50 protein-coding genes, 1 tRNA gene and 1 pseudogene (1 of these 52 cut by a window edge) are annotated in these 56,608 nt (G+C 66.1%); 31 read left to right on the top strand and 21 right to left on the bottom strand.

Annotated features, from left to right (window positions below; all coding sequences use genetic code 11):
- On the bottom strand, positions 1-641 hold the 5' end (the start) of the coding sequence (locus V9L18_RS15415; RefSeq protein WP_337348045.1) for an HNH endonuclease signature motif containing protein. Its footprint begins 1,297 nt before the window's first position; 641 of the gene's 1,938 nt are visible here — the first part of the coding sequence; its start codon is at positions 639-641; its stop codon lies off the left edge, out of view.
- Positions 642-826: 185 nt separating this feature from the next.
- Between V9L18_RS15415 and V9L18_RS15410 the strand changes: the two genes are divergently transcribed.
- A tRNA-Ser gene (locus V9L18_RS15410) sits at positions 827-916 on the top strand.
- A gap of 117 nt (positions 917-1,033) precedes the next feature.
- On the opposite strand, the gene V9L18_RS15405 is transcribed toward V9L18_RS15410, so the two are convergent.
- On the bottom strand, positions 1,034-1,813 hold the full coding sequence (locus V9L18_RS15405; protein ID WP_337348044.1) for a type 1 glutamine amidotransferase domain-containing protein: 780 nt from the start codon (positions 1,811-1,813) through the stop codon (positions 1,034-1,036).
- A 171-nt stretch (positions 1,814-1,984) separates the two neighbouring features.
- Positions 1,985-2,329 carry a hypothetical protein gene (locus V9L18_RS15400; RefSeq protein WP_337348043.1) on the bottom strand — a complete coding sequence of 115 codons (345 nt, stop codon included), beginning with the start codon at positions 2,327-2,329 and terminating at the stop codon, positions 1,985-1,987.
- Between the two features lie 199 nt (positions 2,330-2,528).
- Here V9L18_RS15400 and V9L18_RS15395 point away from each other — a divergent pair, with 199 nt between their 5' ends.
- The 8 genes from V9L18_RS15395 to V9L18_RS15360 all read left to right on the top strand — a co-directional run bounded on the left by V9L18_RS15395 (position 2,529) and on the right by V9L18_RS15360 (position 13,916).
- Positions 2,529-2,747 (top strand): hypothetical protein, encoded by a 219-nt coding sequence (locus V9L18_RS15395; protein WP_337348042.1) that lies wholly within the window; start codon positions 2,529-2,531, stop codon positions 2,745-2,747.
- Between the two features lie 138 nt (positions 2,748-2,885).
- Positions 2,886-3,989: an NAD(P)H-dependent flavin oxidoreductase gene (locus V9L18_RS15390; RefSeq protein ID WP_337348041.1), complete on the top strand. Its 1,104-nt coding sequence runs from the start codon at positions 2,886-2,888 to the stop codon at positions 3,987-3,989.
- 66 nt (positions 3,990-4,055) lie between these two features.
- Positions 4,056-4,691: a hypothetical protein gene (locus V9L18_RS15385; RefSeq protein ID WP_337348040.1), complete on the top strand. Its 636-nt coding sequence runs from the start codon at positions 4,056-4,058 to the stop codon at positions 4,689-4,691.
- An 87-nt stretch (positions 4,692-4,778) separates the two neighbouring features.
- Positions 4,779-5,513 carry a YcnI family copper-binding membrane protein gene (locus V9L18_RS15380; RefSeq protein ID WP_337348039.1) on the top strand — a complete coding sequence of 245 codons (735 nt, stop codon included), beginning with the start codon at positions 4,779-4,781 and terminating at the stop codon, positions 5,511-5,513.
- Between the two features lie 117 nt (positions 5,514-5,630).
- Positions 5,631-6,257, top strand: coding sequence for a DUF4232 domain-containing protein (locus V9L18_RS15375; RefSeq protein WP_337348038.1), 627 nt, complete (start codon positions 5,631-5,633; stop codon positions 6,255-6,257).
- A 117-nt stretch (positions 6,258-6,374) separates the two neighbouring features.
- The gene (locus V9L18_RS15370; RefSeq protein WP_337348037.1) at positions 6,375-7,886 is read left to right on the top strand and encodes an FAD-dependent oxidoreductase; all 1,512 of its coding nucleotides are present in this window, start codon (positions 6,375-6,377) and stop codon (positions 7,884-7,886) included.
- A 101-nt stretch (positions 7,887-7,987) separates the two neighbouring features.
- Positions 7,988-13,084, top strand: coding sequence for an ATP-dependent helicase (locus tag V9L18_RS15365; RefSeq protein ID WP_337348036.1), 5,097 nt, complete (start codon positions 7,988-7,990; stop codon positions 13,082-13,084).
- On the top strand, positions 13,077-13,916 hold the full coding sequence (locus V9L18_RS15360) for an Fpg/Nei family DNA glycosylase (RefSeq protein WP_337348035.1): 840 nt from the start codon (positions 13,077-13,079) through the stop codon (positions 13,914-13,916). The genes V9L18_RS15365 and V9L18_RS15360 overlap by 8 nt, the downstream gene beginning before the upstream one ends.
- On the opposite strand, the gene yczE is transcribed toward V9L18_RS15360, so the two are convergent.
- On the bottom strand, positions 13,913-14,596 hold the full coding sequence (gene yczE / locus V9L18_RS15355; protein ID WP_337348034.1) for a membrane protein YczE: 684 nt from the start codon (positions 14,594-14,596) through the stop codon (positions 13,913-13,915). The two genes, V9L18_RS15360 and yczE, sit on opposite strands and share 4 nt — an antisense overlap.
- A gap of 61 nt (positions 14,597-14,657) precedes the next feature.
- Between yczE and yczR the strand changes: the two genes are divergently transcribed.
- A complete protein-coding gene (gene yczR, locus V9L18_RS15350; RefSeq protein WP_337348033.1) occupies positions 14,658-16,238 on the top strand; it encodes a MocR-like transcription factor YczR in 1,581 nt (526 codons plus the stop codon).
- A gap of 54 nt (positions 16,239-16,292) precedes the next feature.
- Here yczR and V9L18_RS15345 read toward each other — a convergent pair whose 3' ends face one another.
- Entirely contained in the window at positions 16,293-16,796 is a 504-nt protein-coding gene (locus V9L18_RS15345; RefSeq protein ID WP_337348032.1) for a DUF4188 domain-containing protein, read from the bottom strand.
- Between the two features lie 79 nt (positions 16,797-16,875).
- Here V9L18_RS15345 and V9L18_RS15340 point away from each other — a divergent pair, with 79 nt between their 5' ends.
- Complete coding sequence (locus V9L18_RS15340) at positions 16,876-17,451, top strand: TetR-like C-terminal domain-containing protein (protein WP_337348031.1); 576 nt, start codon at positions 16,876-16,878, stop codon at positions 17,449-17,451.
- A 71-nt stretch (positions 17,452-17,522) separates the two neighbouring features.
- Here V9L18_RS15340 and V9L18_RS15335 read toward each other — a convergent pair whose 3' ends face one another.
- Both V9L18_RS15335 and V9L18_RS15330 read right to left on the bottom strand, forming a co-directional pair.
- Complete coding sequence (locus tag V9L18_RS15335; protein ID WP_337348030.1) at positions 17,523-18,215, bottom strand: SRPBCC domain-containing protein; 693 nt, start codon at positions 18,213-18,215, stop codon at positions 17,523-17,525.
- Positions 18,208-18,855: a helix-turn-helix domain-containing protein gene (locus V9L18_RS15330; RefSeq protein WP_337348029.1), complete on the bottom strand. Its 648-nt coding sequence runs from the start codon at positions 18,853-18,855 to the stop codon at positions 18,208-18,210. The genes V9L18_RS15335 and V9L18_RS15330 overlap by 8 nt, the downstream gene beginning before the upstream one ends.
- Before the next feature lie 104 nt (positions 18,856-18,959).
- On the opposite strand from V9L18_RS15330, the gene V9L18_RS15325 reads away from it, so the two are divergent.
- Positions 18,960-19,970, top strand: a complete 1,011-nt coding sequence (locus V9L18_RS15325; RefSeq protein WP_337348110.1) for an RluA family pseudouridine synthase — start codon at positions 18,960-18,962, stop codon at positions 19,968-19,970.
- Here V9L18_RS15325 and V9L18_RS15320 read toward each other — a convergent pair.
- Entirely contained in the window at positions 19,942-20,472 is a 531-nt protein-coding gene (locus V9L18_RS15320) for an O-acetyl-ADP-ribose deacetylase (RefSeq protein WP_337348028.1), read from the bottom strand. The two genes, V9L18_RS15325 and V9L18_RS15320, sit on opposite strands and share 29 nt — an antisense overlap.
- An 87-nt stretch (positions 20,473-20,559) precedes the next feature.
- Here V9L18_RS15320 and V9L18_RS15315 point away from each other — a divergent pair, with 87 nt between their 5' ends.
- The gene (locus tag V9L18_RS15315) at positions 20,560-21,186 is read left to right on the top strand and encodes a hypothetical protein (protein ID WP_337348027.1); all 627 of its coding nucleotides are present in this window, start codon (positions 20,560-20,562) and stop codon (positions 21,184-21,186) included.
- 42 nt (positions 21,187-21,228) lie between these two features.
- Complete coding sequence (locus V9L18_RS15310; protein WP_337348026.1) at positions 21,229-21,861, top strand: DedA family protein; 633 nt, start codon at positions 21,229-21,231, stop codon at positions 21,859-21,861.
- 17 nt (positions 21,862-21,878) lie between these two features.
- Here V9L18_RS15310 and V9L18_RS15305 read toward each other — a convergent pair whose 3' ends face one another.
- The 3 genes from V9L18_RS15305 to V9L18_RS15295 all read right to left on the bottom strand — a co-directional run bounded on the left by V9L18_RS15305 (position 21,879) and on the right by V9L18_RS15295 (position 25,923).
- Positions 21,879-22,184, bottom strand: a complete 306-nt coding sequence (locus tag V9L18_RS15305; RefSeq protein WP_337348025.1) for a hypothetical protein — start codon at positions 22,182-22,184, stop codon at positions 21,879-21,881.
- A gap of 92 nt (positions 22,185-22,276) precedes the next feature.
- Positions 22,277-25,099: a phosphoenolpyruvate carboxylase gene (gene ppc, locus V9L18_RS15300; RefSeq protein ID WP_337348024.1), complete on the bottom strand. Its 2,823-nt coding sequence runs from the start codon at positions 25,097-25,099 to the stop codon at positions 22,277-22,279.
- A gap of 143 nt (positions 25,100-25,242) precedes the next feature.
- Positions 25,243-25,923, bottom strand: coding sequence for an NADPH-dependent F420 reductase (locus V9L18_RS15295; protein ID WP_337348023.1), 681 nt, complete (start codon positions 25,921-25,923; stop codon positions 25,243-25,245).
- 147 nt (positions 25,924-26,070) lie between these two features.
- Between V9L18_RS15295 and V9L18_RS15290 the strand changes: the two genes are divergently transcribed.
- Positions 26,071-26,907 carry a DUF1684 domain-containing protein gene (locus V9L18_RS15290; protein WP_337348022.1) on the top strand — a complete coding sequence of 279 codons (837 nt, stop codon included), beginning with the start codon at positions 26,071-26,073 and terminating at the stop codon, positions 26,905-26,907.
- Positions 26,908-26,915: 8 nt separating this feature from the next.
- On the opposite strand, the gene V9L18_RS15285 is transcribed toward V9L18_RS15290, so the two are convergent.
- Together V9L18_RS15285 and V9L18_RS15280 are read right to left on the bottom strand one after the other, a co-directional pair.
- Positions 26,916-28,142 carry an acyl-CoA dehydrogenase family protein gene (locus V9L18_RS15285; protein WP_337348021.1) on the bottom strand — a complete coding sequence of 409 codons (1,227 nt, stop codon included), beginning with the start codon at positions 28,140-28,142 and terminating at the stop codon, positions 26,916-26,918.
- A complete protein-coding gene (locus V9L18_RS15280; protein ID WP_337348020.1) occupies positions 28,139-28,969 on the bottom strand; it encodes an SDR family NAD(P)-dependent oxidoreductase in 831 nt (276 codons plus the stop codon). The genes V9L18_RS15285 and V9L18_RS15280 overlap by 4 nt, the downstream gene beginning before the upstream one ends.
- Positions 28,970-29,108: 139 nt before the next feature.
- On the opposite strand from V9L18_RS15280, the gene V9L18_RS15275 reads away from it, so the two are divergent.
- Both V9L18_RS15275 and V9L18_RS15270 read left to right on the top strand, forming a co-directional pair.
- On the top strand, positions 29,109-30,311 hold the full coding sequence (locus V9L18_RS15275; protein WP_337348019.1) for a glycoside hydrolase family 76 protein: 1,203 nt from the start codon (positions 29,109-29,111) through the stop codon (positions 30,309-30,311).
- Between the two features lie 88 nt (positions 30,312-30,399).
- A complete protein-coding gene (locus V9L18_RS15270) occupies positions 30,400-32,322 on the top strand; it encodes a glycogen debranching N-terminal domain-containing protein (RefSeq protein WP_337348018.1) in 1,923 nt (640 codons plus the stop codon).
- Positions 32,323-32,357: 35 nt separating this feature from the next.
- Here the strand turns inward: V9L18_RS15270 and V9L18_RS15265 are convergent, their stop codons facing one another.
- Entirely contained in the window at positions 32,358-34,397 is a 2,040-nt protein-coding gene (locus tag V9L18_RS15265) for a glycoside hydrolase family 32 protein (RefSeq protein ID WP_337348017.1), read from the bottom strand.
- Positions 34,398-34,524: 127 nt separating this feature from the next.
- Positions 34,525-35,127 carry a YdeI/OmpD-associated family protein gene (locus V9L18_RS15260; RefSeq protein ID WP_337348016.1) on the bottom strand — a complete coding sequence of 201 codons (603 nt, stop codon included), beginning with the start codon at positions 35,125-35,127 and terminating at the stop codon, positions 34,525-34,527.
- An 87-nt stretch (positions 35,128-35,214) separates the two neighbouring features.
- Here V9L18_RS15260 and V9L18_RS15255 point away from each other — a divergent pair, with 87 nt between their 5' ends.
- From V9L18_RS15255 to V9L18_RS15230, 6 genes are all read left to right on the top strand, one after another.
- The gene (locus V9L18_RS15255) at positions 35,215-35,982 is read left to right on the top strand and encodes a VOC family protein (RefSeq protein ID WP_337348015.1); all 768 of its coding nucleotides are present in this window, start codon (positions 35,215-35,217) and stop codon (positions 35,980-35,982) included.
- Between the two features lie 95 nt (positions 35,983-36,077).
- Entirely contained in the window at positions 36,078-36,617 is a 540-nt protein-coding gene (locus V9L18_RS15250) for an NUDIX hydrolase family protein (protein ID WP_131133519.1), read from the top strand.
- A gap of 86 nt (positions 36,618-36,703) precedes the next feature.
- Positions 36,704-37,675 (top strand): DUF6707 family protein, encoded by a 972-nt coding sequence (locus tag V9L18_RS15245; protein WP_337348014.1) that lies wholly within the window; start codon positions 36,704-36,706, stop codon positions 37,673-37,675.
- A 70-nt stretch (positions 37,676-37,745) separates the two neighbouring features.
- Entirely contained in the window at positions 37,746-38,471 is a 726-nt protein-coding gene (locus V9L18_RS15240) for an SRPBCC domain-containing protein (RefSeq protein ID WP_337348013.1), read from the top strand.
- A 33-nt stretch (positions 38,472-38,504) separates the two neighbouring features.
- Positions 38,505-39,836: a tRNA guanosine(34) transglycosylase Tgt gene (gene tgt, locus V9L18_RS15235; protein WP_443197961.1), complete on the top strand. Its 1,332-nt coding sequence runs from the start codon at positions 38,505-38,507 to the stop codon at positions 39,834-39,836.
- Between the two features lie 140 nt (positions 39,837-39,976).
- On the top strand, positions 39,977-40,906 hold the full coding sequence (locus tag V9L18_RS15230) for a hypothetical protein (RefSeq protein WP_337348012.1): 930 nt from the start codon (positions 39,977-39,979) through the stop codon (positions 40,904-40,906).
- Positions 40,907-40,991: 85 nt separating this feature from the next.
- Here the strand turns inward: V9L18_RS15230 and V9L18_RS15225 are convergent, their stop codons facing one another.
- Positions 40,992-41,711, bottom strand: coding sequence for a queuosine precursor transporter (locus tag V9L18_RS15225; protein WP_337348108.1), 720 nt, complete (start codon positions 41,709-41,711; stop codon positions 40,992-40,994).
- Between the two features lie 185 nt (positions 41,712-41,896).
- Between V9L18_RS15225 and V9L18_RS15220 the strand changes: the two genes are divergently transcribed.
- The gene (locus V9L18_RS15220; protein WP_337348011.1) at positions 41,897-42,781 is read left to right on the top strand and encodes a hydroxymethylpyrimidine/phosphomethylpyrimidine kinase; all 885 of its coding nucleotides are present in this window, start codon (positions 41,897-41,899) and stop codon (positions 42,779-42,781) included.
- Here V9L18_RS15220 and V9L18_RS15215 read toward each other — a convergent pair whose 3' ends face one another.
- Positions 42,782-43,399 carry a TetR/AcrR family transcriptional regulator gene (locus V9L18_RS15215; protein WP_337348010.1) on the bottom strand — a complete coding sequence of 206 codons (618 nt, stop codon included), beginning with the start codon at positions 43,397-43,399 and terminating at the stop codon, positions 42,782-42,784.
- Between the two features lie 99 nt (positions 43,400-43,498).
- On the opposite strand from V9L18_RS15215, the gene V9L18_RS15210 reads away from it, so the two are divergent.
- A complete protein-coding gene (locus V9L18_RS15210; protein WP_337348009.1) occupies positions 43,499-43,810 on the top strand; it encodes a hypothetical protein in 312 nt (103 codons plus the stop codon).
- Between the two features lie 18 nt (positions 43,811-43,828).
- On the opposite strand, the gene V9L18_RS15205 is transcribed toward V9L18_RS15210, so the two are convergent.
- The 3 genes from V9L18_RS15205 to V9L18_RS15195 form a co-directional block, all read right to left on the bottom strand.
- Complete coding sequence (locus V9L18_RS15205) at positions 43,829-45,091, bottom strand: serpin family protein (protein WP_337348008.1); 1,263 nt, start codon at positions 45,089-45,091, stop codon at positions 43,829-43,831.
- 147 nt (positions 45,092-45,238) lie between these two features.
- Positions 45,239-46,987: a pyruvate dehydrogenase gene (locus V9L18_RS15200; RefSeq protein ID WP_337348006.1), complete on the bottom strand. Its 1,749-nt coding sequence runs from the start codon at positions 46,985-46,987 to the stop codon at positions 45,239-45,241.
- A 269-nt stretch (positions 46,988-47,256) separates the two neighbouring features.
- A complete protein-coding gene (locus tag V9L18_RS15195; RefSeq protein ID WP_337348005.1) occupies positions 47,257-48,651 on the bottom strand; it encodes an MFS transporter in 1,395 nt (464 codons plus the stop codon).
- A gap of 310 nt (positions 48,652-48,961) precedes the next feature.
- Here V9L18_RS15195 and V9L18_RS15190 point away from each other — a divergent pair, with 310 nt between their 5' ends.
- The 4 genes from V9L18_RS15190 (at position 48,962) to V9L18_RS15175 (ending at position 52,926) form a co-directional block, all read left to right on the top strand.
- The gene (locus V9L18_RS15190; protein WP_337348004.1) at positions 48,962-49,630 is read left to right on the top strand and encodes a response regulator transcription factor; all 669 of its coding nucleotides are present in this window, start codon (positions 48,962-48,964) and stop codon (positions 49,628-49,630) included.
- Positions 49,627-51,063: a sensor histidine kinase gene (locus V9L18_RS15185; protein ID WP_337348003.1), complete on the top strand. Its 1,437-nt coding sequence runs from the start codon at positions 49,627-49,629 to the stop codon at positions 51,061-51,063. The genes V9L18_RS15190 and V9L18_RS15185 overlap by 4 nt, the downstream gene beginning before the upstream one ends.
- Entirely contained in the window at positions 51,060-52,094 is a 1,035-nt protein-coding gene (locus tag V9L18_RS15180; RefSeq protein ID WP_337348002.1) for a TAXI family TRAP transporter solute-binding subunit, read from the top strand. Before V9L18_RS15185 ends, V9L18_RS15180 begins: the two co-directional genes overlap by 4 nt.
- Before the next feature lie 97 nt (positions 52,095-52,191).
- Positions 52,192-52,926, top strand: a complete 735-nt coding sequence (locus tag V9L18_RS15175) for a hypothetical protein (protein ID WP_337348001.1) — start codon at positions 52,192-52,194, stop codon at positions 52,924-52,926.
- Between the two features lie 174 nt (positions 52,927-53,100).
- Here V9L18_RS15175 and V9L18_RS15170 read toward each other — a convergent pair whose 3' ends face one another.
- A complete protein-coding gene (locus tag V9L18_RS15170) occupies positions 53,101-54,615 on the bottom strand; it encodes a helix-turn-helix domain-containing protein (RefSeq protein WP_337348000.1) in 1,515 nt (504 codons plus the stop codon).
- Positions 54,616-54,769: 154 nt separating this feature from the next.
- Here V9L18_RS15170 and aceA point away from each other — a divergent pair, with 154 nt between their 5' ends.
- Together aceA and V9L18_RS15160 are read left to right on the top strand one after the other, a co-directional pair.
- Positions 54,770-56,086 (top strand): isocitrate lyase, encoded by a 1,317-nt coding sequence (aceA, locus tag V9L18_RS15165; RefSeq protein WP_337347999.1) that lies wholly within the window; start codon positions 54,770-54,772, stop codon positions 56,084-56,086.
- 103 nt (positions 56,087-56,189) lie between these two features.
- Positions 56,190-56,608: pseudogene (locus V9L18_RS15160) on the top strand (malate synthase A); the annotation flags it as partial.

The following is a 56,608-nucleotide window of genomic DNA, read 5'->3' as shown; positions in this document are numbered from 1 at the left end:
TCAATACTCACCGGATGGTGCCGTTCCCGCCATGCCCTGGCCTTGTGCCGGAACCGGGACGGGACCAGCTCCCCGGCCGGGCACTCCCGCGCCCGGTCCGACACGTCCGGGCCCAGGAAACGGGCCTCCAACGCCGCCGCCCCGGCCGCATCCAGCCCGGTAGTTTCATCGACCATAACCCGCGCGTGCTGCCACGACACGTCCCCGGCCTGCAGCGCGGCCAGCGTCAGCGGCAAGGCAGTGGTCAGCTCATGGGCCTGCGCCAACAGCGCAGAGGCCGAGCGTTCACTCACCGTCAGCGCACACGCGACCTCGGACACCACACCCATCTCCTGGGCCGTGTGCTCCCCAGGGCTCCTGACCGGGCCGTCCAAGGCCGCAGCCTTCCCCGCATACGCGGCGGCCAGGCGCACCCTGAACGCCGCCACCATCGCGTCCACCCGGACCGAACCGCCCAGCCCGTCCAAGCAAGCATCCGCCTGCCCCCGCAAAGGATCACCACCCCCGGAACCCATCCCGGAATCCATCTGGGAACCCATCCCGGAACCCCGGCCACCCAGCCCCCGGCGCACATAAGCAGCAAACTCGGCAGCAGCAGCCTCGAAGGCCTCCACCGCCTCCTCAACACCCGGGATCCCCATACCCCCATCATCCAGCGACCCGCCAACAAAAACAGCACAGCACATCACCTATGTGGATAACTCAACGCGTACCCTAGCAGCCAAGGGTGACCAATGCCGGGAATCCTGGATGGTTCGCTCCTGCTCGGGCCGGAACCTATGCCGTTTTGGGGATGCACGGCAGGCTCCGGTAACCTATTCAGGTTGGTGACGTGTCCGAGCGGCCGAAGGTGCAACACTCGAAATGTTGTTTGGTGTAAAAGCCAACGTGGGTTCAAATCCCACCGTCACCGCCACGTAGCAAAACCCCTGCTTCCCTTAGATGATAAGGAAAGCAGGGGTTTTGCTTTTACACCTGGACAACGGATCTCGGCCCGACTGATTTCGTCACTGACGAAGGCCACCTGCGGGCGTTAGTGTTCGGTGCCTGCCGCAGCAGCCTTCCTGGCGTTCTTCTCGGCGTCCTTCTCGGCGCGCAGAGCCTCGGTCTCATGCTGTTCCTCGGCCTTTTCCTGGTGAATGACCTCTGCGAAAAGCTTCTCCATCTCCTTGGCCACGCCAGCGGCCGAGGCCGGGTTCTGGCCAGTCACCAGCCGCTCGTCAACCACGACCTTCTCCTCAAAGACGTCAGCGAAGACGTGGGTGGCGCCTTGCTCTTCAAGCCGGTCGGCCAAGAAGAACGGGATGACCTTGTCCTTCCCTGCGGCAACCTCCTCGTCGTTGGTGAAGGCAGCAACCCTGCGGCCTTCGACGAGGCGAAGCCCGTTTTTCAGTTCAACGTTAAGCAGTCCGGCCGGTCCGTGGCAGACCGCTCCCACCAAGCCGCCGGCGTTGTAGACGCTGGCCACCAGATTTTGCAAGCCTTCGCTGTCCGGGAAGTCCCACATGGTGCCGTGGCCGCCCACTAGGAAGACGGCGTCGTATTGGTCGGGATCTACAACGTCAACGCGTGCAGTGTTATAGAGACCGGCGCGTGTGGTCTCATCCTCCGTGAAGGCCACCTGGATGGGATCTTTTGAGTCCACTTCGTCGCGCGGGGGCTGGCCGCCCTTGATGGACGCAAAGTCGACGAAATGCCCGGAATCTTTGAAGACCTTCCAGGGATGTGCAGCTTCGGCCACGTTGTAGCCGGTCTTCTCTCCGGTATCGCCGATCTCGGAAACGCTGGTCAGTACCATGAGGATTTTCTTCATTAAGTGTTCCTTTCGTCTCACTTCCACCCTACGCCCCGGCCCATGTGCGGCTTTCCCTTCCCGTCCACAGGGGTTCAAGCCGCCGCCACATGAACAGGCCCCTACTCCCCTGCGAACGCAGGAAAGTAGGGGCCTCGTGCTTGACCGGGTTCGGCCCGGTAGCCGTGCGGGCTAGAGCTTGTCCGTCTTGTCCTCACCCTTATGGCTGCCACTGCGCAGGTTCTCCTGGACCTTGCCGAAGAGGTCCTTGATGGTGGTCTCGGCGCTGGAAATGGGATCCAACTGGAGGTAGACGTTGTGGGTGAGCGGAAGATCGTACTCGTCCTTCAGGTGCGTTCCGCCTGCCACCCCGTCCAGGGACAGGTAAACCATCGCCTCTGTTCTGGCGATCCCTGCGATCTTGCCAAAGACGACCGTGAACTCGTTTGACTGAAAGCTGACGGTGTGGCCGATGTGGGTGCGGTCCAATTCACCAGCGGGAACTGCCTTCTCAGATTGGCTTCCGGTGTAGTCCATCACATTCTCCTCAAGGTCGCTCCAACATCTACGCCAGCAGTCTAGCCCTGCCCCAAGTTGCGGTATATAGCCAACTGGAGGCCTGCACAAACACCGGTAGCGAGGCTGGTTACTTCCTCCATTGAGCCTGCAGGACCCTTCGGGTTGTATGAACTGGACCCGCTAATTTGCCGGGCACGCAAAGACTAAAGGAACAACCGTGACTTCAAGGACGAATCGCGTCAAAGCCCCGGGAATTTGGGAGGACGTCCAGGTAGGAGACTATGTGGTGCTCACCCGGAACGGCCACACCGAGTACTCCGGCGAGGTCGACACCAAGACAATGGACGGTGAAACGGTCTGGGTCAAGACGCCCGTAGGTGGCCGGAGGCTCTTCCATGTCAGCGACGGCTTCGAACTCACTGGTCGTCAGCCGTGACCGACCCCTGCCCCGACGACTGCCCCTACTGCTCCGGCCCGGAAACGGACTGACTCCCGCGGCCCGTAAGTTGGGGCGCGGTCAGCAGCACTGCCACACTGGGTCCTGAAGCCGCCCGCGACCTCAAGGAGCCACGCCATGACGCCCGCCTACGCCACACCCGCCCAGCCACACCGCATCACGGAACTGTTCGGCACGGACGTTCCGGTGGTCCTCGGCCCTTTCGGCGGCGTCTCTTCCGTGGCGCTGACGGCAGCCGTGAGCGACGGCGGCGGGCTGGGTTCCTATGGCCTGTACGGCTACGGCGCGGATGCCATCCGCACTACTACGGCTGAGCTGAGGAAGGCCACCGCTAAGCCATTTGCCCTAAACCTCTGGGTCCCCACGGGCGACGAAGTCACCGATCTCTCCCAAAAGGACTTCAACAATTACGTCGAAACCCTTCGGCCTTACTTCGACGAAGTAGGGCTGCCCGTTCCGGCAATGCCGGACCGCTACCTGGCCGACTACGACGAGCAGGTGGAGGCCACGCTGGAGGCGGCGCCCGCCGTCGTGAGTTTTGTGTTTGGGGTTCCCGCTCCGGACCTTGTCGAGGAGGCTCACCGGCGTGGAATCGTGGTAGTAGGCACGGCCACGACCGTTGCTGAGGCCGTTGCCCTGGAGGCTGGCGGCGTGGACGCCGTAGTGGCCAGCGGCATGGAGTCCGGCGGCCACCGGGTTTCTTTCCTCAAGCCCGCAGAGGAGTCCCTCATCGGCACGTTCGCCCTGGTTCCCCAGGTGAGGGACGCCGTCGGAATCCCCGTGATCGCCGCCGGCGGCATCGCTGACCGCCGCGGCTACGCTGCCGCACTGGCCCTCGGCGCCGACGCCGTCCAAGTTGGCTCGGCCTTCCTGGCCACTCGGGAATCGGCTGCCGTGCCGGCGTATCGTGCCGTGTTGCACAGCCCTACGGCCGGGGAAACCGTGCTCACCCGGGCCCTCAGCGGGCGACTGGCCCGCGGCATCCCGAACCGCATCATCGCCGAACTCTCCGCGTCCGGCGCAATAGCCCCCTTCCCGGTCCAGAACTGGCTCACCGGCCGCTTCCGGCCGCAAGCAGCGGCCCAGGGCAACACGGAGCTGATGTCATTGTGGGCGGGCCAGGCCGCCTCACTGATCCGCCACGACACTGCGGCGGACGTCCTGGCAGAGCTCCTCGCTGGCAGCCCGGTCTCCGCAGAAGGCGCCCCGAACCACCGGTAGAATCGGAAAGCCCACGCCTTCACGCGCAGCGGCAGCCAGAATGTCACCAAAACCGAGGGAGGCCCCGTGCGTACGCACCATGCCCGGACTCCCTTCCATCTCCTCCGCGCCGCCGCCGTCTCCGCGGGAATCCTGACGCTCGCTGCCGGGGCCCACGTCCTGGGCGGCGGAGACCTCCCCGCACCGGGAATCCTGCTGGCGGTGCTGGCACTGACCGGGCTCGCGGCCACCACGGCCACCCGGTTCAAGCTCAATGGGGCCGCAATGATCGCGCTGCTTGGTGCCGGACAGCTCGCCCTCCACGAAATCTTCACAGCCTTCAGCGCCCCCGGCCTTTCCGACGGCGCCCTTGCCACCGAACCGGGCGCGGCCGACATCCATCACGCTTCCGGCGCAGCTGCCCCCATTGTCGGATCCACCACCCACCTTCATGGAACGGATTCCGCCGAAGGAACGCTGATGCTCCTTGCCCACGTGGTGGCCACGGCAGCCTGCGCCCTGCTCCTCGCCAAAGGCGAGGACGCCCTGTGGGGCTTAGCCGCGTGGCTCAGGCCGCTGGTCCGGCTTCCGGAGGCAATAACGCCCGACGCCGGTGCGGCACCGGCGGTGCCCGGCCCGCCGCCGGTTTGCCCGGACCCTCCCTGGCGGAACCTCAGGCAAGACAGCCGACGCGGGCCGCCTTCCGCCGTCGTGCTTTCCTGACTCTGCCCGCACCGGACCACAGGTGACGGGCCTCAACCCGTAATTCCGCACGCCCGATTCCGGCGCGTGCGTCCGAAAGGCAACCCCATGAACACTTCCACCATTCGCCGTACCCTCATCACTGCTGCCGGCACCGCGGCGCTCCTGCTGGCGGCCGCAGGCGGCGCGTCGGCGCACGTCGGAGTCACCCCGGACAAGACAGCCGCAAACTCGTACGCCCTCCTGACGTTCGGCATCCCGCACGGCTGCGAAGAATCAGGCACCACCAAGGTAGCCATCACCCTGCCCGCCGAACTCAACGACGCCCAGCCCACGGTGAACCCCAACTGGACCGTCGAAAAGGTGACCGAACAGCTGGCGGAACCCAGGAAACTGGCCGACGGCACATCCATCACCAAGCGCACCAGCCAGATCGTCTACACCGCCAAGGCGCCCCTCGCCCATGATCTGCGCGACGCCCTGGTGCTATCCATGAAACTGCCCGACGCGGCAGGCACCACGCTCTATTTCCCCACCCTGCAGACCTGCGAAATTGGCCAGACGGACTGGTCGGAAATCGCCAAGGACGGCCAGGACCCGCACTCGCTGAAGGCTCCGGCGCCATCCATCACCATCACGGCGGCGGCCGGCACTGATAACCACAGCGCTGCCGCAACCGCGGCGCACTCCACCGAGCAGGCCTCAGCAGTGACGGACAGCGGCGCCGAGGCACGCAGCTGGGCCGGCCTGGCAGCGGGCGTGGGTGGACTGGCGCTCGGCGGTATTGCACTCGCCCGCAGCGGCGCGAAGCGCAAGCAGGAAGGTGCGACGCCCGGTCAGTAACGGGCAGCTCCTAAACCCGGCGATTTGATGCCCGGATCATCACGATCCGGGCATCAAATTGGCACAGCCCCGCATTGCATCATTGACTCCTGTCACACCAGCCACAATGGTTGTGCCATGAGGTCTCTACTTTTGTCACAGGGGTTCGTCATCACGACGGCGGCTGCCGCAGCGGCACTGCTGCTCACCGCCTGCGGTCCAAGCCAGCCGCAGACGCAGGCAAGCACGGAACCCGGCTCTTCCTCCGCCAGCCCCACCACGTCCTCAGCCGCACCCAGCACAACTGCATCGCCGCCGTCGTCAGCCACCCCCACGGCGGCAGGGCCCGCGCTGTGCAAGGCTGCCACCCTGTCCGCCGCCAACGATTCCACGGGAGGTGGGGCGGCCGGCAGCGTCTACATGACGCTCACCCTGACCAACACCGGCGCCGAATCATGCCTGCTCAAGGGTTTCCCCGGTGTCTCCCTCACGGCCGACGCCAACGGAGCCCCTATCGGGGCGCCCGCAACACGCGACGAGACCACCCCTGCGGTGGACGTCCTGCTTGCCCCCGGCCAAAGCGGGGCGGCCGTTTTGCGCTACACGCAGGCGGGCAACTTCCCGGACTGCACCATGGTGCCTGCCGCCGGATACCGGATTTACCCGCCCGAAGACACTGCGTCCCTATTCCTGGCCCAGCCAACGCAGGCCTGCAGCAACGCCACGGTTGGTTTGCTGGCCATCGGGGCTTTCCAGGCTGCCTAAGGAACCCCATCTCCCGGCATCATAAGTACACTTATCATATTGGGGGTCCTGCCTGTGGCGGGATCCCGTCAGTGGCTGCGTTGAACGGCCAGCACAGCGGAGGCAGGGTGGGCTCAGATGACGTCGATTTGGTTGGACCGCAAAGGATCCTTCAGTCCTGACCCCTTCCAGGCTGGCAGCGCATACGACACCGTGGTCGCCGGGGCCGGGCTGACGGGACTCGTCACCGCGTTATTGCTCGCCAGGTCCGGCCAGCGGGTCCTCGTGCTGGAGGCCCGATACCCCGGCGCGGTGACCACAGGCAATACCACGGCCAAGGTCAGCCTCCTCCAGGGAACAGTGTTGTCCGGGCTGGCCCGCCAATATTCGGCAAAGCAGGTCCAGGCCTATGTGGACGCCAACCGGGAGGGGCAGGCCTGGCTGTTGCGTTACCTTCAGGAGCAGGGCGTGCCCTTCCAGCCCCGGGACGCCTACACCTACGCCACCACGGGCGACGGGCTGGAACGGCTCCGCGAGGAACTCACCGCCGGGACCACCGCAGGCCTGGAGATTGATTACACGGGCGACGCCGGCCTTCCCTTCCCGGTGCAAGGCGCCTTGAAGCTGGCAGGCCAAGCCCAGATCAATCCCATGGACGCCCTGGACGCCCTCATGGCGGACCTCCGCAGCCGTGGCGGAACGATTGTGGGCGGCGTGCGGCTGCGGGATGTCTCCGGGAACGGCCCACTGACAGTCCGGACGGACCGGGGCAACATCACATCCAACCATGTGGTGCTCGCTACCGGAATCCCCGTGCTGGACCGCGGCCTCTACTTCACCAAGCTCAAGCCGCTCCGTTCCTACGCCGCGGCCCTGGAACTGCCCGCGGAACTGGCGCCCCCACCGGGAATGTACCTTTCGGCCGAGGAACCTACGCATTCGCTGCGCGACTATGAAACGGATGGACGCAGGTACCTGCTGGTGGGCGGACATGGCCATCACGTGGGGCGGACAGCTTCGGAGAAGGCGCACCTGGACGGGCTGCTGGATTGGGCTGGCACCTACTTCCCCGGTGCCACAGCCACCCACACCTGGTCAGCCCAGGATTACCAGGCCACCAACCTCATGCCCTTCTTTGGGACACTGCCGCGGGGACGGGGGCGGATCCTTTTCGGCACGGGCTACAACAAGTGGGGCATGACCAATGCCGTGGCCGCGGCCCTGGGCATTTCCGCCGACATCCTGGGCGGCCAGCTCCCCTGGGCGGACACCATCCACCACCGGGTCACGTCCCCGGTCGGTGCGCTCACGGCGGTCAAGCTCAACGCCCAAGTGGCCGTGAAGCTGGCTTCCGGATGGGGCAAGGTGGCGGCTGAGGATCGCAAGGCACCACGGCATGCTGCCGCTGCAACCCCGGCCGACGGCGAAGGGAAGGTCTACCGCGATGGCGCCCGTCCGGTGGCAGTATCCACTGTGGACGGAACCACGTGCAGGCTCTCTGCGGTCTGCACCCATCTCGGCGGAATAGTCACCTGGAATGACAGCGAACTGACCTGGGACTGCCCGCTGCACGGCTCCCGGTTCAGCAGCGACGGACACCTCCTCGAAGGCCCGGCCACAAAGGATCTCCCACGGGCAGATAAGGGTTGACCGCGCCGGAGGGAGGGGCCGGAGCCAGCGATCCGTGCCCTGGAATTCCCTGGCCGGCCGGGGCCGGCGGTCCTGTCGGTGGGGTAGGGCATGATGGAGGCATGCAGGAGAACCAGCCGCCTGAAACCGGTGCACACGCCGTTTCAGACGCCCCCATGGGCAGGTTCAGCCGCCCCACCCGGGACTGGTTCCTGGGCGCCTTTTCGGAGCCGACTCCCGCCCAGATTGGCGCCTGGAACGCCATCTCCTCCGGCTCGCACGCCCTCGTGGTGGCGCCCACCGGGTCAGGCAAGACCCTCGCGGCCTTCCTGTGGGCCCTGGACCGCCTGCTGTCCTCGGCCCCGGAGCCTGCTCCGGAATTGCCCGGCATCGAAGCGCCTCCAGGAAAGGGTAGGCGTCCCCGGGCTCCCAAGCGTAAAACCCGGGTCCTGTATATCTCGCCCCTGAAAGCCCTGGGCGTCGACGTCGAACGGAACCTCCGCTCACCCCTGATCGGCATTACGCAGACGGCCAAGCGGCTGGAGCTGCCTGCCCCGCTGATCACTGTGGGGGTCAGGTCCGGGGACACCACGACGGCGGACCGCCGCGCGCTGCTCAGCAACCCGCCGGACATCCTCATCACCACGCCCGAATCGCTGTTCCTGATGCTGACGTCAAGGGCCCGCGAAACGTTGACCGAAGTGGACACCATCATCGTTGACGAGGTCCACGCCGTCGCAGGCACCAAGAGGGGGGCGCACCTGGCCGTTTCGCTGGAACGGCTCGATGCCCTGCTGCCCAAACCGGCCCAGCGCATCGGACTTTCGGCCACGGTTGAGCCCCGCGAGCTGGTGGCCCAGTTCCTAGCCGGGTCCGCACCGGTAGAGATCGTGGCGCCGCCATCGCGCAAGAACTGGGACCTCACTGTTTCCGTTCCGGTGGAAGACATGTCCGACCTCCAGGGTGCTGCGGGAGCCTTCGACTCCGGCCCGGCTTCCGGGCTCCAGCCGCAGGCCTCCATCTGGCCACATGTGGAGGAAAAAATCGTTGACCTGGTGCTGGCCAACCAGTCCACCATCGTCTTCGCCAACTCCCGCCGCCTTGCCGAGCGCCTCACAGCGCGGCTGAACGAGATCTATGCCGAGCGGCAACTCGTGGCCGTGGGCGGCGGTTGGGGGGACGTTGAGCCCGGGGCTGCAACGGACGGGCCTGCGGGTGTTCCGGCGTCAGCTGTACCGGTGTCCACGGCAACACCCGCCAACATGATGGCGCAGGCCGGCAGCACCGCCGGAGCCGATCCTGTGCTGGCCCGCGCCCACCACGGCTCCGTCTCCAAGGACCAGCGTGCCCTGATCGAGGACGACCTCAAGTCCGGCCGGCTGCGGTGCGTCGTTGCCACCTCGTCCCTGGAGCTCGGCATCGACATGGGAGCCGTGGACCTCGTGGTGCAGGTGGAATCCCCGCCCTCCGTGGCCAGCGGCCTGCAAAGGGTAGGCCGGGCCGGTCACCAGGTGGGCGAAGTCTCCCAGGGTGTGCTCTTCCCCAAGCACCGGGCAGACCTTGTCCACACCGCCATCACCGTTGAGAGGATGCTCGGGGGAAAGATCGAGCGGCTCTTTGTCCCGGCCAATCCCTTGGACATCCTGGCGCAGCAGACTGTTGCAGCCACTGCCTTGGGCAGCATCGATGTGGAGGAGTGGTTCTCCACGGTCCGGCGGTCCGCGCCCTTCGCCTCCCTCCCCCGTTCCGCCTTTGAGGCCACGTTGGATCTCCTGGCCGGCCGTTATCCGTCCGACGAATTCGCGGAGCTCCGCCCCCGGATCATCTGGGACCGCAACGCCGGCACCATCGAAGGCAGGCCGGGCGCCCAACGGCTAGCCGTCACCTCGGGCGGCACCATCCCTGACCGCGGCCTGTTCGGCGTCTACATCATCGGCACCGAGGTTGAAGGTTCGGCTTCCCCCTCAGGTGACGGCAAGGCGGCCACACCCTCCCAGGCCAAGGGCGGCCGCCGCGTGGGCGAACTCGACGAGGAGATGGTGTACGAATCCAGGGTGGGCGACATCTTTGCCCTCGGCGCCACGAGCTGGAAGATCGAGGACATCACCCACGACCGCGTCCTCGTATCGCCAGCCTTCGGCCAGCCCGGCAAACTCCCCTTCTGGAAGGGTGACTCGCTGGGCAGGCCCGTGGACCTGGGCCGCGCGCTGGGCGCCTTCGTGCGGGAACTGTCCGCGGCCGACGTCGGGCCTGCCACCGAACGCTGCCAGGCCAGCGGCCTGGATGAATTCGCCGCGAACAACCTGATCCAGTATCTGGCAGAGCAGAAGCTCGCCACTGACGTGGTTCCCAACGACACCACCTTGGTAGTGGAGCGGTTCCATGATGAACTCGGCGACTGGCGTGTGATCCTGCACAGCCCGTTCGGCATGCCAGTGCACGCTCCATGGGCGCTCGCCGTCGGGCAGCGCCTCCACCAGCGGTATGGCGTGGACGGCTCCGCAATGGCCGCCGATGACGGCATTGTGCTGCGCGTCCCGATGATGGAGGACGAGCCGCCCGGAGCTGAGCTTTTCCTTTTTGACCCCGAGGAACTGGAACAGATTGTCACCGCCGAGGTGGGCGGCAGCGCCCTGTTCGCCTCGCGCTTCCGCGAGTGCGCCGCTCGCGCCTTGCTGCTCCCCCGCCAAACTCCGGGCAAGCGGCAGCCCCTATGGCAGCAGCGCCAGCGGTCCGCACAGCTCCTGGACGTGGCCCGAAAGTACCCCACGTTCCCCATCGTGCTGGAAACGGTCCGCGAGTGCCTGCAGGACGTGTACGACCTCCCTGCACTGAAAGACATTGCGGCGTCCATCGAACGACGCGAACTGCGGATTGTGCAGACCACCACCCAGCAGCCGTCGCCCTTCGCGAAGTCCCTGCTCTTCGGGTACGTGGCGCAGTTCCTGTATGAGGGCGACTCCCCGCTGGCCGAACGCCGTGCCGCCGCCCTGGCACTGGACTCGACGCTCCTGAACGAGCTGCTGGGCCGGGTGGAACTCCGTGAGCTGCTCGATGCCAAAGTCATCGAGGCCACCGAGCTTGAACTGCAGCGCCTGGCCCCGGACCGCCGTGCCCGCGGGCTGGAAGGCGTTGCCGACCTCCTAAGGCTCCTTGGTCCGCTGGCCATCGAAGAGGTCGCGGCGCGGCTGGAACCGGCCACAGTGCCCGATTCCACCCCCGTGGCTGAACCTGCTCCGGTGGGTGGACCCGCCGAAACCCCGCACGCCGACGCCGCCCTTGCAACTTCCCACCTGGCCGCACTGCAGCGGGCCAACCGTGCCATCAAAATCAATATCGGCGGAGTGGAGCGGTTCGCCGCCGTCGAGGACGCTGCACGCCTGCGGGATGCGATCGGTGTCCCGCTGCCGATGGGCGTGCCGTTGGCCTTCATCGAGCCCGTGGCGGATCCCCTCGGCGATCTTGTGTCCCGGTATGCCCGGACCCACGGCCCCTTCACGGCATCCGAGGCAGCGGCACGGCTGGGCCTTGGCGTCGCCGTTGTCAGCACGGCACTGAAGCGCCTCGCCGCGGACGGCCGTGTGGTGGAAGGCGAGTTCCGGCCCCATGCCACACCGGGCCGGGAAACCCCACCCATTGAAGGTCCCCTGGACGTAGCCTCCGCGGACCTCGTGGACCCGGATGCCAGCCACTCCGATCCGGCGGTGCAGAACCCCACACCGCTGCCAGAATCCCCGCAAGTGCACGTGTCCCCGCCCACCAGCGAATGGTGCGACGCCGAGGTGCTCCGGAAGCTGCGGCGCCGGTCGCTGGCGGCACTGCGCGCAGAAGTGGAGCCGGTAGATGCCGCCGCCTACGGGCGGTTCCTGCCCGCGTGGCAGCACGTCAGGACGCCAGGCGCCGGCCGCGGACAGCCTTCCCTGCGCGGGCTGGACGGAATCATTACCGCTATCGACCAGCTGTCCGGGGTTCCGGTCCCGGCATCGGCCTGGGAGCCGCTTGTGCTGGCCAGCCGGGTCTCCAACTACCAGCCCGCCATGCTGGACGAGCTGATGGCCGCCGGGGAAGTCCTCTGGTCCGGCGCCGGCGGGCTTCCCGGGAACGACGGCTGGATCAGCCTGCACCTGGCAGATTCGGCCGAACTGACGCTGAACCCCGCCGTCGAATATGAGCCCGGCGACGCGCAACAACGGCTGCTGGACTACCTCCGGAACAACGGCGGCGGCTACTTCTTCCGCCAGTTGACGGAGGTTGCCGGGGGCATGGACGCAGTGTTGAGCGACCAGGACGTGGTGTCAGCTCTGTGGGACCTCGCGTGGGCCGGGCGGATCACCGGCGACACCTTCGCGCCGGTCCGGGCCCTCATCGCCGGGGGCCACACGGCCCACCGCCAGGTTTCGAAGGCACCACGGCTGCGGGCTCCAAGAATGAGCCGGCTGGGCCGCTCCCACGGCACGGGCCTCTTAGGTTCCCCCGGCCTGGGCTCCTCGGGCTTGGGCGGCGGGCGCTACGGCACAGCGTCCGGAGCCGCGGCCACACCGCCAATGGCAGCCGGACGCTGGTCCGCCCTGCCCTCACCAGAACTGGACCCCACCATCCATGCCCGTGCCACCGCTGAGCTCCTGCTGGACAGGTACGGCGTTGTCACCCGGGGCTCGGTTATGGCCGAGCAGATCCTGGGCGGTTTCGGCCTGATGTACAAGGTCCTGGCCCGGCTGGAAGAGGCTGGGCGTTGCCGCCGCGGGTACTTCATCGAACATCTCGGGGCTGCCCAGTTCGCGGTTCCGGCAACGGTGGACAGGCTGCGCTCCTATTCCGAGGACACCCAGATTGTGAAGCCCGAGCCCATCGCCCTGGCGCTTGCGGCCACCGATCCGGCCAACCCTTATGGGGCTGCCCTGCCCTGGCCCGCCCTCAACGAGGAGGCCGGAACCGGCCACCGGCCCGGACGGAAGGCGGGTGCACTGGTGGTGCTCGTTGACGGCGCGCTGGTCCTTTACGTTGAACGGGGAGGCAAAACACTGCTGGCCTTCAGCGACCACGAACCCGTGCTGTCCGCTGCCGGCTCGGCGCTGGTGGGTGTGGTCACGCGCGGCGCCGTGGACAAGCTCATCATGGAAAAAGTGAACGGCCATGGCATTTTGGACACCCCGGTGGCAGCAGCCCTGGCCGCGGCCGGGGCATACTCCACCCCCAAGGGGCTGAGGATCCGTGCCTGAGGGCGACTCCGTCTGGCGGGCTGCCCACCAGCTGCACCAAGCCCTGGCCGGGCAGACGCTCACCGCGTCGGACTTCCGCGTCCCCCGGTTCGCCACCCTCAACCTCGCAGGCTGGACCGTGGCAGAGGTGGTCCCCCGAGGCAAGCATCTCCTGATGCGCGTAGTGGGGCCGGAGAATCGGAAACTCACCATCCACTCGCACCTGAAAATGGAAGGCAGCTGGCAGGTCTATCCGCCGGGAGGACGCTGGCGGAAGCCGGGTTTCACCGCCCGGTGCGTACTCCGCACGGCCGCGGCAGACGCTGTCGGATTTTCCCTGGGCATCGTGGAGGTGGTCAAGACGGCGGAGGAGGACACCATCGTGGGCCATCTGGGTCCGGACCTGCTGGGTCCGGACTGGGACCCAGCCGAGGCGGAACGGCGGATCCGCGCGGCACCCGAGGTGCCCATCGGCGTCGCCCTGCTGGACCAGCGCAACCTGGCAGGCATCGGAAACATCTACCGCTGCGAGGCGTGCTTCCTGTCCGGCGTGCACCCGGCGTCGCCGGTATCGGCCGTGGCGGACCTCCGGACCCTGATGACGGACGCCAAACAGCTGCTGGAAGCCAACCTGGGTCCGGGCCGCCGGGTAACCATCCTGAATCCGCGCGGCATGCCAGTGGGACGGATGGCGGGCCGGCCAGGCTACTGGGTTTACGGGCGCGAACACCAGCCGTGCCTCAAGTGCCGGACCCCCATCCGGCGCGACGCGCTCGGCAAACCCAACGGCGAAGAGGAACGGGACATTTATTACTGTCCACAGTGCCAGCCGGTCCTGGCTAACGGTTCCTAGGCGTTCCGGGCCAGCGGTTCAGCACCAGCGGGGTCGACGGCGGCCAGTGGACCGGCAGGCAGCTCACTGGCCCCGGGCTCGGGGACAAGTGCCGGTGGAATAGCCGCTGGCACCATAAACCACGGGAGCAGCAGCTGCACCAGCGGTCCGATGGCGAGGGCGTAGACCACTGTGCCCACCCCCACGGAACCGCCCAGTAGCCAGCCAACTGCGAGCACCACAACCTCAATCAGGGTGCGCGAGACCCGAACCGACCAGCCGGTGCGCCGTGCCAGGCCTGTCATCAGGCCGTCCCTGGCCCCTGGACCGAACCGGGCACCGATGTAGCAGGCGGACGCGATGCCGTTCAGCAGCACGGCGCCTGCCAGCAGGCCGATCTGGCCACCCAGATGCGAGAACGTTGGGATCAGGGCCAAGCCAACGTCCGCGAAAACGCCCACCAGCACGGCGTTGCAGAGCGTGCCGAAGCCCGGCCACTGCCGCAGCGGGATCCAGAGGAGCAGCACCAGGAAACTGACAATGATGACCACTACACCAATGCTCAGTCCGGTCCTGCCGGCAACGCCCTGATGGAACACATCCCACGGGTCCAGGCCAAGGCCGGCGCGGATGAACATGGCCAGGGATATGCCGTACATGGCAAGGCCGACAAAGAGCTGGAGGAGTCTGCGGGTCAACATAACGACAACTGTGACAGCTAACTGGCATTGAAACATATAGCCAGTTTGAGATACTGGCATCATGTCCCCTTCGCTGAACCCGTCTGCACTGGCCCGTCTCCTGGGCGAGTGGAACCTCGGTGCCGCACCTGCCTACCGCGAACTGGCCGACGTCGTGCGCCTCCTGGTCCTTGACGGCAGGGTGGCCCTTGACACCGCCCTGCCCAGCGAGCGCGGGCTCTCTGAGGCATTGGGCGTCAGCCGGACCACTGTGACAGCGGCGTATGCCCACCTCCGCGAGCAGGGTTTTCTCAGCAGCGGGCAAGGCAGCAGGGGCCGGACCCGAATTCCCCGCCTGACGCCGCTCGGCACGACGGTGCTCAGTCCGGGCGTGACAGGCACAGGGCGGAGCGCCGGAACTGTTTCTCCGCGAGTCGCGACAGCTGGTCTCGCGGCAGCCGGACTCGCTGCCCCCGGGCTGGCGGCACCGGAAGGCCTGATCGACCTCGCCTACGCATCGCTGCCCGCCAGCGGCGAGGTGGTGCACCGCGCGTTCGCAGCAGCACTCACGGAACTTCCCGCGCTGCTGCCAGGATTCGGGTATGACGCCATGGGCCTGCTCCCTTTGCGCGAGGCCGTGGCCGCCCGCTACTCCGCTGCCGGCGCGCCGACCACCGCCGAACAGATCTTGGTGACGTCGGGCGCCCAGCACGCCCTGAACATCATCATCCGCGCGCTGGCGGGCAGGCAGGACAGGGTACTGGTGGAACATCCCAGCTATCCGAACGCCCTCGATGCTATCCGTGCGGCCGGCTGCCGGGCCGTTCCAGTGGCCTTCACCACGGCCCACGGCGCCAAGACTGACAAGGCCGACGGCGGTCCCCCCGCCTTGGTGTGGGACATGCACGCACTGCAGGCCACCATGATGCAGCAGCGCCCGAAGGTCGCGTACGTGGTGCCGGACTTCCATAACCCCACGGGTCAGCTGATGCCCGATCTCCAGCGCCGCCAACTGGTCCGGGCAGCCGCAGCCGCGGGAACGGTGCTGGTGGTGGACGAAACCCTCCGGGAACTGAACCTCGACGGCGCGGAGACCACTCCCGTGGCAGCCTTTAGTCCCGAGGTGGTCACCATCGGCTCGCTCAGCAAGTCCCACTGGGGAGGCCTCCGTACGGGCTGGATCCGCGCCTCAGAAGCCATGATCCAACGCTTTGCAGCGGCAAGGACATCCCTGGATTTGGGTGGACCGGTCATGGAACAGTTGGCGGCGGCCCACCTGGTCCGCGCCCTCGAGGAACCACTCCCCTCACGGCTGACCGCCCTCCGGGACAACCGCGCAGCCCTCCTGGAACTCCTCGCAGGGCACCTCCCGGAGTGGGAAACGGGGCGCCCGGCCGGCGGACTGTCCGTCTGGTGCCGGCTCCCCGCACCGTTCAGCACCGCTCTGACGGTGATTGCCCCCGACTTCGGCATCCGGCTGGCCGCAGGGCCCCGGTTCGGAATTGGCGGCGCCTTCGAACGGTACCTCCGTGTTCCGTTTACCTTGCCACCGGAGCAACTGGAGATCGCAGTCCTGGCCCTGCGCTCGGCCCAGGAAAGGCTCGACGCGGCCCCGCAGCTTCGCCGGACCCTCAAGAACGCTCCGGCCGTGGCCATCGCCTGACGGTCAGCTCTCGAAGGACCCGGCGCCCTTTCTGGTCAGGGGCCGCTTTCCGGGTCAGGTGGCGCTGGCGCCGCGGCCGGCGGTCCGGCCCATCCGCTGCTTTGCGGTGTTTGTTCCGGCCCCGACCGGGACATGCGCGGTGGCCTTGGCGAGGCCAAACAGCGGCATGCCGTTGTAGACGACCTCAATTCCGCCGGCAGGCACCTGGTAGGTCTCATGCCAGACGCCCACGTCCCCGGTACCGGCGAGTTCTTTCATAAATCTGCGCCAGGGCTCCAGGTGCGGGGATTCTCGGTCGGCGGCGAACTTCCGCAGGTGCTCCGGGCTCTCCCAGTAACTGAGCAGCATGGTGGTGCGGCCGAACCATTGCTCATATCCCAGCATTCCTGCCGCCGGGTCCGCAGCCAGGTGCTGGAGCATCCTGGGCATGGCGGCAGCCACCTTGCCGACGGTTCCGACCTTCCACCACCTGTTTGCCCTCATCCCGATCAAGAAGACCGTCACGGATTCACGTTCCGGGTCAGCGGTGTAGCGGCCCGGAAATACTTTCTGCGCCATGGGAACTCCTTGGGTCCAGGGCTTCATAACCTTGTTTCATAACAACGTTACGAAACAAGGTTATGAAACAATGAACCTCATGGCAAGACCTGTAGTGCACACCGATTCCCTACGGCAGGAGCTGTTGGCCGTCACCGCCGACCTGGTGGACCGTGACGGCCCTGCGCGGGTGACGCTGCGCGATGTGGCAGCGGCTGCCCGTACCTCCACCACGGCCGTCTATTCGCTGTTCGGCGGAAAATCCCAACTCCTGACCGCCGTCGTGGACGACGGATTCCGTTCATTCCATGACTCACAAGTGGCAGCCTCCCCGGGTGGACTGCAGGGACTTGGCGTGGCCTACCGGACCTGGGCGCTGGAGCACCAGGCCCTCTACCGGCTGATGTTCGGTGGCGCCTTGGCTGCGTACGTCGACTGCCAGCCCAGTCCTGATGTAGCCGCCGATGCCATGCTGCCCCTGATCAACGCCGTCGCCACAGCCCAGACGGCTGGAACCCTGCTGCCGGCACCCGCGGAGATGGTCGCCGTCGCTATCTGGGGGCAGGTCCATGGCCTGGTGAGCCTGGAACTGGCGCAGGTGGGGCCGCCGGACGCGGACTGGGCCGCAGTGTACAGCTCGGCCCTGGACGCCATCGCCCGCGGTTGGGCCGCCTAACGCCCTGAATTCGCGAGCACCCGCGTGGACGTTCCCGCCGCGCTGAACCGTCCGCGATGCGCAAAGTCCCCCTATGCGTAGACCTTTTCCAGGAACAAGCCCCAGGCCTTGGCGGTGGCGTCCGGGTCACCACTGCCACTGAAGTCGTGGACGGTCATGCCCACCGGAGCGCCAAAGGCGTTGCGGCCAAAGAACCGGTAAAGCGTATCCGCCGTCCGCAGCCCCAGGAAGTTCTCATTGGAAAAGTCCACCTCGCCGGAAAGCCGCCCCACGCCGTCGACCTCAAGCCCAACGGCGGCGCCCTGCGCGGCAGTGTCCACGCCCAGCGCCTTCTTCAGCCGTTCGAAACCGTCCGGGGACTGCGACGCCGCCGGAGCCTGGATGTCCGTGAACACCACCGGCTTGCCGTCGAAATACTTCAGGTACTGGCCCAGCGTGTGGAGGTAGAACTCCGTGTGCTTGCTCGCGCCGTCGTACTGCTCATCCCAGTTGTCGGCGAAGATCCCGCTGTGGACATAATGCAGCTGTGCGCGGCCGCCGTCGACCGGTTCCAGGACGTGCTCCAACTGGTTGAACCAGCCGTCCGGGCCGTCCATCCGGGAGACGAGGTGCGTGGGGAAGTCCTGGACAGTCTTGACGTCCGGCCACTGATCCGTGGGGAACATCCATGCCGGAGTGCCTTTGGTCACGGCTTCCCAGACACGTTCGGGAGTGCCCGGAAGTTCGGTGTCGCAGACGATTTCAAATTCACGGTTGTCAGTCATTGTCCTGCTCCTTCGCTGAAAAGGGTTTGATGGGGGTCTTAAGTACGGGGTGAAGCGCGACGACGAGCCGATGCTTCCGCCCGCCGCCCGCGGGGGTGCCGCTTGGACGAGTGCCGCTTCCGCCGTCGTGGTACTTGTCCACCAGCCGGGTCACGACCACGCCGAGCTCCTCGGCAAATGCTGCGCGGTCCGCCGTGGTGCGGAAGGTTATCTCGCCGTCGATCGCGAACGTTGCGAGCTTTTGCCGTGCGGCGGCGGCACCGGCGATCAGCTTGCCCATTTCCTGGACCATGCGGCCTGCGAGCGCCAACAGCCAGAAGGCCGAAAAGCGGTCCGAGAACCTGTGCGGGTCCGGGGCCACCGAGGCTAGAGCCACCGGCGAAATCAGGTAGGAGGCCGCCGTCGCCTGGAGGACGCGCTCAGTGACGTTCCCCTTGCGCCGCTCCTCCACCAGCTCCACCAGCCCGTGCCGTTCGAGGGCCTTGAGGTGGTAGTTGACCTTCTGCCGGGGCAGTCCCACTTTAGCGGCAAGCTGCGTGGCCGACCCCGGCTCAGAGAGCTCCCGGAGGATGCGCGTCCGGATCGGGTCCAGCGACGCCTCCGCCGCAGCGGGGTCCTCGATCACTTCGATGTCCAACATGCTTAAAGTATGGCTACCGACAACTTTTATTGTCAAGAACTTTTTTACCGTCGGTAACAGGACGCGCGGGGACCAAGGAGCCGGCAAAGTAGAATGGACCGGTGATGCAATCCCCCCTCCCTGTGCGCGACGGCGTCAACGCCACCCGCCTGCGCCTCCCGGACGAGGGGCCGTGGGACACCGCGCTGGACTACATGATGCACCGCTGGGGCCACATTGATCCGCAGGGCATCGAGGACAGGTTCGACGCCGGGGAGATCGTTGGCGAGGGCGGCATCCCTCTGGACCGGGCCACCAGGCTGGCGGACCACACCTTCATTTGGTACTACCGCACGCTGCCGCCCGAGACCCGTATCCCGGTGGAGCTGGACATTCTGCACCAGGACGAACACCTCCTCGTGGTGGACAAGCCGCATTTCCTGCCCACCACCCCCGGCGGCACCTACATCCAGGAGTCGGCCCTGGTCCGGCTCCGGAACCAACTGGACCTTCCGGACCTGATCCCCATGCACCGCCTGGACCGGATGACCGCAGGCGTGCTGCTGTTGTCCACCAATCCCGAAACCCGCGGCAGGTACCAGGTGCTCTTCGAGAAGCGCCAGGTACAAAAGGAGTACGAATGCGTCTCCGCCGCTGAGCCAGGGCCGGGTTACCCCGCCGTCGATTTCCCAGTTGTGGTGCGAAACCGGATGACCAAGTCCCGCAGCTACCTGCTGGCCGAAGTGATCGACGGCGAACCCAACGCGGAGACCCGGATCGAGCGCCTGGAAACGTTCGACGGCGGCACTCCCGGAGGTGCCGCGGGCACCCACACCCCCGGCACCCATTCCGCGGGCGCCCCCGCCACTGGCAACGGTCCGCAGCGCCTGGCGCGCTACCGGCTGGAGCCGCACTCCGGCAAAACCCACCAGCTTCGGGTACATATGGCGTCGCTGGGCCTGGGCATCGTCAACGACGCCTTTTATCCCGACCTGCTGGACAAAGCCCCCGACGACTACACCAAGCCCTTGCAGCTCCTGGCACGCGGCATCAGGTTCGTGGACCCCATCAGCCAAAAACCAGTGGAGTACCGCAGCCGGCTGGAGCTCAGCGAGGTTGCCAGAACACGGCCTTGAAGTCCTCCTCCATCTCGGAGCTGAACAGCACAAATTCCACCAACTCGAGGGCGCTGGCCGGATGTGAGGCACCAAACCCGCTGACGGCGTCGTACGCAGCTGCGGCCACGTCGCTACCCCGCCAGCCGTAGACCCCGCCGCCCACGGCCGGGAACGCGATGGAGCCGGCACCTACTGAATCCGCGACCCGCAGGCTTTCACTGAAGCACGACACCAGCAGCGCCCGGTTGGTCTGCCCGGCATGGCGGTTCGGCCCCACGGTGTGGATGACCCAGCGCGCCGCGAGTCCGAAACCCGGAGTCGCGACGGCGGCACCCACGGCCAGTCCATGCGGCAGGTCAGTGTCGCGCAGAGCCCGGCAGGCAGCCAGTAACTCGGGCCCCGCGGCCCGGTGGATGGCCCCGTCCACGCCCCCGCCGCCCAGCAGCGAGGAATTCGCCGCGTTCACGATCGCGTCCACGGAGCGGGCGGTGATGTCGCCTTGGAGAACCTGGATGCGCATGCGGCCAGTGTCCCATCGGAACCCTCTGGATGACAGGCCGGAGCAGGAATATCCTGTGTGCAGGGTTCGCGCAAAGGTGGGAGAACCATGGATACGCTCAGTGAGATCCCCGGGGACCGGACGGCCGCCACATTCGCCTACGCCGCTGCAGGCCTCGGTGTAGTGGGCGTGGCAACCCTTGGCGCCATGTACGCCATCGAGGTGCCCAAGAATGGGCCTTTCATCTTCGGCACCATCAACGACGCCACCGGAGGCGTCTTCAACCTGGTGATCATCCCCGTGGTGGTCCAGGTTCACCGGCGCCTTCGCCGAACGCCGGGTTCAGAGACGGCCAAATGGGTAGTCATCATTGCCTCGGGTGCCGGCGCCGCGAGCTCTTTCCTGCTCGTTTTCAAGAAACTCGATTTCACGGTGTCCACTGGTATTTCCGTCGGGGCCATGACCGTCCAGGCTGCCTGGTTCCTGCTGGCCAACCGTGCACTGCTCAAAACAGGAGGCTATCCTCGGGACCTCGCGAGGCTGGGACAGTTCATCGGCGGGGCCCTGCTGGCGGCCCTCCCGGTGGCGGGGGTCACCGTCGTCGGACGGGCACCGAAATGGTTCCGTTGGGGCATCGGAGGCGCCGGAATAGCGGTGGGAGCCGCCGCGTGGGCCGCCTGGCCATACTGGTACTTCCTGGCTGCGCGGCACCTCAGCCACCGGCAGTCGGGGTAAGCGCCCACACCGCCCCGGCCGATAGTGCGGTACTTTGTGGCCATGGACTTTGGCAACGCGGACAACTGGGGGGCTGCGATCTACTTCTGGATCATCCCCGTGGTCCTCGGCGATGCCATCTTCCCGCCCATCCCGTCCGAGATGGTGGTCATCACTGGCGGAGCGCTCTCGGCCGACGGCCGGGCCAACGTCTTCCTTGTGGGAGCTCTGTCCGCCGTGGCGTCCTGGATTGGCGACATGGTGGTTTTCCAGCTTTTCAAACGCCGGCTGAGCCATGTGCTCGATCGCTGGCGCTGGGGCAAGAAAGTCCACCACGGCATCCACGAGGCCATCGCCAAAGCCGGCCGCTCTTCAACCTACGGAACCATCATCGGAGCGCGCTTCATCCCGGGTGGACGCTTGGCGACGTCGGCTGCCGCCGGAATTGCCGACGTCTCGGTCCGCGGGTTCAGCCTCTGCGCGGGCCTCGGCGCAATCCTCTGGGCGTGCTGGCTCGTAGGCCTGGGCTACTTCACCGGTTCCGCCACGAAGCTGCCGTTCTGGGCCAGCTCCCTGATCGGGGTGGTCCTCGGCCTGGTGATCGGCGTCGTCGTCGGAATCATTGCGACCCGGCGCCGCGGCACCCGCTCCCCCGTGGACGAGCCGCCCCCTGCGGCTGAGGCCCCGGGAGCGTAAGGCCCTCGGCAGCTGAGCTAGATCGGCGCCCAGCGGCCGCGGTTACGGCGGAGCACCATCAGCGAGCCTGTCAGCGCAACGCGTTCGACGGCGTCGCGCATCATGGCTGCCGACTCCCGCGCCTGCTGGTTCTCACCGTTGTATTCCGTGGCTTCGACCAGGAAGCGGAGGTTCAACTGCGGGACGCCGCCGGCAATGTCGAGTTGGTTGGACTCCACATGGTGGCGGGTCTCCAGCGCTTCGACGGCGGCCGCCATCACGGCTTCCGGCGGGTTGCCGGGCTTCAAGCCGGTGATTTTCAGGCGCGTCTGGAACGAAGGCATGCCGTCAACCTTACCTAGACCCCGTGTTGCCCTATCACTTATGGTCCTTATCCGGGCCGAATGAGGACCATAAGTGATAGCGCAAGCGGTGGTTAGCCGGTGTTGCGGAGGCCCGCTGCCACACCGTTGACCGTGATCAGCATGGCCCGCTGGAGGCGTTCGTCGATCTCAGCCCCGCTGATGCTTTCACCCTCGGCCCCCTGGCCGGCCCGCACGCGGCGAAGCAGTTCCACCTGCAGGTAGCTGATGGGGTCAAGGTACTGGTCGCGGATCTCCAGGGAGCGTTTGAGCGTGGGCTGGGCATCCAGGAGCACGTTTTCGCCGGTCAGGTTCTGGATCTCGGTGACCGTGAGGTCGTACTCCTCGCGGATAGCCCGGAAAAGGTGGTGCAGGTCTTCCGGGACCAGGGTGGCCACGTAGTAACCGGCGATGTCCAGGTCCGTCTTGGCCAGCGTCATTTCCACGTTCGAGAGAACCGAGCGGAAGAAGTGCCAGTTCTCCATCATCTCCACCAGCTGGGCGGAGCTCCCGGCCTCACGGGCAGCCTTCAGGCCCGAGCCCACGCCGAACCAGCCCGGCACGATCTGCCGGGACTGGGTCCAGCCGAAGACCCAGGGGATGGCTCGCAGGCCGCCGAGGCCGGCGCCGGAGTCCGGGCGCTTCGACGGGCGCGAACCGATGTTCAGGGAGCCGAGCTGCTCCACGGGTGTCGAAGCCATGAAGTACGCGGGGAGGTCCGGATGGTCGATCAGCTTCCGGTACCGGTCGAAGGCGGCGTCGGAGATGGTTTCCATGACGTGCCCGTACCGCTCGCGCTGGTCATCGGACGTCCGCGGATCGCGGTGCAGCGCCGAGCCTTGGAGCACGGCCGCCAGGGAAAGTTCGAGGTTTTCGCGGGCCAGTTCAGGCAACGAGTACTTGTCCGAGATGACCTCACCTTGTTCGGTGAATTTGATTTCGCCTTCAAGTACGCCGTTGGGCTGGGCCATGATGGCGTCGTAAGTGGGCCCGCCGCCACGGCCCACGGAACCTCCGCGGCCGTGGAACAGGCGCACCCGGACACCGTGCTTCGCGGCGACGTCGCGGAGTTTCCGCTGCGTCTTGTGGATCTCCCACTGGCTGGTCATCACACCGGATTCCTTGTTGGAGTCCGAGTAACCGAGCATGATTTCCTGGACGTCGCCGCGGAGCCGTACCAGTTCGCGGTAGGACGGATCGGAAAGCAACTGGTCCACGATCTCCGCAGAGGCCCGGAGTTCCTCCACCGTTTCCAGGAGCGGCGCGAACCCGATTTTGGCATGCGGGTTTTCGCCGAAGAGGTTCACCAGGCCTGCTTCGCGGGCCAGGACGGCTGCAGCAAGGACATCGTCAGCGCCGCGGGTCATGGAAATGATGTACGTCTCGATGACGTCCGGGCCGTAGATGCGCAGGGCGCGGCGGATCTCACGGAAGACGTCGTACGTGCCGTCGGCCACGCCGTCGAGCTTAATGGGGTGCCCGGAGAGCGGGCGGCGCGAGGCCAGCTCCGATCCCAGCACCTCGAAGCGCTCCTCCCGGCTGAGCTCCGCATAGCGCAGGCCCGGGCCGCCGAGCCGGTCCATCAGCTGGCCGACGGCATCATGGTGGTGGTCGGCGTGCTCACGGATGTCCAGCGTGGCAAGGTGCAGGCCGAAGGACGCCACGGCCCGGCGAACGCGTGCCAGCGCACCGTCGGCAGCGAGCGACGCCGAGTGGTTCCGGAGCGAGAGTTCCAACAGTTCGAGGTCGGCCAGGAGCTCGTCCGTGGCGCTGTAGTCACGGCCGTGCTCGTGCACCGCGCCGGTAGCCACGCGCTTGCCCGTGTTGATCAGCTTGGCCTTGATGCAGGTGAGCTTGAGCCGGTAGGGCTCCTGGGCATTGAGCTCCAGCACGCGTCGGTCCAGGCCCGGAAGTTTTTTCAGGTCTGCGTCGATGGATTCCAGCAGCTCCTTGTCCGCGCCGGCAAGGGCGGTGGAGTTGGAGAGGATGGAGATCAGTTCATCGATCATGCCGATGCTGATGCGCACTGCGTGCTGGTTCTGGATCTGGAGGATTTCGCGGGTGACGGACGCCGTGACGTTGGGGTTGCCGTCCCTGTCGCCGCCGATCCAGGACCCGAAGCGGATGGGCGCGTTCTGGTTGGCGAGGGTGACGCCGTGTTCGCCGAGCAGTTCGGAGAGTTCGGTGAGCATCTCGGGCATGGCGTCGGTCAGGATGCCGCCGAGGTAGTAAATAGCATTGCGGGCCTCATCCACCGGAGTGGGCCGGACCTGGCGGAGTTCGTCCGTCTGCCACATCTGGTCAATGATTTCGGCCAGCTGGCGGTCCTGCCGGCGCCGGGCCGTGGTGCCCTCGTGGGTGGGCTGGGCCAGCACGTCGGAGAGCTTGCGGATTTTGTCCAGCACCGAGCGGCGCGAGGCCTCGGTGGGGTGGGCTGTGAAGATGGGCCGGACATCCAGCCCGTTGACCACTTCCTGGAGCACGGCCGGGCCGGCTTGGTCGGCGATGTCGGACACGGCCTTGGCCAGCCAGCCGTCCTTTTCCGCCCGTGTCCGCAGGCCACGGACGCGGTGGACCTGTTCGGCGGCGTTGGCGAGGTGGAAGTAGAAGGCGAAGGCGCGCACCAGGTCAGTGGCCTGCTCGATGGGCAGGGAGCCGAGCAGTTCACGGACCTGGGCGACGACGTCGTGGGCGCTCCACGGGCCGGTGGCATCCGCGCCGCCGCGGGCAGCTTCCTTGGATTCCTTGGTCAGGAGGCGTACCTGCTCCACCAGGTCCAGGAGTTCGGGTCCGTGCTGGCGAACCAGCGATTCACCCAGCAGCGTGGAAACACGCCGGACATCAGCCCTCAGCTCTGCGGCAAGGTCAGTTTCGGAATTTATTGCAGTGTCAGCCATGGAAACTATCTTTCGAGGGTTCGGACTTGGCTCGTACACTGCGCTGGATACCTGTGAGCCACGTTACTAGCTAAAGATGCTACCCGCAGGTGGCCGCCTCCGGGGAATCCGTCTCAGATAGTGTCGCTGCCTTTTCCGATGTTTCAGCGCACGATCTTGAAATTGAAATCGAGGGTGCCGAGCACACTGTAGAGGCGCAGCCACACAGGCATCATCATTTCAGCTCCGCGGGCTGTGGTGATGTCACCGAGGTCGACGATGTCCCGGTGCCCCAGCTCCTGCAGCAGCCCTGTGACCGTCTCCTTCGCTTCTGCGTCGTCGCCGGAGACAAACACGGAATGGTCTCCGCCGGCCAACCGGCCGGGGTCCACCATCAGGCCCGCGTTCATCGTATTCAGGGTCTTGACCACGCGGGCATCCGGGAAGGAGCGCTGGATCCTCTCGCCGAGGCTGTCGGTGTTGACCGGATTCAAGACCGGAGGCATGCCCTGGGAAAAATCAAGCGCGTTGGATACGTCCACGAGCACTTTGCGGTAGAGGTTGGCGGAGCCGGCAAAGCCCAAGGCGCTCAGGGCACCCGCCCCGTTGGTGGCGTTGACCACCAACTCGCTGGCAGCGGCCGCCTCGGCGAACGTTTCCAGCGGAATCTCCTGGTTGGCGGCGTGCCACTCGCTGAACGGCGGGGCGCCCATGGCATCCGGGGCGGAGCGGGCGAACGTTTCCTGGGGATCGCGCGTGCCGAGCACCACGCTATGCCCCAGCCCGGCCAGTCCACCGGCCAGGGTCCGGCCAACAGTACCCGTCCCAAGGACCGCAATCTTCATGGTTCCTCCGTTTAGCGTAGGTGCAGTGCCACAGTCCGGTTCCGACGTTACTCCCCAGGAACTTCAAGGCAAGGGCAACCGAACAGTGGTGGAATGAACCGTACGCCGCCGGGGTTGTAGCCGGGGCCACCACGTCCAGGAGGAACCATGAACACCACACCTGCGGCCCAGCTGGAACGCTGGCAGCGTTTCCGGACCAACCGCAACAAGGCACTCGCGGCACCCCACGGCTGGCTGACCCTCACCTCGTTCCAGTGGCTCGATAACCAGCCCGCCGCCGTCGACCTCGTCCCCGGGCTGTGGTCAACAGACGGTACGACGGCGGCACTCACCGCCTCCGCGGAAGACGGACTGACGCTCGTGGAGACCGGGGAGCCTGTTGAAGGAACGGTGACGGCGGCGCTGTTCGATGAAGAGTCGCTGATGTGGGTGCAGTTCGGGGGTGACGACGGCAGGCAGGTGGTGGTTGAGCTCGCCATGCGTGCCGGGAAATATGCCATCCGCACCCGGGACGCAGGCTCGCCAGTCTTTACGGAGTTCGACGGCGTGCCCACCTTTGATTACCGGCCCGACCTTGTGGTGGAGGCCAGCTTCCGGCCCTACCCGGAGCCGGTGGACGTCCCCATCGGAACCGCGAATCCGCTGGTGGATGGCGTGCACCGGTCGGTGGGCGAACTGGTGTTCCGCCTGCCCGGCAAAGACCACGAGTTCCACCTGCAGGCCGAAGAAGAGAAGCTCGGCGCCCTCACGGTCACGTTCCATGACGAAACCAATGGAGACTCCACGGACGAATGGCGGAAGGTGTCCACCGCCCGGCCCCGCGTCGACCCCTCCGGAAACGCCACCGTGGTCCTGGACTTCAACAGGGCCATCAACTACCCCAGCGCCTTCACCCCCTACGGGACCTGCCCCATGCCGGTGAAGAACAACAGCCTGGACTACCGGATCGAGGCCGGCGAGAAGGATCCTATGCTCGCCGACTGAGCGAGGCGTCAGACGATGGCGGAGACCCCGGTAATGGCCCGGCCCACGATGAGGGTGTTGATTTCGAACGAGCCCTCATACGTGTAAATGGCTTCGGCGTCCGCGAAGATCTTGGCCATCCGGTAATCGGTGACAATGCCGTTTCCGCCCAGGATGGACCTGCCCAGTGCAACGGTCTCCCGCATCCGGGCACTGCAGTAGGACTTCGCCAGTGCCACCTGGGCCATGTCCGCGCCGCCGTCCTCCTGGAGCTGGGCGAGCCGTGCCATCATGCCCATGCTGGCCACGGCGTTGCCCAACATGGTGACCAACTGCTGCTGGATGAGCTGGAACTTCGCCAGTGGCCGGCCGAACTGCTGGCGTTCGACGGCGTACTGCCGGGCAACGTCGAAGGCTGCCAGCTGCTGCCCCACGGCTTGCCAGGCCACCATGATCCGCGAGCCTTTCAGGAGCTGGTTGGTGTCCTCGAATCTTGTGATTCCGGCAAAGCGGTCAGCCTCGGAAACGCGGACATCCTCGAAGACAATGTCGGCATTCTGGACGGTCCGCAGGGCAATCTTGTGCTCAATACGGCTCCGGCTCACGCCCGGCAGTGAGGCGTCCACGACGAAGCCCCGCACGCTGCCGTCGGCCTCGTCGCGGGCCCACACCAGCATGTAGTCGCAGAACGTCCCGTTGCCGATCCAGCGCTTGGCGCCGTTGAGCACCCAAGTGTCGCCGCCGTCGTCGGGCATTCCTGTGGCACCGGAAATGCGCCGCGCCCGGGTTTCCATGCCGCCCGCGACGTCGGAGCCGTGGGCGGGCTCGGTGAGTGCAAACGCCCCCGTGGTGCGGAGGCTTGCCGCGTCCGCGAGCAGCCTGTTCCTCTGCGCCTGCGAACCGAATGCATACAGCGACTCCACAAAGAGGTCGTGGTGGACCAGGAAAAATGTGGCGATTGACGTGTCCACCCGGGTCATTTCGGCAATGACCAGCCCTGCGAACAGGTGGCTGTAGCCGCGCTGGGCCGGCGTACTCAGTTCCAGGGCCGCCAGTTTGGGGAGGATGTGGTCCGGGAATTCGGCGTTGTTCCACCAGTCGGTTGCGTGGGGTGCGATTTCCGCGGCCAGGAACTCCCGCAGCTCCGCCAGTTTGCGCCGCTCATGCGGGACCAGCAGGGATTCGAACAGGAAAAAGTCGGCCGTGGGCAGGGATTCGGGCCCGGGCAGCTGCGCGGCGGCAGGAGCGGGACTCATTTTGGGCCCATCCTGATGGCGCCGTCCAGGCGGATCGTCTCACCGTTGAGCATCGCATTTTCCACGATGTGGGCCACGAGGGCCGCGTATTCGGCCGGTTTGCCCAGCCGGGAGGGATGCGGCACCTGCCGGCCCAGTGAATCCTGGGCATCCTGCGGCAGACCGGCCATCATGGGGGTTTCGAAGATGCCCGGGGCGATAGTGACCACACGCACCAGCGAGCGCGCCAGTTCCCGCGCGATGGGCAGGGTCATGGCGGCGACGGCTCCCTTGGACGCGGCGTACGCGGGCTGGCCGATCTGCCCGTCGAAGGCCGCAACCGACGCCGTGTTGATAATGACGCCGCGCTCGGGTCCGCCAAGTTCGGTGCTGGCGGGTTCCGTGGCGGCCATGGCTTCGGCAGCCAGCCGCAGCACGTTGAACGTCCCGATCAGGTTCACCTGGATGACCCGGCTGAATGCGTCCAACGGGAGGACACCCTCGCGCCCCAGCACCTTGCCGGGCGTGGCTATGCCGGCACAGTTCACCACGATCCGCAGGGGTCCCAGGGCGACGGCGGTATCGACGGCGGCCTGGACCTCCGCTTCGTTGGTCACGTCTGCGGGTGCAAAGACGGCGGTCTGGCCAGCAGGTCCCGCAGCAGCAGCGGCACCGGTCGCCTCGAACCGGGTGGAGCTGTTCAGCTCTGCGGCGAACGCTTCGCCGGCGGAGGACGGCAGGTCGATCAGCACCACAGAAGCGCCGGCGCCGAACAACCGCCTCGCCGTGGCCGCACCCAGCCCGGACGCCCCACCCGTGATCAGTGCGACAGAACCGTTGATGTCCATCCATCCTCCTTGATGTGAGCCCGGCGTTGGACGCACAAGCGCGGAACATTAGTTAGTGAATGTTAACTGAAATTGTGACTTGGCGCACCATGCCCGCGACTTTCCGGGATGCGAAGGGCACACCGCTAGGCTGGAGCGCATGACGCCGCAGGAAGCCGGACCGCCGCCCGCAGACGGGCCCATCGCCCGGGCCGCCAGGGCGACTGAGGCTGCCCGCTCGGTCACCGCCGTCTTTGGCCAACGCCTGTTTTTCCTCCCGGGCACGCACATCGCGGCCGTCCAGCGGCCCTCAAAGCGCGTGGAGAACCTTTTCCGACCCTGGCATTACTGGTGGCAGGCGCACTACGTTGACTGCCTGGTGGACACCGGACTCCGCGAACTGGGCAACGGTGCCACGCCGACGGCACGCTTTAACGGGCCGGACCGCCCCAGCGCCGGCAGGCTGGCCTCACGGCTCGTGACAGGCATCCGGCTGCGGAACCTGCTGACGTTCGTCAACAACTACTACGACGACATGGCCTGGCTGGCGCTGTCCACGCTGCGGCTGGAGAAACTCGCCGAGGAGTCGCGCAGGCCCGGCCGGCGTCGAAACGCCCGGATCCGGAAAACCCTTACGCTGCAGTTCGATTCCGCTTCCACGGACGACCTCGGCGGCGGCACGTTCTGGAGCAAGAAACGGGACTTCAAGAACACCCCCGCCACCGCCCCCGTGGCCCTGTACTACGCCCGGACCGGGAACCTTGCCAAGGCCCAGGCCCTGCTGGACTGGCTGGACGCCCGGCTGTTTGATCCGGACCAGGGACTTTATCTGGACGGCATCCGGATCAACGCCGCCGGAGAGGCTGTGGTGGAGAGCGCCATCTACACGTATAACCAGGGTCCGGTCCTGGGCGCGTTGCTGGAGCTTGGCGGCGCGGCAAACCTGGCCAGGGCCGCCACCGTGGTGGAGGCGGTGGGCCGCAGCCTGACCCGTGAGCGCGGGGACACGCCCGGCACCCGGGTCCTCCGCTGTGACGGAACGGGCGACGGCGGACTCTTCACCGGGATCCTGTCCCGCTACCTGGCGCTCGCGGCAGCCGACGCCCGCCTCCCCGGGACCGTCCGGATGACTGCCGCCCGGCTGGTCCTGGACACCGCGGATGCATTCTGGGACGGCCGCCGTCCGATCACCCCCGCGGAGCCCTTGGCCCGGCACACGGGCAAACTGCTCTTTTCAGCCCTCCCGGAAAAACCGGCGGACAGCACGTATCCGCCAGGTGCCGCCGTCGAACTCTCCACCCAGCTGCAGGCGTGGATGGTGCTCGAAGCCGCCTCAGCCGTTGAGCGGGCATCCACACCGTAAATCATGCACGCCGTGATCCCGAACGGCGGTGGGCGACTGGCCGCAGGATTCCGCCAGGCGGGAGGGCCCCGGGCGTAAGGTGGGGCGCATGAGTGTTCAGCCCGGGCTCCATCGCCAGCACTGCACCGTGGCCGCACCCACGCAGCTCTGGCTCGATGCCAACGGCCGGCTGGCACAGGATGGCTTCAGCGGCCTCCTCCATGGCGACACACGGATGCTGTGCCAGGCCACGGTGACTGTCAACGGATTCGCTCCCGAGGAGGTGACCGTGGAGTCGGCTCCCGGCGGCGTCCTCCGCGTCCGGGGACTTATCCGCGGCATCGAAGGGCACAGCTTTGATCCCGCCGTCGAGGTCTTCCAGACCTGGACAGTGACGCCAGGGGTGGTCCGCCACTCGCTGAAGGTGGGCACGTCGCTGCCCTCCCTGGACGTCGAGTTGGCAGTGACCCTGGCGGCCGACTTCACCGACATGGCAGCGATCCGCCTGAGCCAGTTTGCGACGCCTCAGCGCCCGGAGTCCGCCGATGACCACTCCCTCCGCTGGCACAATGATGGCCGCACACTCTCCATTTCCGCGCCGGGCACCAACGGTGGCGGTGTGGCTGCCGGGAGCTTGACCGCAGATGCTTCCGCGGGTCATGAGGGCAGCAACCTCCCACGGCTCCTGTGGCAAGGCACCGCCGGGCGCGGGCGGACGTTCGACGCCGAATGGCAGGCCGTGCTGGACGAGACAGAGAGCGCAGTAGTTGCGGCCGCGCCGTCGTCCCTTGCCGTGCCTGCGATGGCCCTGCCGGCGGGGCCGCTGCGGACGCTGCTGGAGAATTCGCTCGACGAGCTCGACGGCCTCCGTATGGCAACCCGCCAACTGCCGGATGCCCCGTTCATGGCCGCCGGCGCTCCCTGGTATTTCACGTTGTTCGGCCGGGATTCCCTGTGGGCGGCGCGGTTCCTGCTGCCCCTGGACCCTGGCCTCGCCACCGGGACCCTGCGCGCCCTCGCGACACTCCAGGGCTCCGACACCGATCCGGACTCGGACGAAGAGCCTGGCCGGATGCTTCATGAGCTCCGGGCCAAGGAACTGGTCCTCGAAAACGACGGGCTGCACCTGCCACCGGTCTACTTCGGCGCCGCTGACTCCACCTCGCTCTGGCTGTGCCTCCTGGGCGAGCTGTGGCAATCCGGGAAGGCGGACGACGCCGTCCGTGCCCTCCTGCCCGCAGCTCGGCGGGCAGCGCAGTGGCTACTGGCGTCCACCGGCCGGGCGGACGGTGACGGCCTGCTGAGGTACGGGAATGTCAGCGGGCACGGGGTGGGCCACCAAGGCTGGAAGGACTCCGCCGATGCCCTGCAATTCAGGGATGGGCGGCCGGCGGAGGGTCCAGTCGCGGTCGCGGAAGCCCAAGGCTACGCCCACCAGGCGGCCACTGCGACGGCGGAACTGCTGGACGCGCTTGGCGAACCGGGGGCCGCTGAGCTGAGGGACTTCGCCTCTGCCTTGGCGCAACGGTTCCGCGAGCGCTTCTGGGTGGAGGACGCCCAAGGCCCCTTCCCGGCGATGGCAGTGGACGGCACCGGCGCGCCCTTGGATGTGCCCGGCTCGAATATGGGCCACCTGCTGGGCACCGGCATCCTTGACCCCGCCGAGGCCCGCCACGTTGCCGCCCGGCTGCTGGGCCCCGAATTGTTTTCCGGATTCGGCCTCCACACCCTCTCGCACAGGGCACCGGGCTTCTGGCCTTTCAGCTACCACTGCGGTTCAGTGTGGAGCCACGACACCGCCATTGCCGTCCGCGGCCTGCTGTCCGAAGGCTTCACTTCTGAAGCCAAAGCCCTCGCCGAAGGCCTGCTCGACGCGTCTGCCGCTTTCGGGTACAGGCTGCCGCAGCTTTTTGCGGGCGTCACCGCCGCCGAATCAAGCCTGGCTGTGCCCTACCCGGCGTCCTGCCATCCCCAGGCGTGGTCCTCGGCGTCAGCCGTTGTGCTGGCGCAGGCGTTGGGCGGGCTGCGGTAGCTGGAGCGCTGCCTTGGCCACGGGTATGCCGGCTTCTATTTGGTTGCGGCAAGCGGCGTGACGGTCGCGGCGTTCAGGGAAACAGCTCCGCCGGTGCCGGCAACCGAGGCGCCAAAGGCACCCTCTTGCGGGAAGACGAGCGAGGTCAGGCTCTGCCCGCCGCCGGTGAAGACCTCCACCGAGGACCGGTCAACGTAGATGGTCAGCCTGACTTTCCCGTCGACGGCGGGACTCGCCACGGATCGGGCCTGCCGGTAGGCGTCGTCCACCCGTTCCTGGGTGTTTCCGCCTGCGGCTGCACTCGGTCGCGCCGGCCGTTTCGCACGCTCCCCCTTGGACGCAGCATCCCCGTCCCGGACCACAAAGGCCGTTCCATTCCGGAAGTCGTAGCCCACAGTGGCGTAGGTCTCCTGGCCGCTGTGCAGCAGGACCCTCGCCTCGGCGTCGGCTCCGCCATTCTCAAGCTCGACGTCGATTTTGAAGGCCCCGCTCCCGGGAACCGGAAGCGGTGCACTCGCTGCATCCCGTAGCTCCTGCTCCGGCACCTGCTGAGGGGGTCCTTCCAGGGATTCCAGGGCCGGCGTCGGGGTTGATACCAGGGTGGGCCGGCCGCCGTCGGACTGCAGGCGGATGTCCCGCACCACCGAATCGGCGCCGTGCCAGCCTTCGGTGGGCAGTTGGCGGGCGTAGGCCCAGTTGTTCATCCAGCCGATGGCCTGCCGGGAGGCCTTGCGCTGCCCGTCCGTCAGCCTCGGATCGTCCCAGGTCACTGCCGCGTAGAAGTCCGCGCCGCCGTCGAGCCACTGCTGCTGGTCATCCGAGGCGGTGAAAGCCTTGCCGTCCCAGGACCCGGTCCAGTAGGCCGTTCCGGTGGTCCGCCCCTCCGCGGAACCGTTGGCCCCCGCGGCCAGCACCCACGTGCGTTGGTCGGAGTCGCCGTCGACATCCAGCTGGAAGAAGTCCGGGCATTCGAGGACCCCCAGCCCGTCCCGTTCGAAGCTGGAGGCGTAGGTCCAGTCCTTGAGGTCAGTGGAGGTGTAGAACCCGATCTTGTGGCCCTCCGCGAGCAGCATGACCCACTGATTGTGGGCCTCGTCCCGCAGGATGCGAGGATCGCGCCAGTGCTCCTGGCCCGGGTTGTCCATGACCGGGTTCTGGCTGTAGCTGGTGAACGTGTGTCCCTTGTCCGTGGAGTAGAACATGGACTGCCGCTGGACGCCGTCGTCCTGTTGGGTGAGGACAGCGATGACCGCCCCTTTGCCAAAACCGGCGGTGCCATCGGTGTCCACTACGGCGGTGCCGGTTTCGATGTCGCCGAGGCCGTTCCGGAACTTCTGAATAGCCACGCCCTCGTTTTTCCAGTGCACTAGGTCGATGCTGGTGGCGTGGAACCACTCGGTGCCGTTCCCCTCCGGGTAGTCGGCGTTGTAGAGGTAGTAGTAATGCCAGACGCCGTCGAGGAAAAACGGCCGCTGGGGATCGTTCATCCAGCGCTGCTCGGGGGTCAGATGGTAGGCGGGACGGTACCCGGGATCCTCCGCGGGCGCCGCCAGCCGCGCCGCGTCCGCCTCGGGCCATTCGCGCGGCACGCCCAGGTCGGCGAGCAGCGCATCGCGGGCCTCGGCGCTGATGCACTCCGGCAGCCGGGCCTTTCCGTGGTCCTGTTCGACGGCGTCGGTTGCCTCGCTGCTGCGGAGGAAAACCTTCCCGTCCACGCGGGCCCCGGCCAGCCAGCCGGGGCCGCACTCGATGATCCGGACGTCCTCGGCGCCTCCAGTCCGGAGGGCCCCAACCTGCTGTTCGAGCGTCCGGTCGTTGCCCTTCAGCCACAAGGACGCGTACGTGCCGTGTTCCTTGTGTGCTGTCTCCTGGGCTGCCGAGACCTCATCGAGGACGCGGTCAGCCGCGGCTGCGGAACCTGTCCTGGTGTTGCCGGCAACCACCAGCGAAACCACCAGGGCCAAGGCGGCCACGGCGGCAGCGACCAGCCAGGGAAGCGGATGGCGAAGGTTGAGGCGGGGGCTGATCTTGGGGAACATGCGGACCATGTTGAGCCAATCGGTCGGTAAACGCACAGGTGCCGTCCCCCATGTCGGGAGACGGCACCAGCGCTACGGAACCATCAATTCTACAGGGTTGCACGGGGCACCCTAAACAGGCCGCCGCATCCGGAACGGATCCAGGAGCCCCAACCCGCGGGGATCAGGGGGTGGCAGCGGGACGCTTTTTCTGCGGATACAGTGTTTCGCCGCGGGCCAGCATGTCCACAAAACCGGCGATCCGTCCCGCCCGCGTCTCGGGGCGCTTGGCCGAGTTCGTCCGGTAGATCATGGCGTACCGGTTCACGGACGTAAGGACGTCGAACATGGCCTGTGCCTCCGGAACGGCGGCGATTGCGGCGGCCAGGTCGGGCGGAACCTCTGCCGTCGCCTGGCCGCCGTAAGCTGCATCCCAGCGGCCGTCCGCCTTGGCGCTGTCGACGGCGGCCCTGCCAGCGTCTGTCATCCTGCCTGCGGCCTCCAGCCGGGCGATGTGCCCCACGTTCCGGGCGGACCAGGGGCTCTTGGAAAGCCGGCGGGTCATCCGCTGGAAGTAGCTGCCGCCGTCGCGCTTCCTGACCTGGCCGTCGATCCAGCCGAAGCAGAGCGCCTCATCAAGGGCGGCGTCGTAATCCAGTTCGGTGACGTCGCCGCCCTTCTTGTGGAGAACCAGCCACACCCCGGGGCTGTCCGCGTGGTTGGCTTCCAACCAGGACCGCCACGCTGCAGCATCCGGCACCAGCAGTTCCTCCAGTTCAATGGCCATGGACCCATTCTGACCCCGGTGCCACGTGAAGCAAGTCATGGCATGATGGCCCTATCTGCGCCGTTCCCCGCCGTCGAGGAGAATCACATGCTGCGTTCGCGCCCTGTCCACTTCACGTCCCGCCTTGACGAATGGGAACGGCTGCTGACCGGGCTGGGGCTGGTCAAGACCGTGGATGAGGGCTCTTGGCGCGAGTTTGACGCCGGTTCCGGACGGCTGGCGCTCCACGCGGCCGAGCCAGGTTCTGCGGAGGACGGGACCACCACCTTCGGCGTGGAGGTAGGCAACCTAGCCGAATTTGCCCGGCGCACCAACCTGGCTGGGGAAGAAGCCGGCACCACCCCCGCCGAGCTCGTCCAGGCTGACCACGGCGAGTCCTGCCGCATCACCGGTCCGGATGGGTTCAGCTTCCTGGCCGATCCTGCCGCCAAGGCCGCCGATGGCACCTGGACGACCTCTGCCGAGGCGGATCCGGGCCTCTCCGTCGTCGAGGTCTGGTTCACGGAGGATCCGGGGTCCGCCGCGCAGACCCTGCGCGATATCGGCGCCCGCTTCCGTCCCTTCCCCGATGACGACGAAACCGCTGACTTCGCGGCCAAAAATGGCGGCGTGCTGATGGTGCGGCCCTCCGAGGGAGCGCCGCGGGCGGGCCTGGGCTTCGAGTACGACGGCGACCTTGCCGCCTTGGAGGCCCGCCTCGCCGACGCCGGGCACGAGGTCCACCTGACGGAGGAAGCGTTCGGGCGCACGCTGCACGTGGCCAACCCCGACGCCGGGTCCGATGCGTCAGCGGGAGGCGGCGGTCCCGTCGGGGCGCCGCACGTTCCAGCCACCCTCTGGGTCTCGAAGCGCTGAATCGAGGGGTGGGGTTTCGCCGCCATGGACGACGCTTTACGCCGACAGCTCACTCCTCGACGGTCCGCAGCCGTCCTATGGGGTAGAACTTAACCATGAACGTTCGTACACCTGACCCCAATCCCGGCTGGCTCTCCGAAGAGGACCTCTTTGAAGCGCGCGGGAGGCTCCCCATGGTTTACGTGGAGGCTGTTCCGGTCAGGCTGGATCCGCTCGGATTCGTGAACGAAGTGGGCACGCTGCTGCAGGCTGACGAGGACGGCACCATGATCCGTTCCCTCGTCTCCGGCCGCGTGATCTACCGTGAAACCATCCGCGCAGCACTCCTGCGCCACATGGAAAAGGACCTCGGCCCGCTGGCCTTCCCGCAGCTGCCCATCAGCCCGGTCCCTTTCACCGTGGCCGAATACTTCCCGGCACCGTCCCAGACCGGGTTCACCGACGACCGCCAACACGCCGTGTCGCTGGCCTACGTCATCCCTGTGACCGGCGAATGCGAGCCCCGGCAGGACGCCCTGGAACTGACTTGGATGACCCCCGAGGAAGTGCTGAGCCCCGGTGTGCAGCTGGAATTCAGCGGTGGCCGCGGCGCCCTGATCCGCCAGGCTCTCGCCTTCGCCGGCGTGGGCTTCTGACCCTCGCGGATAACCCGGCGTCCCCGACTTCCGGCGCCCGCCTTTGTAGACTGTTGGGCGGACCGCAAGAGAACTTAAGGACTCCCATGACCGAAACCCCAGCCGCCCGGCACTACAGCGAACAGCAGGCTGGATCCCTGACCACCGGTGATGAGCTCCTGCTGCCCGACGGCGAACGCACCGCCGAGATACAGCATGTGGAGGTCGAGTCCGACGACTTCGGCACCCCGGCAATCGTCCTCGCCAACCTCTCCGGCGGTGGAACAGTGCGTATCGCCGCCGGTTCCTCGGTCCAGGTGCTGGACGCAGCGCCCGACGCCGTCGCACAGCTTCCCGTAGCCGCTAACCCCGCAGCGGAGGCGGAGGCAGCCGTGGAGGCTCCCGCCGTCGTCGTTCCTCCCCAGCCCGCTTTCCCGCCAGCGGCGACCGGCCCCTCAGAGGAGGAGTTGGCGCTGATTCCCGCTCCGCAGGGAACGCCGGAAGCCGTGGTGGAGGCCGCGGCCGAATCCCACTCGGACGCCGAGGGCGTGATGTTGCTGGCCGACAGGCTGGCCAAGGGAATCAACGTCAAATCGGGAAGCTGCCTGAAGGACCTCAGCGACCTCGCCCACGAACTGTTCATCACGCTCAAGGACCCTGAAGGCGCCCTGGCCGTGGCGGACCTGCTGAACGTCCTGCCCTATGACGGCAACCCTGGCCGGTGGGGATCCGTGGAGGCGTCGCTGGCGCTGTCCAGCTACATCTGCCGCGAGGACGGCCAGGTGGACCGCGCCAAAGTGTACGAAAAGCTGCTCCGCACGCCGGAGGCGCAGGAGACGGACCCGTTCAAGGCCCGGATGAACGCCAAAGTCCGGCAGCGGTCCCTGAATGAGCCCAACCTCTACGACAAAGAGATCTTCCGCTCGATCGACAACTCCAACCACGAGGCCGAACGCGAATGGCGGCTGCTGCGGCTCGAATCGCTGTTGTTCCTGCGGGCCCATGGAGGCTCGGAAACCATCGGCGCAAGCGAGCTGCAGCGCCGGATCAGCAACGAGCTCGAGGCCGTCCGCGCCTGACGCCGGCCACTCCGCGGGTAGGGGAAAATTCCCCCTACCCGGCACTGCCCGTCAGTTGTACATTCGGGCTATGACGAACAATCTGAGCGTGGTAATAAATGCCGACGCGCCGCAGGTCTGGACCATGCTGCGCGAACCGTCCAAGGTAGCCCAGTGGCACGGCTGGGACGCCGATGACCTGGCCAAGGAGATCAATGAAATCTACTTTGGCGACAACGTGGCCGAGGCCCCGGACCACACCAGCCTGACCACCGACGGCGGGGACGTCTTTGAACTCAAACCCGTGCCCACGGGGACCCGGGTCAGCGTCACCCGGGCCGCGATGGACCACAACTCCGAGTGGGCCGCGTGGGACGAGGACATCACCCAGGGCTGGCTGACCTTCCTGCAGCAGCTCCGCTTCGCGCTGGAACGGCACCCCCATGGGAAACGGCATACGACGTTCTTCCAGGTCCCCGGTGAGTCCGGTTCCGCCATCGAGAAGCTGGGTCTGTCCAACGTGCCCAAACCCGGAGAGAACTACGAGCTGACCCTCGGCACGGGTGAGGAGATCGCCGGCAAGGTCTGGTACCGGAGCAACCATCAGGTGGGGCTCACGGTCCATGGCTACGCGGAGCACGGTGACGGGCTCCTCATTGTGGCCGACCAGCCGGTTATCGAGGACGTCCGGCCCAAGGGCGGTTCCCTGGTGATCATCTCCACGTACGACCTCGGCGCGTCCAAGCTGGAGTCCATCCGGGCCCTGTGGGACGGCTGGCGGGCTGAGAACTACCCCACATCAGAGGCGCTGCGCTAAGGCAACGGGGCGGACAGCTGGCACACTGGAACCGTGCCAGCCAACCCCGCCTCCGCCACTCCCCCAACAGTCCTGCCCGCTTCCGCGGCGCACGCCTCAGCTTTGCCTGCTGACCAGTCGCAGTTCTCCTTCACGGTGGGCACCCGCCTTGCCGACAGCTGCCCGCCGGCTGCCGCCCAGGTCCTCGCCAACGGAGGCGAATTCCTCGGCCGGACAGGCACCATCACCACTCCGCACGGTGAGATCCAGACACCGGCGTTCATCGCCGTCGGGACCAAGGCCACCGTGAAGTCGGTGCTGCCCGAGTCCATGGCGGAGCTCGGCGCCCAAGCCCTCCTGGCCAACGCCTACCACCTGTACCTCCAGCCCGGCGCCGACATCCTGGACGAGGCCGGCGGGCTGGGCGCGTTCATGAACTGGTCCGGGCCGACGTTCACGGACTCAGGCGGGTTCCAGGTGATGAGCCTGGGCTCGGGGTTCAAGAAGGTCATCGACATGAAGTCGGTGGACACCTCAGGTCCCGATGATGCCGTCGCTCCCGGCAAGGAGCGCCTGGCACACATTGACGACGACGGTGTCTGGTTCAAATCGCATCTCAACGGGGACCGGCACCGCTTCTCGCCGGAAATCTCCATGCAGGTCCAGCACCAGATCGGCGCGGACATCATGTTCGCCTTCGATGAGCTGACCACGCTGCAGAACTCCCGCGGCTATCAGGAGGAGTCGCTGGAGCGGACGCGGCTGTGGGCGCTGCGCTGCATCGATGAGCACGTCCGGCTGACCTCTGCGCGGGTGGGAAAGCCGTACCAGGCACTGTTTGGCGTGATCCAGGGAGCCCAATACGAGGACCTGCGCCGGAAGGCCTGCCGGGACCTCGGCGCCATGGACTTCGACGGCTACGGAATCGGCGGGGCACTCGAGAAGGAAAACCTCGGCACTATCGTGCGCTGGTGCAACGAGGAGTTGCCCGAGGACAAGCCGCGGCACCTTCTGGGCATCTCCGAGCCGGACGACATCTTCACCGCCATCGAGAACGGTGCGGACACCTTTGACTGCGTCTCTCCCACCCGCGTGGCCCGGAACTCCGCGTTCTACACGCCAACCGGCCGGTACAACCTCTCCGGCGCCAAGTACAAGCGCGATTTCGGGCCCCTGCAGGACGGTTGCGACTGCTACGCCTGTGCCAACTACTCCCGGGCCTACATCCACCACCTGTTCAAGGCCAAGGAGATGCTGTCCGCCACACTGATCTCCATCCACAACGAACGCTTTGTGGTGAAGATGGTGGACGACGCCAGGCTTGCCATCGAATCGGGCCGGTTCTTCGAGTTCAAGGCCGAGACTTTGGCGCAGTACTACTCCTGACGCCCGCCGAGTTCGAGGGAGCCGCCCCAATTCGCTGTAACGCTCCAGCGAATTGGGTCTTCCTCCCGCGAACCCACGGTTTTCCACATAACGACGGCGGGGTCTTCAGCCGATCGCGACCGGCAGCGATGCTTGTTCGCATGGCAGCCATACGCCCCCACTCCCTGCCGACTCAAGGCAGTCTCTGGCGAACGCAGGAACTCCTGGACCTCGGAGTGGGGAAACGCTCAATCGCCGCACTGGTGGCGGCTGGCACCCTGGTCCGGCTCCGCCAGGGCTGCTACATCAGGGGCAGCGTCTGGATGAAGCAGTCGCCCCGCGTCCGGAACCTCCAGCTGATCCACGCCCACGCGCATGGAACGCGCACGACGTCGAGTGGCGGCGCCCGCTACAGCCACACCTCGGGTGCACGGCTCCGCGGACTCTATCTCTGGAATGTTGACAACCGGATCCACTTGACGCAGCGTACGCGGCCCTCCGGGGACTGCCATGGTCGGGACGTCGTCTGCCACACGGCGGATGTGGCCGATGCTGACCGGGCTGTTGTCAGCGGCCTGCCGACCACCACCCTGGAACGGACCACCGTCGATTGCGGTCTGCTGCTCCCATACCGGCAGGCACTGATCCTCGTGGACCACGCACTCAGGCTGGGTGCGGACAGGACCACTCTGGATGCTGCGGCAGCCGCGTTGGACGGTCGCCGGGGCATCAGAAACCTCCGGCGAGTGCTCGCAGCCGCCGATCCGAGCTCGGAGTCACCCGGCGAAACCTTAACCAGGGACCTCATCGCCCGGCTGAGAATCCCTGCGCCGGAGCCCCAGGTTGAAGTGATGACGCGCCGCGGCCGTTATCGGATGGACTTTGCCTGGAAGCAAAGGAAGGTGGCCCTCGAGTTCGACGGGAAGAACAAGTACTTCGACTACCGGCCAACGGACCAGGTGCTCTTCGAGGAAAGGCAACGGGAGAAGGCCCTCACGGAGGACGGTTGGACTGTGATCCGGATCGAATGGAAAGACCTGTTTCGGGAACAGGAGTTCAGGAACCGCCTGCTGCAGGCCCTGGGCGACTGACCGCCGCTGAGTTCGCGGGACCAGTCCCGGGATCGCTGTCGCGTTACAGCGAACCGGCACCGTTCCCGCGATCTCGGGAACAGGCCTAGGCCGCCGCCCCGTAACTCGGTTCCCGCTTCTTGATCCAGCCGATCACCAGGGTGGTCACGGGCACAAACAGGAACTCCACCAGGGTCTTGTACACAAAGCCCACCACCACGTAGTTCACGAACGTGCCGAAGTCGGTGATGCCGATGACGGACGCCGCGATGCTGCAGAAGATCAGCGTGTCCACGAATTCGCCGGCTACCGAGGAACCCATAATGCGCGCCCACAGGGACTTCTCCCCCGAGCGGGCCTTCATTTTGACCAGGATCCAGGAGTTGATGGTCTGTCCGGCCAGGAACGCCAGCAGCGAGGCCAGGACAATCTGCGGGACGGGGCCAAGGGCACCTTCCAGGGCTGCCTGCTTGGACGTGCCGAACTCGTCATCGAAGCCGGGCAGCGCAATGATCACCCAGTAGCAGAGCGAGGCGAACACGGACAACGCAAAGGTCGTGAAGATGGCCTTGCGCGCTACTTTGAAGCCGTATACCTCGCTGATGACGTCGCCCAGGATGTACGCCAGCGGGAACAGGAAGAAGCCGCCGTCGGTGATGACCGGGCCGATCGCCACGCCCTTGGAGGCACCGATGTTGGACAGGATCAGGACCACGGCCATAAAAGCCAGCATGATGCCGAAATACGGCGAACCGATGGAAGCGAATTTTGGCGCTGCGCCGGAGTTGGTCAGGGGCAGGGCGTCAGGGCCTGAGGGGGAAGGCATGGGGTGTCCGTTCGTAGTGGTTCGCTCGGCGTCCGCTGCCTCAAGGACAAGTTCATGGGACGCCGGCTGTATTAGCACTGTCACCGCAAATTCTCCCACGGGTTGTGGGCCTGACCTCTGCCCGGTCGCTTCCACTGTCCAGGCACACAAAGCGGACGGACGACGCCGGATGGCAGGATAGTGCCATGACTCCCGTTGCAGCCGATGTCCAGTCCCTCGCAGCCGCTCCCGCCGTTGTCCTGACAATCGCCGGCTCCGAGGCCACGGGCGGAGCCGGCGCCCAGGCCGACCTGAAAACGTTCCAGGAACTCGGCGTCTTTGGCATCGCCAACCTCACGTGCATCGTCTCGTTCGACCCGAACGACAGCTGGAACCACCGCTTTATGCCGGTCGACCAGCAGGTGATCGCCGACCAGCTCGAAGCCACGACGGCGGCGTATGGTTCCGTATTGGGCGCGGCGGATGAGGTCACGGCTCCCTCGGGCCGGCCCGTCCTGGACACCGTGAAGATCGGCATGCTGGGGAGCCCCGCAACCATCGGCACGGTGGCCGCAGCCCTCAAAAAAGGCAACTTCCGCAACGTCGTGCTGGACCCCGTCCTCATCTGCAAGGGCCAGGAGCCGGGCCACGCCCTGGACACCGACCAGGCCCTGAAGTCGCAGATCCTGCCGCTGGCCACTTTCGTCACGCCCAACCACTTCGAGGCGGAGTCCCTGTCCGGCCTGGAGATCACCGACGTCGAATCGCTCAAGGCTGCCGCAATCCGTATCCATGAGCTCAGCGGCGCAGCGGTCCTTGCCAAAGGCGGGGTGCGGCTGGAAGGCCCGGACGCCGTCGACGTTTACTACGACGGCGGGACCCTCGAAGTCCTGAGCGCTCCCAAAGTGGGCGAGGTGGCGGTGTCGGGCGCCGGCTGCTCGCTCGCTGCGGCCGTAACGGCGGAGTTGGCCAAGGGTGCTACGCCGCTTGAGGCTGCCCGGGCCGCCAAGGAATTCGTCACCGCGGGGATCCGCAACAGGGTGGCCTCGGGGGCTCCGTTCGATGCCCTCTGGCAGGGCGGGCCGCGCTAGCTACCGGATTCCGCTGGCAGCTTCGTCTACCCGAGCCTCTTCCAGCAGCGCCTCAGCTAACAGCGTGGCCGTTCGCACGATGAAAGCCCGACGGCGGTCCAGACGGTCCGGAGCGGAGCCAGCCAACAGTGCATCGATCTGGGGCAGGACCGTCCAGCCATCGCACAGGGTCACGATGGTGATGATGAGGTCGGCTGCATCCGTGCGGTCGATCCCGGGCAGGACTGCCAGCATCTGGCCCACTTTTACGGCGCAGTGGTCGGCGCGCGTGGCCCGGTCCACGGTGTTTTTTCCGCGTTCCAGGCCTTCCCAGAACAGGAGACGGGCCAGGGCGCCGTCCTTCGTGTGACGGTCAAAAAGTTTCCCAGCGTATTCTCCGACGGCCGCGGCACCGTGCCCCTGAATCGGCACGTCCGTCATCACCCGGACCAGCTCAGCGGCCAGCACGGCGTCAAACAGCTCGTCCTTCTTGCCGAAATACTGGTAGATACGCTCCTTGTTCACACCAGCCGCTGCGGCGATGCGGTCCACCCGTGCGCCGGCGAGGCCCTTCTCGCTGAACTCCTCGGTGGCGGCAGTCAGTAGCAGGGCTTTGGTGCGGTCAGTGTTCCAGGCCATGCCACAATTCTACCCGTTTCCAACTAAGTAGTTGCACTTTCGGCCCACTCGGGTTTAGTCTCGATTTTATCAAAAGCAACTAACTAGTTGGAGTTAGCCATGAATGCCAATCTCACGCCCACGACTGCTGAACTCTCCACTGAGCCAGCCCACATTTCGGCTCCGCTTCCGGTTCCGCCCGCCCCGTCCATCCACGTCCGCGCCGTCATCACCTGGCTGGCCATCTTCCCGCTGGTCGCCGTAGGCATGATGGCGGTGGCACCCCTGACGGAGGGCTGGCACCCGGTGCTCCGCGCGCTGGTCCTGACGCTCGTGGTTGTTCCGGTGGCTGTGTACCTCGTCCTGCCGCGGCTATTCGCGGGCTACGGCGCCGTGATGCACCGACGCAGTAACCGCAAGGCCGGTCAGTAGGCTCGGCCGGACCTTCGGCTACCGCGGGTCCGCGACCTTTCCCATAAACAGCGGCAGGCCGGTCCCGACATGCACAATCTGGTAGTGGAACGGCCTGTCGAAGCTGATGGACCGTGCCGGCTCGGGCGGGACACTGGTGGCCATGCCGTTGATCTGCGTCACGGCCGCAGCCACCGTCCCCTTTTCTGCCACGGTGATGTTGGCGTCCTGCGCGGCCTGGGTGATCATCAACCCTTGCTGGATCGCGTCAAAGTCGCGGGTGGTGTTCAAGGTCTTCTCCAGCCCCAACTGTTCCAGGATGGCCCGCACGTCAAAGTGGCTCTTGTGGTCCCAAGTAGGAAGCGCAAGGTCAATGTCCTCAGGGTTCGCGGCATCGAGGGCACGTGCCACTTCCGCCAGCCGTTCCGCATTGAGGGCGGCAGCACCGCCGTCGGAATCCTGGGCGGGAAGCACCAGCCGCATCACGAAACCCTCTCCGTAGGGCAAGTCCACTGCTTGCCAGCCGGGGCCCTCGGCATAGGCCATTTCCTGCATGCTGTGCATCATGGGGACGTCAATGGTTCCCCCGCCTGCAGTGGTGAATGGTTCGTCTGAGGTAGCTTCTGCGTCGAACGGGATGTCCCAGGCCGCCGCGAAGTAGACGGCGTTGACCAGGCTGAAGGTGTTGTTGGGATCGTAGGGGGCCGGTGCTTTCTCGATCCGGCCGCCGGTGTTTTTGTTCACCCACGCGTCGATCGCCGGCTTGGTGACCGCCTCGTCGCGGAAGTCCACGGGATGCACGCCGGTCCCGTAGTGCTCCGCAAGGGCATCAAGATAACCCCGGCCGGTGGAAACGTTCTTATCCACAAACAGGCCGTTGGCAGTATGGACCAGTGGTTTGGCAGGCGGGTTCTCTTCGTCCACCGAGCCGGGGTCGCCGTCGTACTCCTCCAGGGAGGCGAGCAGCGCGTTCATGGCCTGGTCCCGGTCCGCCACCGGAAGTCCCAGCACGGCGTCCATTTCTGTGGCGGCCTCTCCGGACGCGCCGGCCCGCAACATGGCAAGGGCAATCAGCAGGCTGCCCGGCGATGCAATGACGTTCCCTTCGCCGCTGGCCAGGAGGGCGTCCCCCAGCCTCAAGGCGGAATCCCGGAACGTGGCCAATTCCTCCGGGAAGGCCTCGCGGTCCACCGAGGCCCGTTCGACGCCGTCGGCCTTAAGCAACTCCGGCGGCGCCTGTGCAGCACACGCCGCCAGTCCCATCACGGCACCCAACGCGATTGCCCGCTGAAATCGAAACATCCCTGTAGCCTCCCCCGGCACACCATGGCGGGAATCCGCCTGCTCCCAGTGAACCAGCGACGGCGGCGGCAGGCGATGCCTGTAGGGTCACGCTTTGCCTTCATTATGGTCTCGCCGAGCCCCGTACGGTGCGCCAGCCCGTGAACGCTAGCTGCGCGGAATGTTCCGCAGGTTGCTCCGTGCCATGCTGACAGCTTCGCCAGCGCCCCGGTTCAGGACCACCTTGGACATGGCGGTGGCGAAGCCCACCACCTGCGACCCGGAAATTTTCGGCGGCAGTGACAGCGCGTGGGGATCGGTGATCAACTCCACCAGTGACGGACCCGGGTGCGCGAACGCCTCCCGGTAGGCAGCCTCGATCCTGGCGGGGTCGGTGACGCGGACTGCGTGGAAACCCAAGGCCCGGGCGACGGCGGCATAGTTCGCATCGGGTACGTCAACGCCGAAGTCGGGCAGGCCGTCCACGAGCATCTCCAGCTTGACCATGCCCAGCGTTGAATTATTGAAGACCACCACGTTGACCGGCAGTTTGTGGGCCGCCACGGTGATGAGCTCGCCCAGCAGCATGGACAGTCCGCCGTCGCCGGAGACTGACACCACTTGGCGGCCGGGGAAGGCGAGTTGCGCGCCGATGGCGTGGGGAAGGGCATTGGCCATGGAGCCGTGCAGGAACGAGCCGATCAGCCGCCTCGTCCCCAAGGGGTTGATGTACCGCGCGGTCCACACGTTGCACATCCCCGTGTCCGCGGTGAAAACCGCATCCTCGGCAGCCACCTGGTCGAGCAGCGACGCCGCGTATTCCGGATGGATCGGCTGTTTCTTCTCCACCTTGCGCGTGTAGGCGCCCACGGACTTGTTCATCAGCCGGTCATGCTTCTTGAGCATCTTCTCAAGGAAGCGGCGGTTCTTTTTCGGCGCCAGCAGCGGCATCAGGGCAGCCAACGTGGGTAGGACGTCGCCATGGACCGCTATATCCACGTCTGTCCGGCGGCCCAGTTTGTGGGCGGCACGGTCCACCTGTGCGGTGCGCGTTTCGGGCAGGAACTGGTCATAGGGGAAGTCGGTGCCCAACAGGATCAACAGGTCGGCGTCCTCGATCCCCTCCGCTGCGGCGCCGTACCCCAGCAGGCCGGTCATGCCGATGTCGTACGGGTTGTTGTACTGCACGAAGTCCTTGCCGCGGAGGGTGTGACCAATCGGTGCCTTGATCAGTTCGGCCAGGGCCACCACTTCGTTGTGTGCCCCTTCAACGCCGGCGCCGGCGAAGATGGCCACTTTCCCGGCCGCATTGATCGCGTCCGCCAGGTCCCGGACACTCGCGGGATCGGGGGTTAGCGCGGCGCGCCGGAACGTTGCGGGCAGCGGCGTCGTGGCGGTAGCTTCCAGGCCCGCGATGTCGCCGGGAAGGGTGACGACGGCGACTCCCCCGAGGCCCACGGCATGCTGGATGGCGCTGTGCAGCACGCGCGGCGCCTGGTCCGTGGTGCTGACAAGCTCCGAGTAAACCGAGCACTCGTTGAAGAGCCTATCCGGGTGGGTTTCCTGGAAGAACCCGCTACCGATCTGCTTGCTGGGAATGTGGGAAGCGATGGCCAGCACGGGGGCGCCGGACCGGTTCGCGTCGTAGAGTCCGTTGATCAGGTGAAGGTTGCCAGGCCCGCACGATCCAGCGCAGACCGCGAGCTTCCCCGTCAGTTGGGCTTCGGCAGCCGCGGCGAAGGCAGCAGCCTCCTCATGCCTGACGTGGATCCAGTCGATCCCGCCTTGCCGCGAGCCGCCCGTTTGACGGACGGCATCAACAATTGGGTTGAGGCTGTCCCCCACAATTCCGTAGATTCTCTGCACACCGGCAGCCTGGAGCTGTTCGATGAGCTGGGTTGCAAGTTCCTTGGCCATGAGTGCACACTCCCGCGAACGGCTGGATCAGCTGTCAGGTTGAGCAGCCGACAAGGCCCAATATAGTCCGGCCGCCTGGGCGAAACGGCGGCCGCGCAAGCCCGGACCGCGCCCCTCCCCTGCCCTCCCGGGACGCTCACTCATTTACCACAGGAACCGAGAGAGCGTTCTGGGTGGTGGGGGACGACGCCGGGTGCCGGCACAGTCCCGGAAGGAACCGCTGTGCCGGCCACCCGCCGTCGAACCTCCTGCGTGTTGAAGCTAAGGCGCTAGGCGTCCACGAGGTCCTTGTCCTTGTCATCGTCCTTGCGGGCTGCGGACCAGGCATCGCCCTGTTCCCGGTCCAGGTGCGTGGCCTTCTTGTTCCGCAGCGCGAAGATGTAGACCACCAGGGAGATGGCGATGGCAACGGTGACATAGGTGAAGAACAGGTCCACGCGTTCGGCCTTCTGGAACGCGGCACCGAGCAGCGGGACTGTGCCGCCGAACAGCGAGTTGGCGATCGCGTAACCCAGGCCGACGCCGAGGGCTCGGATGGAGGCGGGGAACAGCTCAGCCTTCACCAGGGCGTTGATGGAGGTGTAGCCGCCAACGATCAACAGGCCGCCCATCATCAGCAGGAACGCAGTGAACGGGTCCTTGGTGTTGGACAGTGTGGAGAGCAGCGGCCAGGTGAACAGGACGCCGGTGATGCCGAACCACAGCAGCAGCGGCTTGCGGCCCACCTTGTCTGAGATCAGGCCATACACGGGCTGGAGCAGCATAAAGATGAACAGTGCCCAGAAGTTGATAACCGAGGTATCCGTCTTGGCGATGCCGGACGTATCGTTCATGAACTTCAGGATGAAGTTGGTATATGTGTAGAACGCCACCGTGCCGCCGAGTGTGACACCGATGCAGATCAGCAGCGGCTTCCAGTACTGCGTGAACAGCAACTTCATGGTGCCGGGCTGCGCAACGCCGGCCACCGCGGGTACCTTCGCGGCTTCAACCTGCTCCGCGGAGACTGTTTCCTCCATGGAGCGCCGCAGCCAGAGGACAACCAGCGCGGCCACACCGCCGATGGCGAACGGGATACGCCAGCCCCACTCGGTCAGGTCGTCCTTGGGCATGACGTTCTGGAGGATGACCAGCACCAGCAGGGCCATCATCTGGCCGCCGATCAGGGTCACGTACTGGAAGCTGGAGAAGAAACCGCGGCGCTTGGACGTGGCAGCCTCGGACATGTACGTGGCGCTGGTGCCGTATTCACCGCCCACTGAGAACCCCTGGACCAGGCGGATGAGGATCAGCAGCACCAAGGCCCAGACGCCCACCTGTTGGGTTGTGGGCAAAAGCGCGATGGCGAAGGAGCCCGCGGACATCAGCGTGACACTCAACGTCAGCGCGGCCTTGCGGCCCTTGCGGTCGGCGTAGCGGCCGAAGAACCAGGCGCCGATGGGACGCATCAGGAACGACGTCGAGAACACGGCCATCGCCTCCAGGCCAGCCTGCAGCTCGTCCTTGGAGTTGAAGAAGTGGGACTGGAAGTAGGCGGCGAAGACCGTGTAGACGTAGAGGTCGTACCACTCCACGAGGTTGCCCGCTGAGCCTTTGAGGATGTTGCTGACTGCCCGCCGGGTCTGGGCTGACTCACTTTGGATCCCGGTTTGCTGGGTACTCATCGCTGGACCTTCCTGGCCGGCTTCGCCACAGGTCCCCGTTTTACTTTCTTGCTGTCCACGGCAACGTTGCCCATGGTTCCTCCTCGACATTGATGGTCCCGGCGAAGGCCAGGGACCCCATCCAAGCTATGGGTGATCCATCGCACAACCAACGCTGGAGCCGAAGTCCTAACACTTCCTTAGGTTTTGCCCCCATGCCTCGCGCTGAAAGCTTGTCCCATCCAGTGCAGGGCGGAAAATCGGCGAACGGGGTAATCTCCAAAGGCGGACTGGGGAAGAAACGGCCGCTCAAACGGAACAGGATCAGGCAATGGATGTGCTCATCGTCGAGGACGACGACGCCATGGCGTCCGCGCTCGACGCAGCCGTGGTTTCCGCCGGACACACGGCCTCCCGGGTTGCCCGCGGAGCTGACGCGCTCCTGGAGCACCGGCGCTTTGGAGTCATCTTGCTCGATCTGGGCCTGCCGGACATGGACGGACTCGACGTCCTGCGCAAGCTTCGCCAGGTAACACCCGTCCCGATCCTGATTTTGACAGCCCGCGACGACGAACGCAGCGTGGTGCTTGGCCTGCGGTCCGGAGCAGATGACTACCTCGTCAAGCCGGTGAAACTCGTTGAGCTCCTCGCCCGCATCGAAGCAGTCACCCGGCGGGCGGGCCGTGCAAGGGACAGCAGGCAGCGGACCATCGTGCTGGGCGGACTCGAGGTGGACCTCGAACGTCGTGTGGCGGCGATCGGTCCCAGAGTCCTGCCCCTGACCGCCACCGAATTCGACCTGCTTGCGCTCCTGGCGGGCCACGCCGGTTCAGTGGTCACCCGGGAGCAGATCCTGGATGCTCTATGGGGCGACGCGTTCCTTGCCTCCTCACGATCCCTCGACGTGCACCTGACAGGCCTGCGCGCCAAGCTCCAACTGCCCGGCTTCATTATCAACGTCCGGGGCGTGGGCTACCGGGTCGAGGCGGATCCGGCGTGAGGCTGCGCGTCCTCGGAGTCCTGAGTATCCTGTCCGTCCTCATCGTCATTGTCGCCTCAACGGCGATCCTGACGTCGGCCAGCCGGGAGCTGACCCAGGAACTCCAGATCAACCGGGCAGCCGCCCTGAACCGCCTCGCGCAGGTGGCCTTCGACGCCGCGACCGAGGGAGGGGACCCCACACAGCTGCAGACCGAGATGGACAGATACTCCGAACTGTACGGAGAGGGGGTCCTGATCCGCCTCCAGGCAGGCACCCTGCGCTCGGGCGGACTGAGCGAGGAGAGCCCAGGTGTCCGCGATGCACTGGCCCGGGCCAGCCTCAACCTCAACGACACCGCCCTGTCGCCGCTTCAGCCCTTTGGAACAGGCTCCGAGGTGATCTCCCGTTCGTTCGGCAGTGCCAGCCAGGTTCTTGGCGAAGCCGTACTAAAGGTCAACCTGGATGCCGCGCGGCTGAAACTGCGCGAGCGGTGGCTCCTCGTTGGAGTGGCCGCAGCCGCCCTCGCTGCGGTGCTCCTCCTCGGCGCCGCCCGCGTAACCGGCTGGGTGCTGCGCCCTGTGCACCGCCTGAATGCGGCCGTGACGGAGCTTGAGGCAACAGGCCGGACCGGAAATCTTCCTGAGGCCGGACCGCCGGAACTGCGGGAATTGAGCCGTTCCTTCACCAGAATGGCGCGGACGGTCAGCGAGAGCATCGACTCCCAGCGCCAGCTGATTGCCGATACCTCCCACCAGCTACGAAACCCGGTGGGTGCACTGCGGTTGAGGATCGACTTGCTGCAGCTTGAACTGCAGACCGCCCGGGAAAAGAAGGCGTCGGACGGGGTCCTCGCCGAGCTTGAGCGTGTGGAGGACATCCTCGACGGCGTACTGCGCCTCGCTGCAGCGGAACACCGGGCATCCGAGGACTCGGCCGGGGTCCCGCCAAGAGCCGCCTCGCACGTGCTCCCGGCCGTTGTGGACCCTTACGCGGTCCTGCAGGAAGAAACCGAACGGGCTGGCCCGGCGGCACGGCAAAGCGGGGCCTCGATCCTGCTGGACGGTCCGCCCAAGCCCGCGGTGCACATAGCCTGCAACGCCGCAGAACTGGCCCAGATGGTTGGCGAGCTGATCAACAACGCCATCAAGTACGCGGCCGGTGCCCGCATTACGGTGGCCGTCCGCAGCCTCCCGGACGCAGTCGCCGTCGAAATTTCCGACGACGGTCCCGGGCTTTCCGCCGAAGACCGGGCTGCTGCCACAAGCCGCTTCTGGCGCTCCCCACAGCACCGCAATATCCGCGGCAATGGACTGGGTATGACCATTGTGGACAGGCTGGCGCGTGCCAACGGTGGCCGGCTGCTGCTGGCCGGAGCCTCCCCGCACGGCCTGATCGCGCGCATTGAATTTCCGCGTGCCGTGGCCGGGCCGAGTGAGGATGGCCCGTCGTGACAGACCTGGCTTACGCCGCCAGTGGCCACAGCGGCCTTCCGCGGAGGCGCGCGGCCCTCAAAGCAGGACTGGCTGCCAGCTTGGCTGGGTTGTTGGGGCCGGCCCTCAGCGGCTGTACGCGCCAAGACCGTCCGGGCAGTGTCACGGTCGCTGGGGGTGAGCCGGGGGGCTTCTACCTCGAGTTCGCCACGCTGCTGGCTGCGTCCCTCCAGCAGCATGGGGTGGCGGATACAGCTTCGGCTCTGATAACCGGCGGCAGCCTGGACAACCTGGGGAAACTGCTGGCGGGGCAGGCCACGTTCGCGATCGCGCTGGCGGATGCCGCGGCCGAGCAGTTTGGAGCAGATGGCAAGTCGGCCGCCGGAATCAGGGCGCTCGGTCGGGTCTATGAAAATTACGTCCACTGCGTGGTGCGCAAGGACAGCGGCATCCACGATCTCGCCGCCCTGGCCGGCAGGACGGTTGCCGTCGGAGAGCCCGGTTCGGGGACATCGCTGACCACACCCCGTCTCATTGAAGCGGCGGGACTGGCCACCGCAACGGTCGGCACGGCCCCAACGTCCGCCGTCGAAAACGTAGTCACCGTGCAGAACCTCGGGCTCAACGATGGCCTCGCGGCGCTGCAGGCCGGAGCAGTGGATGCGCTGTTCTGGTCCGGTGGCGTGCCTACGGCAGCCATCGCTGGAAGCAACCGGGAGGCCGCCCTGGAACTCCTGGACCTGTCGTCATTGCTGCCGTCCATACGGACCCGCTACGGCCCTTACTACGACCGCGTGCTGATCCCTGGCGGGAGCTACGACGGGATTCCGGCGGTGTGGACCATTGGCGTGGCGAACTTGCTCCTCTGCCGCAACGACCTCGATGACCGGACCGTCAGGAGGACCGTTGAACTGCTGGTGGGGAACGCCGAAGAACTCATCCCGCGCTCCAGCCTGGGGGTCCAGTTCCTGAGTCCGGAGTCGCTGATCAACACTGCCGGCCTGCCACTGCACCCGGCAGCTGCTGATGCGTACCGGGAACTCCACGGCTGACCCGAACGCTCTCACACCTTGAACTGGTCCCCGAAAGTTGGTGGGCTCCTGACACGGTCAAAGCTGCAGCTACGTGGGCTGGGGCAGAATGAAAGCCATGGGGAACAAGATTTCAGAATTGCAGCTAACCCAGCTCGGACCATGGGAGGTTGAGCGCTCCACCCTCCACGAAGTTGGAATGAGCTGGGATGAGATCGTCTCGCGCTGGTTCTCGGAGGAGAACGTGCTCCCGCCCCGGGCATCGGATGATTTCCCTCTTTTAGGCTGGCGACGCGTGCAGACGTCCTACCCTTCTTGGGCACTAGAAGTGCTTGTGCTTGGCGCACCCGACCAAGCAAGCCCGGGTCGATGGGTTCTCGTGCAGTGGCATCACGACAAGAACGGATGGCAATTTGCTGGTCCCGCGAGCTATCTCCCAATTCCAGTGCAGGAGCTCCGCAGGCAGGGGTTACGCCTGGAATGGTCACAACCAAACTTCATGATGACAAAGGGATCACCACCGGAAATTGCCGTCGTCCTAATCAACGACGCCGCAAGCACGTGGAATCCGAGCGAAGAAGACCACAGCCATGTCCAGGGAATCGTCCTCGACTACAAAGGAAACAGAATCGGAAGCGGCTGGTACGCCCACGGCAAGGCAGCTCAACTGCCCCCCTTAGCCCCGGGCCAGCAACTCGTCCTCCCTGCCCTGCTAAACAACCCCGAACTTGATGGGCTCGTGCCCGGCCGTTACCAAATCCGTGCCTCGCTGACTGCCTTAGGACTCCCAACAACGATCCTTGCCAGCCTTACAGTCGCTGATCAACAGGGACAGCAGCTCGCGCCTGAATAGATGGCTCGTTTGGACCTAGGCTGCAAGCAATTGGCCCGATACTGGTGCTCGCGGGATGGGACCGGTCCGATACACCTCGTTGCCGAACGCGTCGGCGCATTCCTTGCCCATGAATCCTCCACCGCCCAAACAGGAGCAGTTAACGTTCGCCAAGAGAGTGAGAGAACGTCCTGGTCAGGTACCGGAGTGCGCCTGGAGGAAGCTGTACACCTCGGTCTCGTCGACGCCGGGAAACGCCCCGGGCGGCATGGCCGCCAGCAGGTGCGAATGGGCCCGCGCGGACGGCCAGGCGTTGCCAGCCCATTCCGAGGCCAGCTCCGCCGGCGGACGTTTGCAGCAGCTTTCGTCCGGGCACGTGGACTTGGACCGTTCTGTGGTGTCCCTTCCGCGGAACCACTTCACGTGCGCGTATGGCACGCCGACGGAGAGCGAAAACTCACCGTTTGCAGAGCGCTCGGTTCGCGCGGTGCACCAGTACGTCCCTGCGGGAGTGTCCGTGTACTGGTTGTAGGCACGGAACTTGTCGGCGACGTCGAACACCACGCGGGACGTCCATTGTTTGCACGACGGCTGGCCCTCAATGGCGCCGGTGTGGTCCTGCGGGAACGTCACGCCGTCGTTCTCGTAGGCCTTGTAGATGATGCCGCTCTGGTGCGTTTTCTGGAAGTGCGTGCGGATGTCCAGGTGCTCCGTGGCGAGGTTGGTGAAGCGGTGCGCGGCTGTTTCGTAGGAGACTGCGAAGGCGTCGCGGATGTCCTCCACGGCGATTTCCTTCGCCTGTTTGGCTTGCTGCAGGAACTCCACGGTGGCCTTCTCCGGGAGCATCAGAGCCGCGGCGAAATAGTTGGTGGCCACGCGCTGCATCAGGAAATCACCATAGTTTTTGGGCGTTTGGTGGCCCAGGACGTAGTGGCCCAGGGCCTGCAGCAGCACCGAGCGGGGATCGTGGTCCGTGCGCTGGTTCTGCGTGAGATAAATTCTGTGGTTCTTGAGATCAGTGACGGACCGGGTTGAATGCGGCAGGTCACCCACATGATGGAGGCTGAATCCAAGGTGCGCGGCAATGTCCGCGATCACGTGCTGGGACAGCGGACCGGTGGTGTGCCCGACGCTCGCCAGCACCTTCTGGGCTTCGGCCTCATACTCGGGAAAGTAGTTGTTCCGCTCACGCATCATGGCACGCAGCTCACCGTTGGCGCGCCGGGCCTCCTCCGGCGTGGCGATCTGCTCATTGAGCTTGCGCTCCAGCTCGTGCTGCAAGCCCACCATCGACTCGAGCACGTCCATCGGAAGCCTCGAGCTGATGCGGATTTTGGGCAGGTTCAGTGACTCGTAGATGGGACTGCGCTGGTACCGTTCCAGCTCGATTTCCAAGGCTGCCCTGCGGTTGGGCGGCTCGGCGCCCAACAGTTGATCGATGCCCACATTCAGCGCCGCTGCGAGCTGCTGTAGCAGCCCCAGCTTGGGCTCCCGCTTGCCGTTCTCAATCAGGCTCAGCTGGCTTGGGGCGGTACCGACGGCGGCACTCAGGTCATCGAGCGTCATGCCGGCCGCCTTGCGCAGGTGGCGGACGCGGCGGCCGAGGCTGATGACGTCCAGTTCCGGTGCGGCAGTGGACGACGGCGGTGCAGCGGCTTTGCGGTTCCAGCTTGAAGGGGGCATTTCTTGAGGATACGCGAAGAAGTGCATTTCTTTCCATGATTTTCCCCTAGAGAAGTGTTGGGAAGTGCTGAAAAGTAGTGATCACGGAAAGAAACACCGCACCGGGATAGCCGGCCGGGACTGCAAGGACGCAGCCCTGGCCGGCGGATCACCACCCCGGAGCTCAATCAAGGAGACAACGATGACTGCAGCATTTGAGCCCACCCAGCAGACGCCCGAACAGCAGGCCGCCGCCCTGGAGCTTGAGTGGGCCGCCAACCCCCGCTGGGAAGGTGTGACCCGTGACTACTCAGCTTCCGACGTCGTCCGCCTCCGCGGCCGCGTCTCCGAGGAACACACGCTGGCCCGCCGCGGTTCGGAAAAGCTGTGGAAGCAGCTCACCGAAGAGCACAAGACCGGCGGATACACCAACGCCTTGGGCGCCCTGACCGGCAACCAGGCCGTGCAGCAGGTCAAGGCCGGCCTGCGCGCCATCTACCTTTCAGGCTGGCAGGTTGCCGCGGACGCCAACAACTCCGGCCACACCTACCCGGACCAGTCGCTCTACCCGGCCAACTCGGTCCCCACGGTGGTGCGCCGCATCAACAACGCGCTCCTCCGGGCAGACCAGATCGAGTTCTCCGAGGGCATCCAGACTGTTGAGGACTGGATGGTCCCGATCGTGGCCGACGCCGAGGCCGGCTTCGGCGGACCGCTGAACGCCTACGAGCTCATGAAATCCATGATCCAGGCCGGCGCGTCAGGCGTTCACTGGGAGGACCAGCTCGCCTCCGAGAAGAAGTGCGGCCACCTGGGCGGCAAAGTCCTCATCCCCACCCAGCAGCACGTCCGGACCCTGAACGCAGCCCGCCTGGCGGCCGACGTCGCCGGCACCCCTTCGGTGGTCATCGCCCGCACCGACGCCGAGGCAGCAACCCTGATCACCTCCGACGTCGACCCCCGCGACCAGGAATTCGTTACCGGCGAGCGGACCCCGGAAGGCTTCTACAAAGTCCGCAACGGCATCGAACCCTGCATCGCCCGCGCCAAGGCCTACGCCCCGTACTCCGATCTCATCTGGATGGAAACGGGCACCCCGGACCTTGAGCTGGCCCGCAAGTTCGCCGAAGCGGTCAAGGCCGATTTCCCGGACCAGATGCTGTCCTACAACTGCTCGCCGTCGTTCAACTGGCGCAAGCACCTCGACGACGCCACCATCGCGAAGTTCCAGCGTGAACTTGGTGCCATGGGCTTCACCTTCCAGTTCATCACCCTGGCCGGCTTCCACGCCCTGAACTACTCGATGTTCGACCTCGCCCACGGCTACGCCCGTGAAGGCATGAGCGCTTACGTCGAGCTCCAGGAAAAGGAATTCGCCTCCGAATCCCGCGGCTACACCGCGACCAAGCACCAGCGCGAAGTCGGCACCGGCTACTTCGACGACATCGCTACCGCGCTCAACCCGAACGCATCCACCCTCGCACTGGTCGGATCGACCGAAGAGGGCCAGTTCCACTAAATTCTTCCCCCTTCCTCGTTGCCCTATCACTTAGAGTCCTCATTCGCCGCTTTTGGGGACCACAAGTGATAGGGCAACGGCGGACTTTTAAGGAGTCACTCCCATGAACAGCTTCACTGACAACTTCACCATCAACGGCATTACGTTGACCGCGCAGCCTATTTGCCGGCAGAACGAGGTTCTGACTCCTGACGCTCTGGAGTTTGTGGCCAAGTTGCACCGGGCGACGGCGGCGCGGCGCCAGGAATTGCTACAGGCACGCTGGACGCGCCGGGCGGACATCGCCGGTGGCCAGGACCCCAGGTTCCTCCGCGAAACCGAGAGCATCCGCAATGACCCGTCGTGGCGGGTTGCTCCGCCGGCGCCTGGCCTGGAGGACCGCCGTGTGGAGATCACCGGTCCGGTGGACAAGAAGATGACCATTAACGCCCTGAACTCCGGCGCGAAGGTGTGGCTCGCGGACATGGAGGACTCCTCCACCCCCACGTGGCGGAACGTGATCAAGGGCCAGCTGAACCTCAC

Origin of the sequence: Pseudarthrobacter sp. CCNWLW217, from assembly GCF_037203985.1 — a bacterium.
Classification (GTDB): Bacteria; Actinomycetota; Actinomycetes; order Actinomycetales; family Micrococcaceae; genus Arthrobacter.
The sequence above is the reverse complement of the archived record's forward strand: the minus strand, read 5'-3'. Positions and strand labels throughout refer to the sequence as shown.

Coding starts and splice junctions, on each gene's coding strand:
- V9L18_RS15320 (WP_337348028.1), bottom strand. CDS start 20,472: ATGCGCATCCAGGTTCTCCAAGGCGACATCACCGCCCGCTCCGTGGAC.
- V9L18_RS15170 (WP_337348000.1), bottom strand. CDS start 54,615: ATGCACTTCTTCGCGTATCCTCAAGAAATGCCCCCTTCAAGCTGGAAC.
- V9L18_RS15340 (WP_337348031.1), top strand. CDS start 16,876: ATGGCAAGACCTGTAGTGCACACCGATTCCCTACGGCAGGAGCTGTTG.
- V9L18_RS15230 (WP_337348012.1), top strand. CDS start 39,977: ATGGCAGCCATACGCCCCCACTCCCTGCCGACTCAAGGCAGTCTCTGG.
- V9L18_RS15245 (WP_337348014.1), top strand. CDS start 36,704: ATGACCGAAACCCCAGCCGCCCGGCACTACAGCGAACAGCAGGCTGGA.
- V9L18_RS15215 (WP_337348010.1), bottom strand. CDS start 43,399: ATGGCCTGGAACACTGACCGCACCAAAGCCCTGCTACTGACTGCCGCC.
- yczR (WP_337348033.1), top strand. CDS start 14,658: ATGTCCCCTTCGCTGAACCCGTCTGCACTGGCCCGTCTCCTGGGCGAG.
- V9L18_RS15275 (WP_337348019.1), top strand. CDS start 29,109: ATGACGCCGCAGGAAGCCGGACCGCCGCCCGCAGACGGGCCCATCGCC.
- V9L18_RS15305 (WP_337348025.1), bottom strand. CDS start 22,184: ATGCCTTCGTTCCAGACGCGCCTGAAAATCACCGGCTTGAAGCCCGGC.
- V9L18_RS15375 (WP_337348038.1), top strand. CDS start 5,631: ATGAGGTCTCTACTTTTGTCACAGGGGTTCGTCATCACGACGGCGGCT.
- yczE (WP_337348034.1), bottom strand. CDS start 14,596: ATGTTGACCCGCAGACTCCTCCAGCTCTTTGTCGGCCTTGCCATGTAC.
- V9L18_RS15345 (WP_337348032.1), bottom strand. CDS start 16,796: ATGGCGCAGAAAGTATTTCCGGGCCGCTACACCGCTGACCCGGAACGT.
- V9L18_RS15365 (WP_337348036.1), top strand. CDS start 7,988: ATGCAGGAGAACCAGCCGCCTGAAACCGGTGCACACGCCGTTTCAGAC.
- V9L18_RS15175 (WP_337348001.1), top strand. CDS start 52,192: ATGGGGAACAAGATTTCAGAATTGCAGCTAACCCAGCTCGGACCATGG.
- V9L18_RS15310 (WP_337348026.1), top strand. CDS start 21,229: ATGGACTTTGGCAACGCGGACAACTGGGGGGCTGCGATCTACTTCTGG.
- V9L18_RS15200 (WP_337348006.1), bottom strand. CDS start 46,987: ATGGCCAAGGAACTTGCAACCCAGCTCATCGAACAGCTCCAGGCTGCC.
- V9L18_RS15330 (WP_337348029.1), bottom strand. CDS start 18,855: ATGTTGGACATCGAAGTGATCGAGGACCCCGCTGCGGCGGAGGCGTCG.
- V9L18_RS15220 (WP_337348011.1), top strand. CDS start 41,897: ATGACTCCCGTTGCAGCCGATGTCCAGTCCCTCGCAGCCGCTCCCGCC.
- V9L18_RS15295 (WP_337348023.1), bottom strand. CDS start 25,923: ATGAAGATTGCGGTCCTTGGGACGGGTACTGTTGGCCGGACCCTGGCC.
- V9L18_RS15405 (WP_337348044.1), bottom strand. CDS start 1,813: ATGAAGAAAATCCTCATGGTACTGACCAGCGTTTCCGAGATCGGCGAT.
- V9L18_RS15390 (WP_337348041.1), top strand. CDS start 2,886: ATGACGCCCGCCTACGCCACACCCGCCCAGCCACACCGCATCACGGAA.
- ppc (WP_337348024.1), bottom strand. CDS start 25,099: ATGGCTGACACTGCAATAAATTCCGAAACTGACCTTGCCGCAGAGCTG.
- V9L18_RS15250 (WP_131133519.1), top strand. CDS start 36,078: ATGAACGTTCGTACACCTGACCCCAATCCCGGCTGGCTCTCCGAAGAG.
- V9L18_RS15190 (WP_337348004.1), top strand. CDS start 48,962: ATGGATGTGCTCATCGTCGAGGACGACGACGCCATGGCGTCCGCGCTC.
- V9L18_RS15255 (WP_337348015.1), top strand. CDS start 35,215: ATGCTGCGTTCGCGCCCTGTCCACTTCACGTCCCGCCTTGACGAATGG.
- V9L18_RS15210 (WP_337348009.1), top strand. CDS start 43,499: ATGAATGCCAATCTCACGCCCACGACTGCTGAACTCTCCACTGAGCCA.
- V9L18_RS15290 (WP_337348022.1), top strand. CDS start 26,071: ATGAACACCACACCTGCGGCCCAGCTGGAACGCTGGCAGCGTTTCCGG.
- V9L18_RS15325 (WP_337348110.1), top strand. CDS start 18,960: ATGCAATCCCCCCTCCCTGTGCGCGACGGCGTCAACGCCACCCGCCTG.
- V9L18_RS15260 (WP_337348016.1), bottom strand. CDS start 35,127: ATGGCCATTGAACTGGAGGAACTGCTGGTGCCGGATGCTGCAGCGTGG.
- V9L18_RS15270 (WP_337348018.1), top strand. CDS start 30,400: ATGAGTGTTCAGCCCGGGCTCCATCGCCAGCACTGCACCGTGGCCGCA.
- V9L18_RS15280 (WP_337348020.1), bottom strand. CDS start 28,969: ATGGACATCAACGGTTCTGTCGCACTGATCACGGGTGGGGCGTCCGGG.
- V9L18_RS15225 (WP_337348108.1), bottom strand. CDS start 41,711: ATGCCTTCCCCCTCAGGCCCTGACGCCCTGCCCCTGACCAACTCCGGC.
- V9L18_RS15315 (WP_337348027.1), top strand. CDS start 20,560: ATGGATACGCTCAGTGAGATCCCCGGGGACCGGACGGCCGCCACATTC.
- V9L18_RS15285 (WP_337348021.1), bottom strand. CDS start 28,142: ATGAGTCCCGCTCCTGCCGCCGCGCAGCTGCCCGGGCCCGAATCCCTG.
- V9L18_RS15400 (WP_337348043.1), bottom strand. CDS start 2,329: ATGGACTACACCGGAAGCCAATCTGAGAAGGCAGTTCCCGCTGGTGAA.
- V9L18_RS15380 (WP_337348039.1), top strand. CDS start 4,779: ATGAACACTTCCACCATTCGCCGTACCCTCATCACTGCTGCCGGCACC.
- V9L18_RS15335 (WP_337348030.1), bottom strand. CDS start 18,215: ATGACTGACAACCGTGAATTTGAAATCGTCTGCGACACCGAACTTCCG.
- V9L18_RS15240 (WP_337348013.1), top strand. CDS start 37,746: ATGACGAACAATCTGAGCGTGGTAATAAATGCCGACGCGCCGCAGGTC.
- V9L18_RS15370 (WP_337348037.1), top strand. CDS start 6,375: ATGACGTCGATTTGGTTGGACCGCAAAGGATCCTTCAGTCCTGACCCC.
- V9L18_RS15195 (WP_337348005.1), bottom strand. CDS start 48,651: ATGAGTACCCAGCAAACCGGGATCCAAAGTGAGTCAGCCCAGACCCGG.
- V9L18_RS15205 (WP_337348008.1), bottom strand. CDS start 45,091: ATGTTTCGATTTCAGCGGGCAATCGCGTTGGGTGCCGTGATGGGACTG.
- aceA (WP_337347999.1), top strand. CDS start 54,770: ATGACTGCAGCATTTGAGCCCACCCAGCAGACGCCCGAACAGCAGGCC.